54 protein-coding genes (2 of these 54 running past the window's edge) are annotated in these 57,671 nt (G+C 42.6%); 7 read left to right on the top strand and 47 right to left on the bottom strand.

Annotation, left to right across the window (positions count from 1 at the left end; all coding sequences use genetic code 11):
- The 11 genes from J2736_RS06810 to J2736_RS06760 form a co-directional block, all read right to left on the bottom strand.
- Positions 1–742, bottom strand: partial view of a stalk domain-containing protein gene (locus J2736_RS06810; protein ID WP_310224659.1) — the 5' portion only. 11 nt of this gene lie to the left of the window's left edge; only the first 742 of its 753 coding nucleotides appear in the window; its start codon is at positions 740–742; its stop codon lies beyond the left edge, outside the window.
- Positions 743–819: 77 nt separating this feature from the next.
- A complete protein-coding gene (locus J2736_RS06805; RefSeq protein WP_310224657.1) occupies positions 820–1,581 on the bottom strand; it encodes an anti-sigma factor in 762 nt (253 codons plus the stop codon).
- A gap of 4 nt (positions 1,582–1,585) precedes the next feature.
- Positions 1,586–2,152, bottom strand: coding sequence for an RNA polymerase sigma factor (locus J2736_RS06800; RefSeq protein WP_310224655.1), 567 nt, complete (start codon positions 2,150–2,152; stop codon positions 1,586–1,588).
- 142 nt (positions 2,153–2,294) lie between these two features.
- Positions 2,295–3,980 (bottom strand): hypothetical protein, encoded by a 1,686-nt coding sequence (locus J2736_RS06795; protein WP_310224653.1) that lies wholly within the window; start codon positions 3,978–3,980, stop codon positions 2,295–2,297.
- A gap of 137 nt (positions 3,981–4,117) precedes the next feature.
- A complete protein-coding gene (locus J2736_RS06790) occupies positions 4,118–5,482 on the bottom strand; it encodes a UDP-N-acetylmuramoyl-tripeptide--D-alanyl-D-alanine ligase (RefSeq protein WP_310224651.1) in 1,365 nt (454 codons plus the stop codon).
- Positions 5,483–5,527: 45 nt separating this feature from the next.
- Positions 5,528–6,124 (bottom strand): NUDIX hydrolase, encoded by a 597-nt coding sequence (locus J2736_RS06785; RefSeq protein ID WP_310224649.1) that lies wholly within the window; start codon positions 6,122–6,124, stop codon positions 5,528–5,530.
- A 68-nt stretch (positions 6,125–6,192) separates the two neighbouring features.
- Entirely contained in the window at positions 6,193–7,485 is a 1,293-nt protein-coding gene (murA, locus tag J2736_RS06780; protein WP_310224647.1) for a UDP-N-acetylglucosamine 1-carboxyvinyltransferase, read from the bottom strand.
- Positions 7,486–7,504: 19 nt separating this feature from the next.
- Positions 7,505–8,206 carry an FHA domain-containing protein gene (locus tag J2736_RS06775; protein ID WP_310224646.1) on the bottom strand — a complete coding sequence of 234 codons (702 nt, stop codon included), beginning with the start codon at positions 8,204–8,206 and terminating at the stop codon, positions 7,505–7,507.
- A 245-nt stretch (positions 8,207–8,451) separates the two neighbouring features.
- Positions 8,452–9,363 carry an aminoglycoside phosphotransferase family protein gene (locus J2736_RS06770; protein WP_310224644.1) on the bottom strand — a complete coding sequence of 304 codons (912 nt, stop codon included), beginning with the start codon at positions 9,361–9,363 and terminating at the stop codon, positions 8,452–8,454.
- A gap of 34 nt (positions 9,364–9,397) precedes the next feature.
- A complete protein-coding gene (locus J2736_RS06765; RefSeq protein ID WP_310224642.1) occupies positions 9,398–10,480 on the bottom strand; it encodes an aminoglycoside phosphotransferase family protein in 1,083 nt (360 codons plus the stop codon).
- A gap of 294 nt (positions 10,481–10,774) precedes the next feature.
- The gene (locus J2736_RS06760) at positions 10,775–11,269 is read right to left on the bottom strand and encodes a GNAT family N-acetyltransferase (RefSeq protein ID WP_310224639.1); all 495 of its coding nucleotides are present in this window, start codon (positions 11,267–11,269) and stop codon (positions 10,775–10,777) included.
- A 198-nt stretch (positions 11,270–11,467) separates the two neighbouring features.
- Between J2736_RS06760 and murC the strand changes: the two genes are divergently transcribed.
- A complete protein-coding gene (murC, locus tag J2736_RS06755; protein ID WP_310224638.1) occupies positions 11,468–12,760 on the top strand; it encodes a UDP-N-acetylmuramate--L-alanine ligase in 1,293 nt (430 codons plus the stop codon).
- A gap of 14 nt (positions 12,761–12,774) precedes the next feature.
- On the opposite strand, the gene pgsA is transcribed toward murC, so the two are convergent.
- The 11 genes from pgsA to J2736_RS06700 form a co-directional block, all read right to left on the bottom strand.
- The gene (gene pgsA / locus J2736_RS06750) at positions 12,775–13,362 is read right to left on the bottom strand and encodes a CDP-diacylglycerol--glycerol-3-phosphate 3-phosphatidyltransferase (RefSeq protein ID WP_397340233.1); all 588 of its coding nucleotides are present in this window, start codon (positions 13,360–13,362) and stop codon (positions 12,775–12,777) included.
- A 38-nt stretch (positions 13,363–13,400) separates the two neighbouring features.
- Positions 13,401–13,814 (bottom strand): NUDIX hydrolase, encoded by a 414-nt coding sequence (locus J2736_RS06745; RefSeq protein WP_310224634.1) that lies wholly within the window; start codon positions 13,812–13,814, stop codon positions 13,401–13,403.
- 61 nt (positions 13,815–13,875) lie between these two features.
- Entirely contained in the window at positions 13,876–14,205 is a 330-nt protein-coding gene (locus tag J2736_RS06740) for a hypothetical protein (RefSeq protein WP_310224632.1), read from the bottom strand.
- A 310-nt stretch (positions 14,206–14,515) separates the two neighbouring features.
- The gene (locus J2736_RS06735; protein ID WP_310224630.1) at positions 14,516–15,178 is read right to left on the bottom strand and encodes an HAD hydrolase-like protein; all 663 of its coding nucleotides are present in this window, start codon (positions 15,176–15,178) and stop codon (positions 14,516–14,518) included.
- Between the two features lie 427 nt (positions 15,179–15,605).
- The gene (locus J2736_RS06730; protein ID WP_310224628.1) at positions 15,606–16,355 is read right to left on the bottom strand and encodes a LamG domain-containing protein; all 750 of its coding nucleotides are present in this window, start codon (positions 16,353–16,355) and stop codon (positions 15,606–15,608) included.
- A 40-nt stretch (positions 16,356–16,395) separates the two neighbouring features.
- Positions 16,396–17,901: an extracellular solute-binding protein gene (locus tag J2736_RS06725; protein WP_310224626.1), complete on the bottom strand. Its 1,506-nt coding sequence runs from the start codon at positions 17,899–17,901 to the stop codon at positions 16,396–16,398.
- Between the two features lie 61 nt (positions 17,902–17,962).
- Positions 17,963–18,829, bottom strand: a complete 867-nt coding sequence (locus tag J2736_RS06720) for a carbohydrate ABC transporter permease (protein ID WP_310224624.1) — start codon at positions 18,827–18,829, stop codon at positions 17,963–17,965.
- A 20-nt stretch (positions 18,830–18,849) separates the two neighbouring features.
- Entirely contained in the window at positions 18,850–19,800 is a 951-nt protein-coding gene (locus J2736_RS06715; protein ID WP_310224622.1) for an ABC transporter permease, read from the bottom strand.
- 151 nt (positions 19,801–19,951) lie between these two features.
- Positions 19,952–21,553, bottom strand: a complete 1,602-nt coding sequence (locus J2736_RS06710; RefSeq protein ID WP_310224620.1) for a response regulator — start codon at positions 21,551–21,553, stop codon at positions 19,952–19,954.
- Positions 21,550–23,286 (bottom strand): sensor histidine kinase, encoded by a 1,737-nt coding sequence (locus J2736_RS06705; RefSeq protein ID WP_310224618.1) that lies wholly within the window; start codon positions 23,284–23,286, stop codon positions 21,550–21,552. Before J2736_RS06705 ends, J2736_RS06710 begins: the two co-directional genes overlap by 4 nt.
- On the bottom strand, positions 23,283–24,071 hold the full coding sequence (locus J2736_RS06700; RefSeq protein ID WP_310224615.1) for an AraC family transcriptional regulator: 789 nt from the start codon (positions 24,069–24,071) through the stop codon (positions 23,283–23,285). The genes J2736_RS06705 and J2736_RS06700 overlap by 4 nt, the downstream gene beginning before the upstream one ends.
- Positions 24,072–24,189: 118 nt before the next feature.
- Here J2736_RS06700 and J2736_RS06695 point away from each other — a divergent pair, with 118 nt between their 5' ends.
- Both J2736_RS06695 and J2736_RS06690 read left to right on the top strand, forming a co-directional pair.
- Positions 24,190–24,567, top strand: a complete 378-nt coding sequence (locus J2736_RS06695) for a Rieske (2Fe-2S) protein (protein WP_310224613.1) — start codon at positions 24,190–24,192, stop codon at positions 24,565–24,567.
- A complete protein-coding gene (locus tag J2736_RS06690) occupies positions 24,564–25,637 on the top strand; it encodes an amidohydrolase family protein (RefSeq protein WP_310224611.1) in 1,074 nt (357 codons plus the stop codon). The genes J2736_RS06695 and J2736_RS06690 overlap by 4 nt, the downstream gene beginning before the upstream one ends.
- Positions 25,638–25,722: 85 nt before the next feature.
- Here the strand turns inward: J2736_RS06690 and J2736_RS06685 are convergent, their stop codons facing one another.
- Entirely contained in the window at positions 25,723–26,268 is a 546-nt protein-coding gene (locus J2736_RS06685; RefSeq protein ID WP_310224607.1) for a GrpB family protein, read from the bottom strand.
- A gap of 185 nt (positions 26,269–26,453) precedes the next feature.
- Here J2736_RS06685 and J2736_RS06680 point away from each other — a divergent pair, with 185 nt between their 5' ends.
- The gene (locus J2736_RS06680) at positions 26,454–27,803 is read left to right on the top strand and encodes an MATE family efflux transporter (protein ID WP_310224605.1); all 1,350 of its coding nucleotides are present in this window, start codon (positions 26,454–26,456) and stop codon (positions 27,801–27,803) included.
- A 68-nt stretch (positions 27,804–27,871) separates the two neighbouring features.
- Here J2736_RS06680 and J2736_RS06675 read toward each other — a convergent pair whose 3' ends face one another.
- The 5 genes from J2736_RS06675 to J2736_RS06655 form a co-directional block, all read right to left on the bottom strand.
- Entirely contained in the window at positions 27,872–28,300 is a 429-nt protein-coding gene (locus J2736_RS06675; RefSeq protein WP_310224603.1) for a GNAT family N-acetyltransferase, read from the bottom strand.
- A complete protein-coding gene (locus J2736_RS06670; protein ID WP_310224600.1) occupies positions 28,290–29,054 on the bottom strand; it encodes an aminoglycoside phosphotransferase family protein in 765 nt (254 codons plus the stop codon). Before J2736_RS06670 ends, J2736_RS06675 begins: the two co-directional genes overlap by 11 nt.
- Before the next feature lie 32 nt (positions 29,055–29,086).
- The gene (locus J2736_RS06665; RefSeq protein WP_310224598.1) at positions 29,087–30,382 is read right to left on the bottom strand and encodes a serine hydrolase domain-containing protein; all 1,296 of its coding nucleotides are present in this window, start codon (positions 30,380–30,382) and stop codon (positions 29,087–29,089) included.
- Between the two features lie 76 nt (positions 30,383–30,458).
- Positions 30,459–30,752, bottom strand: coding sequence for a helix-turn-helix domain-containing protein (locus tag J2736_RS06660; protein ID WP_310225253.1), 294 nt, complete (start codon positions 30,750–30,752; stop codon positions 30,459–30,461).
- Between the two features lie 164 nt (positions 30,753–30,916).
- On the bottom strand, positions 30,917–32,344 hold the full coding sequence (locus J2736_RS06655; protein ID WP_310224596.1) for a PAS domain S-box protein: 1,428 nt from the start codon (positions 32,342–32,344) through the stop codon (positions 30,917–30,919).
- Between the two features lie 232 nt (positions 32,345–32,576).
- On the opposite strand from J2736_RS06655, the gene J2736_RS06650 reads away from it, so the two are divergent.
- Together J2736_RS06650 and J2736_RS06645 are read left to right on the top strand one after the other, a co-directional pair.
- Complete coding sequence (locus J2736_RS06650; RefSeq protein WP_397340231.1) at positions 32,577–33,779, top strand: MFS transporter; 1,203 nt, start codon at positions 32,577–32,579, stop codon at positions 33,777–33,779.
- Between the two features lie 17 nt (positions 33,780–33,796).
- Positions 33,797–34,897: a GerAB/ArcD/ProY family transporter gene (locus tag J2736_RS06645; protein WP_310224592.1), complete on the top strand. Its 1,101-nt coding sequence runs from the start codon at positions 33,797–33,799 to the stop codon at positions 34,895–34,897.
- 4 nt (positions 34,898–34,901) lie between these two features.
- Here J2736_RS06645 and J2736_RS06640 read toward each other — a convergent pair whose 3' ends face one another.
- From J2736_RS06640 to J2736_RS06590, 11 genes are all read right to left on the bottom strand, one after another.
- Positions 34,902–35,132, bottom strand: a complete 231-nt coding sequence (locus tag J2736_RS06640) for a hypothetical protein (RefSeq protein WP_310224590.1) — start codon at positions 35,130–35,132, stop codon at positions 34,902–34,904.
- Positions 35,133–35,143: 11 nt separating this feature from the next.
- Positions 35,144–36,295 (bottom strand): Ger(x)C family spore germination protein, encoded by a 1,152-nt coding sequence (locus J2736_RS06635; protein ID WP_310224588.1) that lies wholly within the window; start codon positions 36,293–36,295, stop codon positions 35,144–35,146.
- Positions 36,292–37,803 (bottom strand): spore germination protein, encoded by a 1,512-nt coding sequence (locus tag J2736_RS06630; protein WP_310224586.1) that lies wholly within the window; start codon positions 37,801–37,803, stop codon positions 36,292–36,294. Before J2736_RS06630 ends, J2736_RS06635 begins: the two co-directional genes overlap by 4 nt.
- Before the next feature lie 171 nt (positions 37,804–37,974).
- Positions 37,975–39,033: an LLM class flavin-dependent oxidoreductase gene (locus tag J2736_RS06625; RefSeq protein WP_310224584.1), complete on the bottom strand. Its 1,059-nt coding sequence runs from the start codon at positions 39,031–39,033 to the stop codon at positions 37,975–37,977.
- Between the two features lie 194 nt (positions 39,034–39,227).
- A complete protein-coding gene (locus J2736_RS06620) occupies positions 39,228–39,992 on the bottom strand; it encodes an SDR family NAD(P)-dependent oxidoreductase (protein ID WP_310224582.1) in 765 nt (254 codons plus the stop codon).
- Positions 39,993–40,020: 28 nt separating this feature from the next.
- On the bottom strand, positions 40,021–40,788 hold the full coding sequence (locus tag J2736_RS06615; RefSeq protein WP_310224580.1) for an SDR family NAD(P)-dependent oxidoreductase: 768 nt from the start codon (positions 40,786–40,788) through the stop codon (positions 40,021–40,023).
- A 140-nt stretch (positions 40,789–40,928) separates the two neighbouring features.
- Positions 40,929–42,923 carry an ABC transporter permease gene (locus J2736_RS06610; RefSeq protein WP_310224577.1) on the bottom strand — a complete coding sequence of 665 codons (1,995 nt, stop codon included), beginning with the start codon at positions 42,921–42,923 and terminating at the stop codon, positions 40,929–40,931.
- Positions 42,913–43,680, bottom strand: a complete 768-nt coding sequence (locus tag J2736_RS06605) for an ABC transporter ATP-binding protein (RefSeq protein ID WP_310225251.1) — start codon at positions 43,678–43,680, stop codon at positions 42,913–42,915. The genes J2736_RS06610 and J2736_RS06605 overlap by 11 nt, the downstream gene beginning before the upstream one ends.
- 235 nt (positions 43,681–43,915) lie before the next feature.
- Positions 43,916–44,920, bottom strand: coding sequence for a sensor histidine kinase (locus J2736_RS06600; protein ID WP_310224575.1), 1,005 nt, complete (start codon positions 44,918–44,920; stop codon positions 43,916–43,918).
- The gene (locus J2736_RS06595; RefSeq protein WP_310225249.1) at positions 44,917–45,591 is read right to left on the bottom strand and encodes a response regulator transcription factor; all 675 of its coding nucleotides are present in this window, start codon (positions 45,589–45,591) and stop codon (positions 44,917–44,919) included. Before J2736_RS06595 ends, J2736_RS06600 begins: the two co-directional genes overlap by 4 nt.
- Before the next feature lie 88 nt (positions 45,592–45,679).
- The gene (locus J2736_RS06590) at positions 45,680–46,264 is read right to left on the bottom strand and encodes a lipoprotein BA_5634 family protein (RefSeq protein ID WP_310224573.1); all 585 of its coding nucleotides are present in this window, start codon (positions 46,262–46,264) and stop codon (positions 45,680–45,682) included.
- Between the two features lie 226 nt (positions 46,265–46,490).
- Between J2736_RS06590 and J2736_RS06585 the strand changes: the two genes are divergently transcribed.
- A complete protein-coding gene (locus J2736_RS06585; protein ID WP_310224571.1) occupies positions 46,491–46,928 on the top strand; it encodes a DUF6376 family protein in 438 nt (145 codons plus the stop codon).
- A 93-nt stretch (positions 46,929–47,021) separates the two neighbouring features.
- On the opposite strand, the gene J2736_RS06580 is transcribed toward J2736_RS06585, so the two are convergent.
- The 8 genes from J2736_RS06580 to J2736_RS06545 form a co-directional block, all read right to left on the bottom strand.
- Positions 47,022–48,647, bottom strand: a complete 1,626-nt coding sequence (locus J2736_RS06580) for an S-layer homology domain-containing protein (RefSeq protein WP_310224569.1) — start codon at positions 48,645–48,647, stop codon at positions 47,022–47,024.
- The gene (locus J2736_RS06575) at positions 48,562–51,648 is read right to left on the bottom strand and encodes a chondroitinase-B domain-containing protein (RefSeq protein ID WP_310224567.1); all 3,087 of its coding nucleotides are present in this window, start codon (positions 51,646–51,648) and stop codon (positions 48,562–48,564) included. Before J2736_RS06575 ends, J2736_RS06580 begins: the two co-directional genes overlap by 86 nt.
- A gap of 256 nt (positions 51,649–51,904) precedes the next feature.
- Entirely contained in the window at positions 51,905–52,585 is a 681-nt protein-coding gene (locus tag J2736_RS06570) for a serine/threonine protein kinase (RefSeq protein ID WP_310224565.1), read from the bottom strand.
- A gap of 204 nt (positions 52,586–52,789) precedes the next feature.
- Positions 52,790–53,206, bottom strand: coding sequence for a DUF5412 domain-containing protein (locus tag J2736_RS06565; protein WP_310224563.1), 417 nt, complete (start codon positions 53,204–53,206; stop codon positions 52,790–52,792).
- Positions 53,207–53,585: 379 nt separating this feature from the next.
- The gene (locus tag J2736_RS06560; RefSeq protein WP_310224561.1) at positions 53,586–54,713 is read right to left on the bottom strand and encodes an alginate lyase family protein; all 1,128 of its coding nucleotides are present in this window, start codon (positions 54,711–54,713) and stop codon (positions 53,586–53,588) included.
- 44 nt (positions 54,714–54,757) lie between these two features.
- The gene (locus J2736_RS06555) at positions 54,758–55,792 is read right to left on the bottom strand and encodes a zinc-dependent alcohol dehydrogenase (protein ID WP_310224559.1); all 1,035 of its coding nucleotides are present in this window, start codon (positions 55,790–55,792) and stop codon (positions 54,758–54,760) included.
- On the bottom strand, positions 55,785–56,777 hold the full coding sequence (locus tag J2736_RS06550) for an SGNH/GDSL hydrolase family protein (RefSeq protein WP_310224558.1): 993 nt from the start codon (positions 56,775–56,777) through the stop codon (positions 55,785–55,787). Before J2736_RS06550 ends, J2736_RS06555 begins: the two co-directional genes overlap by 8 nt.
- A 95-nt stretch (positions 56,778–56,872) precedes the next feature.
- Positions 56,873–57,671, bottom strand: partial view of a sulfatase-like hydrolase/transferase gene (locus tag J2736_RS06545; RefSeq protein WP_310224556.1) — the 3' portion only. It continues 602 nt past the right edge of the window; the window shows 799 of its 1,401 coding nt (coding positions 603–1,401); its start codon lies beyond the right edge, outside the window; its stop codon occupies positions 56,873–56,875.

Here is a 57,671-nt window from a genome sequence, read left to right as displayed (position 1 = left end):
TTATTTTACCCTTCATAAACTCCTTATGCGGTTCGCAGAAGTAGCTGTATTCACCAGGTTTCGTCAGCGTGATGCTTTCCGACTCCCCTTTGCTTAAAAGCGGCGTTTTGAAACTCCCATCATCTGCCACTGCATTATGTTTGACGCTGTCTTTGTTGGTGAACACGATGGTAGATCCCGCTTCCACAGTCAAATCCGTGTTGCTAAAAGCAAAGCTCTCGATGTTAATATAATACGTTTTCGCGACGGATTGTCCAGTACCTGTGACGAGGTTAACCGTTCTTGTGGATTCGTCGTATTGGACGTTAACACCGAATACTTCGGCCAAAAACCGAGAGTGTACAAAAGTTGAACTATTGATTAATTGTGCAGGACCGACCATGGCTACGTTTGTTCCATCCACATTGGCCATGGCAGACCCAATCGATAATTTGACGGTTTTCCCGCTTTTCGTCACCGTAACGGTTCGCGTGTCCGCATCATAGCCAACTTCAGCCCCAATGCCTTCGGCAAAGGCTCGATAAGGGACGAATAATGAGTTATCGATCAGATAGGACTCATCAAGGGCAAGAGATTGCCCGTTCAACGTAATTTTCATATCGGACTTCACTTGATTAGCAACAGCTAATTTAGAGCTGATTGGCGTCGACGTGTGCATCCCATGATCCTCTGCACTGGCTGGAACTACTGCTGCAACCATCAACCCGGCACCCAGCATTATGGCTATCATTGATTTCTTCATACCCGCATCCTCCTTCATATTAGCATTGCTCTTTTAAGTAAACGTCATGCGTTTGAATTCGGTTTGATATTTTTGAATTATGTGCCCAAAATCTTTTTGCCCCTCGGTGTAGTTCCATTCGGATCTGGTTCAAGCGTAACACCAAACGAGTCAATCTGAAGATTGTCTGTCTTCACTGGAATCGTATAGGTTAACATGCCGGCACCCTTCGTATCGACACGTAATGTCCCGCAGTTGTATCTTTTACCATTTCGGTTATACCAGACTTGGTAGGTCCAGTCACCTTCTGTTTCTTTCAAGCCTTGCAAATTTACAACCACATTATGGACATCACCATGCTGGAGCACCCACACCGTTCCTGATGCTGAAGACATCGTGGTCTCCACCGATTTGAGCTGATAGATGGATTCAATTTCGGCAGGTTGATTAAGCGCCGTCTTTAGTGTGCCACTTGGAGTGGGCTCCTGATTGTTCCACCAGAGACCTCCTGCTACACCGATAAGAACTACTGCAGCGCAGGCGTAGGCCCATTTAAATAAGCGCCCTTTGGAACTTTTGGCAACGTTTTGCGACCGTTCATTCGTCGTCATCTCGATGACCAGATCATGTCGATTTGGCACTATGGCTGACATGACTTGCTCCTTCAGATCAGGAGGAACTTCAACTTCTTCCATGTCAAAAGGCAGCGCCTCCCAGACCGCCTCCAGGTCGTGCAATTCTTCACGGCAAGCGACACACGTGCGCAGATGCCGTTCGAAAGCGGCTCGCTCCCATTCCGTGCAGTCGCCTGTCAAATAATTGACCACAAAACTACAGTCTATATGCTCCCGTTCTTCCATCACGTCATCCCTCCCTCAGTGATGTCAAATGCTTACGAAGTATTTTCAAACCCTGATGGAGCCGACTCTTAATCGTACCCACCGGTTCGTTCGTATGTGCGGCAATTTCACTAAGCGTGTACCCTTGCCAATACATCAAATGAATTAATTTAATTTGACTCTCCGATAAATGAAGATAGGCTTCTTGGATTTGCTCCCCTAACCACTTGCGAGATATGGCGGCATCGGGGTTCTCGTCTGTGGATACAAAGGATTGCTCCCATGCATTGCTGTCAAAATGGAGATTCTCATTCTCCCTTCTTTGCTTGCGCAGACAATCGATGGTGATATTGCGAGTGATCGTGATCAACCAATTGACAAAAGCCCCCTTGCTAGGATCATACCCCTTCTGCGTCGTCCATAGTCTGGTAAAAACGAGCTGCACGATTTCTCTCGCTGTTTGCTCGTCTTTCATAGATTTCAAAGCAAATGCATACACAATTTTCACATAACGATCGTATAACTCTTCCAATGCGGGGTGATGCTTGTTCATGACAAGCTTCATTAGCTCCCCATCGGTTCGATTTCGCATGATTCTCTTACACCCCGAATCGATTTGACATGTAATCATTTCTACCTTATCCGCAACTTCACATCTTGGCAATAGCCAAGATAGAAAAAGCCCCCCAACCTTCTGAACAAGTCAGTGGTTGAGGGCTTCTATGAGCAAGCGTTTAAGACCGCTCGGATTGTTGCGCAGGGTTAATTACAAACCAAACCTTGCTAACATTTTGACCAGTCGTATCACCGGGATACTGATCCTTGATCCAATAATAAAGTGGCCAACCTTTATACGTGCTTTGCAGTGTGCCATCTTTGCGAGTCAGAACGCCGAAATCACTTTTTATCAAATCTGAGGAAACTGTCAAATTGGCATCATAAAAAATCGGCCAATTCACCAAACAATTGCCTACGCAGGCATTGGGATCCAATTTATCCTTTGCAAACAAGTAGAGCGCCATCCCATTCGAGTCAGTTAAATACGTGCCCAACGAATCTGACTTCGACGTTTTCACGGATGTATTCGTTGCTTTGGTTCCTATGAATTTGGCAGGATCCACGACATACCAGACATGTCCTACATCTTGTCCAGTCGTATCTCCCATGAGTTTATCACTCACCCAATAATAAAGCGGATACCCTTTGTACGTTGTTTGCAATTTCCCATCAGAACGTACTAACGTGCCGAAATCTGCTTGTTTGACTCCTGGTGGTGCTGTAATCGATGGAGCATAGAAGATAGGCCATTTTTCAATACATTTGCCTGCGCAATTACTGATACCTTTCGTATCTAAATCATAGTAATACAAGGCCTTCCCATTTGCATCAGTGAAATAATTACCAAGCTCCGCTTTCGTCCCTATTCGAATCCCACCATTAGACGGCTGAATGGTAAACCAAACATTGTTCACATTGTTACCAAGGGTGTCTCCCGGTTTCGTATCTTTGACAAATGTGTATAGCGGCCACCCTTGATATGTAAGCTGTTCCTTGCCATCCGTACGCGTAAATGCGCTGAAATCCGTTGCTTGAAACTCGGCGGGGACAACGAGATCATGACTGCCGTAGATCGGCCAGTTTGCCAGACATTGTGCTGCACAAGCATTTTTGTCCGCCACATCTTTGGAGAATTCGTATAGCGTCATGCCTTTCTCATCCGTCAGGTAGCTGCCTGCAGCTTCATTGTGCATGAGCTTTAAGGAGGGCTTGTTCAGCAGCTCCAGCTCTGAAGCTTCCATTGTACCTTGAGAGACAAGCTTATCGGCATAGGACTTCGATGAATTTCTCGGCATTGCTTTAAGCGCTTCCAGCATGGAGCTTGCTAAATGCAAGTTCTTCATGGCGGCAACATTCGCTAAGCGCGTTAACCCATGTTTCTCGGCGAATTCAGTCACCTGTACAAAATCAAAATCAACGCCTTGCTTATACCCCAAAGCTTCTAAAAGCACTTTATCAAACTGCTGAGCGGTTAGTGGTCCGAGTGGATTAAACATATGATCACTTGTTCCTTGCCAGCCCGCCTCGGGATGCGTACTCAGATAGCCAAGAATCGTTTGATTCTGTTGCGATACGCCGCTTACATCCTGAAAGCTGTTCGTTCCTTGATACGTTAACGCTGCTTTTTCCAAACCTTGCAATCGCAGTGAAATAATGGCCGCTTGAAGTCTCGTAGCTGAACGGTTTAAATATTCCGTTGAAAGTCCATTCCCTTCCCCTTGAAGGAGACCCAACTGACCTACGATATCCGTTTCACTAATTACCTTCGGGGCTTCAGCCGCTGACGCAGTGACTGCAGTCGTAACACCGATAATTCCAAGTAAAATCAATGAGGCAGCGCTAACTTTTTTTGCTATTTGCATCCTTCTCTTCCTCCTTCTTCAATCTATAAGAGGAAACGTACACAAATCGCAATCGGTTTTATCTCAAACCATACTTGTTATAAAAATAAAAGCCTGATTTCTCAGGCACATAATTATGAAAAGGTGCTGTCACCATTTTACAATAAATCCTTTAGAATCGTCTCCAATCGCACACCCCTTGAGGCTTTCAATAGAATGATATCATCTTGATTTACCATGTCCCTTAAAGCTTTAGTTAAAGCTTCTTTATCCAAAAACGACCGAACATGACCATTCTGAAAACTTTTTCCCGCTTCTACTGCGATATAGTTACCGAGTGAACCGACCGTATACACATAATCTATTTTCGCCGAATCCAAATGCCTGCCTATTTCCCGGTGGAACTCCTCTTCTTGCTCACCTAACTCGAGCATATCGCCTAAGACGACAAACTTCCTTCCATAACCGGTTAAATCTTCAAACGTTCTTATTGCAGCTCTCATGGAATTCGGGCTTGCATTCCAAGCATCGTTGATGATGGTATAACCAAAGGGAGAAATGATCTTTTCCATTCTCATCCCAGTTACGATCAATTTGCTGAAACCCGCATTAATTTCATTTGGGCCTATGCCTAATATTGTCGCGACAGCTATTGTTGCAAGTGCATTTGAGATATTATGTGCGCCAAGAACAGGTAAATGGAAAGAATCATCACCTACTGTAAAAAAAGATCCTTCGGAGTTGGTTAGCATAGTTCCAGCGTAATAGTCATTAGAATCTCCTTCACCAAAGCGAAATGTGGAGATCGGTTTATTTATTTTAGCAACAGCATGGGTCAAAAGTGGTTCATCCCCGTTGTAGATTAGTACACCATGATCTTGCAAGCCATTTGTAATCTCTAATTTCGCGGCAGCAATAGCTTCCCTTGATCCAAGACTAGATAAATGAGACACACCAATCATGGTTATGACCGCAATATCTGGCTGAGCTATTCGCGAAAGTCGATCGATCTGACCACGTTCACTCATTCCCATTTCTATGACAGCTACTTCTGAGCTCTGATCTATCTCTAAAATGGTCAAGGGGACCCCGATTTGGCTATTTAAATTCCCTGCTGTTTTGTGAACGCTATAGGTCGTCTGTAAAACGGAATTAATCATATCTTTGGTCGTTGTTTTGCCATTGCTGCCCGTAACGGCAATGACTTGTATGGATAATTCTCTTCTATAATTAGCTGCCAGTGTTTGAAGGGCATTCAAGCAATCATCCACATAAATTAACGGCAAATGTACAGGCGGATTTGGATGATCTTTTTGCCATAACGAGGCTGTCGCTCCTCTGGAAATGGCTTCTTCCACGAAATCGTGACCATCCAATTCTCTAATAATGGGTATAAATAAGTTTCTACTCTTTACAGTTCTAGAATCGATGGATACCCCATGAATCATAAGGTCTTCAAAACCCACAGAAAGTCCACTTCCTGCTGTCATCATTTCAATAACTTTTAGATTATGGCAAATCACAGAACCACCACCTATCGCGATTAACTGAATTGAAGTTACATGACCTTAAAACAGCTCAGATGATATTACATTCGGATATTGTTCTACTATATGTGCGAGCATACGTAGGTGTCCGAATGGTTTCAAAGGTAATTGTCCGTTTATCTTTTGCGCGAATAAGACTTTACCGCCTGTGGACCTGAACTCATCTAATGTGATGGTTTCAGAACATAGCCGGATAACATCTTTGCGTGTTAAGAGCATTAGAGCTTTCGTTTCCATACTTGGTACGGGTTCGTCAACAGAAGTTGCTAGGAAAATTGGTGTTATACTCTCCACGGAATTCTGATGTCCGATTATTAATGGCCGTGGTTCAGTTCGTACATGTTCAAGATCAAGAATGGGTTCCAGCTCGATACGTATGTCGAACCTCGTGTTGGGACAATAAAAAGTAGTTAATGGCATTAACGAAGTGATTCGCATTTGTGACTCTTCAAGCACCTCACGTTGCGCGCATTCCCAAGCAGTTTCTGTACCCTCTCTATGCCCGCCTAATCTGACAATAGCTAATGCTAATTGATCCTCAGTCGGCCCCATCATAAACACCATGCGCTTATTGGATAGGACAAACGCTCCAGCTTTCTTAACAACCTGATCGTTCATTCTACCATCTCCAATTTCAAAGATGTTGAAAAAGAGCACGATTCCTTTATAGAATCGTACTCTTCTTGTTACCCTTTCAGGTGGATTAATTCAGGCAGTTCCTGTGCATCCAACTCGCGCATGGAAAGCTTAGCTCCGATGGATTGAAAGCTGCCGATTACGTCCTCATAACCGCGCTCGATGTGCTCTATGCCAGTAATACACGTGTTACCCTCAGCTGCTAAACCAGCTAGTAACAGACAGGTACCGGCACGCACATCCGTTGCATGCACCCACCCGCCATGCAGGGGAACACCTCCGCGGAGGATGGCACTCTCATGACGCAATTCAATCTCTGCGCCGAGACGCCGCAACTGAGGCACGTGGGCCAACCGTTTTGGAAAAACGCGATCCGTTACGATGCTCTTCCCCTTTGCCTGCAGCAAAAGTGCAGTCATAGGTTGTTGTAGATCAGTTGCGAAGCTTGGATACATGCCTGTACGGATCCGCGTTGCTTTCAGCGATCCTGTACGATAAGCGGTAATGTGGCTCTCACCGCATTCCACATGAATCCCGATCTCCTCCATCTTTGCAAGGCAAGAACCAAGGTGCTCAGGGATGACATCTTGAACAGTAACCTGTCCCCCATTCAACCCTGCGGCCATCAAGAAAGCCCCTGCAATCAGCCTGTCTGGTATGGTCACGTGGGCACCCCCATTTAAATAGGAGACGCCTTCAATTCGGATACGGTCAGTTCCCGCCCCATAAATCTTCGCTCCGAGCCGATTCAGGAAGACTGCCGTATCCACTACTTCCGGGTCCACAGCCGCGTTATGCAATTGTGTCCGTCCTTTGGCCCGCACTGCCGCCAGCATGGCATTTATCGTCGCGCCAGAGGTAATCGTATCAAAATAAATGTCTGCGCCTTTCAGTTCGGCAGCTTCTACAATGAAATAATCATTGAACATTTGAACCTTTGCGCCAAGTGCTTGAAACACTTTGATATGTTGATCGATCGGTCTTGAAACGAAATCGTCGCCTCCTGGGAAACCGATCGTGACTCTGCCGAATTTGGACAATAGTGCACCTGCAAAATAATAGGACGCTCTATAACTCGATGCCTTACCCGGATCTATCACAGCACTGTGGATCATGCGTGGGTCGATAACGACTTGTCTACCTTCTTGCGTAAATTCCATACCGATGTCCCGGCTAATCCCGGCAATAATATTGACATCATCTATAATTGGAATACCGCCTAGTGTTACGATATCATCTGCCAGACAAGCGGCAGCAAGAAGAGCAAGAGAACTGTTCTTCGCACCTGGTATATGTACACTTCCGTTCAGTGGGCCTGAATATGTTGTCTGAATATATCTCATGTATGTCTACCTACTTTCGTCATAACGAAATCAATTCTGATTCCAGCACATAACCACTACCGCGCACTGCGCTAATCAAAAAGGTGTCTTTGCCGTATTTTTTGCGCACCCGGTATATCAGTGCATTCAATTCGTCGAAAGAAACATCCGAAATACCCCCTACACCAGGTAAACGTTCCGGCCATACGTTGGATTTGATCTCCTCAAGTGTAACGAGTTGGTTCGCTTTCTGATGAAGCAAACGAATCAGCAAATATTCTTTTTCTGACATAGGGATTCGCTTACCATCTACCACGCATTCTCTTTTCTCCCAATGAATTGTTAGTGGTAATTCAGGTATTTCCAGCTGCCGAGTGATGCTGAGTGGTTCAATTTCAAGTGTTTCATCCGCATACATATAGGTGAAATGAAGGACACTCATCCCCTTTGCAAGCCTAATTATATCAAAATTATGAAGCGGATACGGGGTGTGTGGTTTTATGGTTACACCGTTAATCTCCGTTCCGTGACGGCTACCCAAATCGTAAAGCACAGCCTTGTCTTGCTCTTTGAGAATAATAAAGTGCTGTCGAGAAATAAATGCGTTCGTAAAGGCCAATTCTGGAGTAAACTGATTGGATATGCGACCGACGAGCGTTTTGACAGCACTTAGATTCACACAAGTGCCGGATCGATAGGGCTCGCCGCGAATAACGTACAGACATGCAAAGTCTTCTTCCATATTCGTACCTCCGATTTGAATCTGGGGGATGTTACCATCGTTTATCGTAACCCAAATTGAGGATGAATAAAATTACTTTTTGCTGACGTTTTCCTCACATTTCGGTAACATCTATGCATCAGTCTCAAATATGGTATCATTTATCCATTGATTTTATGGCTCGTTAAATCGTCCTCCTTCGAAAGGGAATTGAAAAAAGCCATCCTCAAGTAGATGAATCTACTTATTAGACAGCCTTTCCATCTTTATGAGTTCATAACAGCTTCTGCAAGAGTAACATCTTCTAATATACGTCTATATTCCTCAGGGGTAGCTCCATCTTCAACGCTCCAGCAGGCTCCCATTGCCGTTTCTACATATAAACATTGTTTAATAATTTCGTTTGGAATCTGAAGGTGTTTTGCTAAATAATCTACGATGCCAATGATCTTTTTCAATCGTTCCGATGCTTCCAGTTGTTCAAATTCATTTAAAATGAAGCGTGGAACATCAAATATGGGATCACCAATAACACCTTTAGGATCAATGATGATGTATTCTTCATTCGCAGTAAGCAATATATTATCGTGATGAAAATCACCATGAAGCAGCATCTGCTGTGAATACGAAGTTGCAAGTGACTCGCATATTTCATTTGCTTTTTGCATGTGCACAAACATGTCATTACAATCTTCTCGCGTACTCATGTAATCAGTTATCCTTCGGACCCAATTCGAATACGTCGGAAATAGGTCAGCGTTTACTGGTGTAACATGCAATCCTTTATATAGGGAGCAAAATACGGACAGTCTTTTTTCAAGATCAGACTCATCCCTTAAAGAAGTTCCTGGTAGCACGCGCTCTTCAAGTAGAATACCTCTGTCGACGTCAGCTTCAAACACTTTGCAAAATCTGCTGTTTGTATACTGAATCAAAGCATTAACTTCCGTATGCAAACTTCTTGAATTCCCTATTTTTAATACAGCCTTTCCGAAGCGAACTGAAAAGCATGTAAAAACCAAATTTGCGGAATAGGAAGGGATCAACTCAATAGAGTCTAACTCCCAATTAGTAGAATATGTATCAATATCACGCAATACCTTTTCATAAAAATCGTTGCCAAACCGGTAAATAATAGATTCGATCTCATTTTGACTGAAATAATACGGCTCTTTCATCTGAAGTGACGACCTCCAACTTTATCCATTCAAGTTAATAACCATGTTCTTGAAGAAAATGCAATGCCTTACGAAGATAAAAAGAGGGTGCATCTCCCAACTCGTATCGCGATCTTTCCTCGGTGTGATGCAAGATCGATTGGTAACTTATTGCGTGATGTATAGCATGTACGACCTCGCAGAGTGACCAGAGCTCTTGCAGACGATCCATCGGCTCGAAATGGGTCCACTGTTCCAAATATACATCTCGCAGTTGATCACGTAGCGTTAAATCACTCTCGTCAAAAATAAGAAACATATCCATAAAAGGATGCGCTACAGATGCATCCGTCCAATCGATGAAATTAAGCTTGTCATTTACAGTTGTAACATTTCCAAGATTGAGGTCACCATGAATTAATGTGGATGGGACAGCGAATTCAGTAAGCTTTGAGTGCATTTCCATTAACGCTGGGACTTGGTTTCGAAGTTCACTAATTTCTTCTACTGTCAATTTCGAAATCATGAGTTCATCGTCCAAGAGAGGAGAAATCAATGGAATATGGCGATGCGCTCTACGATCCGCACAGCCTAAAGCAAGCAACTCATCAACAAAGTTAATGGAATCAAGTTGAATTGCCGCGAACGTGCGTAGTAATTCTTCCTTAGATTCAGTTGGCATGTTATATCTCAATCTTTCACCAGCATCGCCTACTAACATCCAACCATTGCTAGGTTCCGTTCCAAGAACGGTGGGTATGCGTCCAGGATATCTTTTCCCCATGTATCTGAGAAAAATTCCTTCATCTACAAACAACGGTTGTGCCGCGTTTACCTTGAAGTAAACATTCCCCTGTGTCGTAGATACCCGGAGGACACACGACAGACACCACCATTTCATTGGTTCCGGTTGACCAACCACTTCGATGGTTAATGCGGCAAGAACTTCTTTTACCCAGGACATAACTCCTGTAATCCATCCTCTACTCTCCCAAGGCTGGCGATAACGAGGCTGCTTATCACTCTCTCGTTCAGCAAAATAAGCGTAAATAACTTCGAGATGATCCATCCGGTTGAATTGTACATGTGCGAGGTCTTCCCTACTCACCCATTTTCCCACAGTTGATATTTCGTTCAAACTGAGGTTCTCCAATAAAAAGATTCCCTCTGATACACCCAATGGCACACTTTCTGTCATAGAAACATTCCTATATGCGACAACAGGCTCCCCTAACATTTGTGACATTACTTGTGTAGCTAAGACAGTTGTGATCTCACCTTGCACGCTCGTACCGGGAAGACACCATTCTTCATTTTCTTTTCGTATAAATATCTGACCCTTGTAAGTAGGGTGTAGCAGTATACCATAGATTACATTTTCATTCTCCATAATGATAGTAACCTACCTTCCTGGAACCTTTATCAGTAATACTCAAAGAATTTTCTCAAGTTCAATTTCATCACGTATCGGTATATCGTAGAAACCTACTAGGGGGATTGTGGTTTTTAGCTTCCTAGCCTCTGTGACGGCATCGGGATATACTGCGGCTATTCGGTACCCCCTGCGTTGATAAAATCTCAGGGCATCCACATTATCGTTTGTAGTTATCACCCAAATGCGACTTAACCCGGATTGCTTTAACGTGTTTTCAACTGCAGCAATTAATTGGCTTCCTATACCTGAACCTTTGACCAGTGCATTAATGCTCACTAACTCAGCGTAATCATTCCCTAGTCGGTACGTTGCTGCTCCAACACGAATACCATTCACCCAAGCGATGAGTGAAAGCATGTCTTTCACATGATGCGTCTTGCCTTTTGATATAACCGTTTCGCCACCAAACTCACTAACCCATAAATGATGTAGCCATTCTTTATCGTTCTCATTAACAGGAGCAAGAATGTCTATTGGATCGCCTTTATCCATGTTTATCACCTCTACTCAGTGTATTACAAGACATACAGATTATGTAGGTTGATTAGGCACATGATCTATCAAAAATCATCTAATTATCATTGTATCATCAGTGTAAATTTTGGGGATAAGCGATACTATTAGCATGTTTGTTGAGACATATTTGGCTGCAGATTATATACATTTACGACTATTTTGCAGGAGGCTGCTATGGGAAGTTATCATTTCATTGGCATTAAAGGTAGTGGTATGAGTGCATTAGCACAGGTTCTCTATGATCTAAACCATATAGTCCAGGGAGAAGACGTTGACTCTTTTCTATTCACACAAGTGAACCTCGACACGCGAAATATTCCGCTTTACGCATTTGGTATGGCGCCATTATCTCCAACTATGACAGTTATTGCTTCGAATGCCTTCGAAGATACACATCCCTCCATCGTAACATGCCAACAATTAGGGATTCCTGTTATACGATATCACGATTTCCTTGGTGAACTATTGAAAACTTACACAAGTATTGCTGTAACCGGATCTCATGGTAAAACGACGACGACTGGCATGTTAGTTCATGCGTTAAGTGCTGATCATCCGACATGCAGCCTGGTTGGAGACGGGACAGGTACTGGCCATCCCGATGCTGCTCAGTTTATTTTTGAAAGCTGTGAGTACAAACGTCATTTTCTTTCTTATCAACCTGATATAGCGATTATTACGAATATTGACTTTGATCATCCAGACTACTTTGCTGATATAGATGACGTGAGAAATGCCTTTGAACAAATGACTGTCTTAACGACCAAACATATCGTTGCTTGCGGAGATGATCCACAAGTGCGTTTACTGCCTACAAACACAAATACACTATTTTATGGTTTTGGTAGTGATAATACGGTACGAGCTTCAGATCTGACAGTTGAAAATAATGCCACATTCTTTAACGGTTTCTTCAACGATACTGAGCTAGGTCGCTTTAGCATTCCATTGTCTGGAAAGCATAGTGTGCTCAATGCCCTAGCGACAATTGGCGTAGCCCTCTTGTTAGATCGAGATTTGGAAATTGTTAGAAAGCAACTGGCGACTTTCTCAGGCGTTCAACGAAGATTTACAGAAAAACGATGGGGCAACAATGTGGTCATTGATGACTATGCACATCATCCATCTGAAATAAGAGCCACTTTTGAAGCAGCAAGAAGCAAATACCCTGGTAAAAGGGTTGTCGGCATTTTTCAGCCGCATACGTTCACTCGCTTGGAAAAATTAATGGATGATTTCGCCGATTCGCTAAAAGAAGCTGATGATATCTTCCTTTGTCCTATATTTGGATCTGCAAGAGAAGCATCAGGAAACATCTCTATAGATGACCTAAGGAACCGTATTCCAAATGCTCAATTGGTATCCGATAATTTTGCATCAGATTTAAATAAGTACAGTGACTCCATCCTCATCTTCATGGGTGCTGGAGACATTCAAAAATATCAAGAGCTGTTATTGCAAAGATAAGTTAAAGCATCTCATTATTGATCCAATTGCAGTTGAAGATAATTATTCTTCATGTATTTGTATCCGGAATAGATTGTTATTGCTACGGCAAATAGCATGATGTACAAATCAATGGGAAGTTTCGTAAGGAAAGCAAAAGGAAAATTATCCAGTAGGACAGCAGTAATCGCAACAACTTGCATCACTAACTTTATTTTACCGTGCTTATCCGCAGCAAGTGCCAGTCCTTTTGCAGCTGCAAGGATGCGTAGACCAGACACCATAACCTCCCTACCAATAATAACAATAGCAATCCATGATGGAATCATGTCATTTTGTACCATCATAATGAGTGCAGCTGAAACTAATAGCTTATCAGCAAGGGGATCCATTAGTTTTCCAAAATTAGTTATTTGATTGTACTTTCTTGCTACATAACCATCCAACTTGTCCGTGACCGAAGCAATAACAAAAAGCGAAATGCCAATATACAAACCATATTGATTAAGAAAAGTAAAGAAACTAGATTGATCTGCCAACCAAGCAGGATATTTCTGAAGAGCAAGCATGAAAAGTGGAATCATCAAAATCCTAACAATTGTAATTTTGTTTGCTAAGTTCACTTTCTCTACCCCCATTTTTTAGAGTTCTCCCTATCAAACTAAGTTCTACTGCCCTGCTCCATAAACGATAATAAAAACGCTTTATCTTCTGGGAATGAGAATGGCAGTTCTTCTAATTGTGCCGAGGTCTTCCAAGCAATTTCATGGATAAGTCCATCTGGATCATGAATGCTTGGTTGTCCTCCTACGATTACAATTTCAAAATAAGTCACATCAAACGAAATTGGACCCCATGTTCCTGATTTTCTTTTAATCTCTTGAATGATTTGACATCGGTAACCCGTCTCCTCATAAACTTCTCGGATGCAGCATTCTTCTAAAGTTTCGTCTAGCTCAACTCCGCCAGAAGGTACTGACCATCGCTTCTCTTCTTCTGGTTTACCCTGCAAAACCATAAGCAGCTGACGCTCTGAATTCACGCAAACACCTGCGGAACCAATCCATTTGTTCAATGGACTCCCCCCTTAAAATTGAAATAATATGTTTAGAAGCCTAAGTAGTACGGTTGGTCCATTAATTGGGAAGTTCAGTAATAACGCCATCCAAAGGTCCTACCATCTGGATAAACTCTCCTTTATAAGCCTGAATATCAACGCCATAACCATCAATCATGACAGTCCATTGCCTATTACCTATCATTTTATTCCAAAACGTGTCCTTTCTTAGCACACAATAATCAGGTAATTTCTGTGTTTGAATATTCTCTTTCATATTTGTATTAATTATTTGTAGATATTCTTTTGCTTTATTCACAGCGCTTTCTTCTGTAAGAATCGGTCTTTGAAACTGATATATAGCAATTAGACTTAAGACAATTAAAGAAATAACAATGGTCTTTCTCAATACATTCTCTCCCTTAAGGATCGGTCTGGATAATAAAATTAATTGTATTCTGGGTGGTTATGTCTTTACATCCAAACAAATAACAACCAGTTTCAATATCAAAAACATCAAATTCAGGGATTACTCACAAATTAATTAATGCTGTTAAATAAATTAGTTAATGACATTAATCATATTCGATATCGTCTATAGCTTCTTTTTTCTAACAAATGTTATTATCAAAAATACAAACAAAACCACGACTGCTACTAAAAATAACTGAATAATTGCAGTTGACCATTCAAAATGCATGCGATCACTCCATCCGTAATCAATTATTTTTCATTTTTGATACGATCGTTTTTAGCTCAATCAAATCATTAATAACAATATCTGCATGCGAAAGTTCATCTTCTCGTGCAAAATCGAAATTACATCCGATCGCGATTAACCCGTTATCTTTAGCTGCGCGTATGTCCGATAGACGGTCTCCTACGACTGCACCTTGGGTTATCCCATATTTCACCAAAATACGATGAACTAAGTCTGATTTATTCAATGTGTCAATTTGTTGGATACTGCATGTTTCACTAACCCAATGATTTAATGAGTAATAGTTGACAATTGCGTCTAAATATCTGAACAACCCATTACTAGCAATAAAAATCGAGTAATTATTTTCTAGTAAATAAGTAAAAACTTCCGTAACATTGGGGTATAATGCCCCCTTTCCACTTCTGATGTTCTCGATTAATCTCTCTAAAAAATAAGAATCCATTTGCTCACGTACTTCAATCGTGTGGTTCGGTAACAATGTTTCCCACACCTTCGGCAAAGGAACACCCATAATTTCACGATATTTCTCAATTGGGGTTTCTTCCTCCCACAGTTCCAACGATCTCAAATGATCAAAGGCATCCTCGAGTGATATTTCTAAAATCAAATCAGTTTGAAAAAGTGTTCCGTCCATATCAAAAATGATGGCTTGAGTCATCGACTATGTCTCCTTTGTAGCATTCGTGTACATTCTTTCTTTTCACGATTGAAATTCGACACTCCATCACCATTCCCTTTTTTTGGGTTTACCCTCTGATGGTGCCGTCCCAAAAGACCATAAATGACACAACTATTTTAATTAACGTTATAGAATAACGCTAATCCTTGCTAATGGTCGACCAGCTGAACAATAACGTTATGCGATAACGCTAATACCTCCAAAATCGAAGTTTCCTGCGTATTTCAACGCTTTAGCGTTATACCATCACTTTATTTCCAGTAAAAAAGAAAAACCACGCAAAATAAGATGATGCCATCTGATGCCATCACCTTATCTTGCGTGGTCTTCCGAGAAGCGGAAACCAAAAAAGGAACTTAGCAGGTCCCATGGTTCAAACCGCTAAGCTCCTTTTTCATTCACTTCTTTACATATAAGCAAGATTATAAATTTCTTCATCAGTTAATGCATGATTGTAAATCGCTAATCCCCCAATGCTGCCGACAAAGAAATTGCCGATCTCATTGGAACGATTCACTGCACCAACAGTAAAATCTGCACCATCTGCGCCACCGTCGAAGAGTCCGCCTGGATAATGATAAGGATTTCGAACGGGACGTTCATCTAATTTACCGTTTAAGTAAGACCGCACGTACTCGCCGTCATAGGTAAACGCAATGAGATGCCATTCTTCTAGCGGAATTTCCGTGTTGCCAATAGATGAATCCATACACCAACGATATCCAGGTGTCGGACCACCTAAGGAAGATACATGACCACATACTTGCTGGCCGCTCTCCCAAATGGATAAATTCACAAAGAGTCCGTATTGCCGTTTCTTATTCGTTTCATTCCATATGCCTGCAACAAATTCGCATTCTTTATTTGATTTTTTTCTGCGTTTAACCCAAGCAACGACGGTTACTTGTGCATTCTCGCCATGAATGTTCAGTTTACTGAGTTCTTGACGTGGAATACGAAACCATTTCCCTTCCTCTAACAAAGCACTATACGGGCCGAAAATGCCTTCATCGTCTCTTTCTACTGATTCTGAACCTTCCAGCAAGGCATATGGTTCTTTTCCTTTTGACATACGTGCTTGCCCAGGTCCCTCCTGAAAATCCCAAAAACTGACCAGATTCGGATGTTTGGTAATTATGTCCGTATTTTTCTTCATGTTTTACAGCCTCCAGATGAACATTCCTTATTCTTATTCCTTATTTCTTTTTCCCATACCAATCATTCATCGCATCGATAGCAACTTTGCCACCTTTGGCGTTAAACTCTTGGACAAACTTATCAAATTCAGCTAGATCACGTTTACCCATAATAAATTTTAGCGCATTTTCTTCTGAATAGTTACGCAGTTCCGTAAATTTAGAATCAAAAGCCTCGATAGAAGGTGCATATGCGGTTTCATCGCGATTCTGTTTGAATTTCAGCAATGGCTCATAGTAAGGCAAGAATCCTTTTACTTTCAAACGAGCAGTGAAGCTCGGGTCCGTATCACCGAAGAAGTACAATGTCCGCCAAGGAATGTTGTTACTTTGTTCTGGCGTTTGCACGATCTGTCCATTGTCCACCTTGTAATCTTGTCCTTCGATTCCGTAAGTTAGGAATTTGTCCGTTTCTGCGTTCATAATGTAATTGATAAAAGCGGCAGCGCCTTCTTTGTTCTTCGCTTGCTTCGGAATAACGATGAAATTACCCGGAATACCCTGCTCTTGGAAGCCTGAGGAGCCGTTCTTGCCGCTAACAGGTGCGATATACTGTAAGGTTCCGCTTCCTTTTTTATCCTTGATCGACGTGTCAATTGTCAGAGCATCGCCCCAATACACGGTGCTAAATGCAGCTGTTCCGTTAATCATCTTGTCTTTAATGTCTTTATTAATAGCAAATTCCTGATCGATCAAGCCTTCCGAATACCATTTTTTCATTGTCGTGAGGAACTCTTTATATTCCGGTTGCACCCATGCGAACTCTAGCTTGTTACCTTTAACAACGGTCGTATTGCCTACTCCGTATGCAGAAGCATAAGGCAAGAAGGATGCCATAAACGCCCCCGGATTACCACCTGTCCCTGTAAGAGGCGCAATATTCTTTTTCTCTTTGATGGTCTTAAGGGTCGTATACATCTCATCCATCGTCGCTGGTTCTTTCAAATTGAGCTCTTTCAGAATGTCTGAACGCTCCAATATGCCGTTACCTACCTGTTGTGCAACTCGAACTGGGATACCGTAAAGTTTGCCATCTAGTTTGGCAGAGTCAAGAATTTCCTTGGGCAGGAAGCTAGATAAACTTGTAATATATTGCTTAGCCAAATCATCTAGCGGCTCAAACGCCCCTTGCTGTGCTAATTTGAAATAGTCCGATTTCCCAGGAATCCACATGATATCCGGCACATCGCCTGATGCCAAAATGATCGATATCTTTTGGTTTGGATTGTCCTTAGGCAGCGACTCGAATTTCACGTTGAAACCTGATTTCTCCTTGAGCACATTCACCAACTTATTATCGTTGATGGTGTCGTTACCTTTGAATTGCTCCATAGATGGATGATACGTGCGCATCACTTTTAAGTCCTTGTTTTTGATCGGTCCACTTGTACTTGCTGAACCAGAGTTGGTGCTAGCAGGTGATGCGTTATTGCCGCTACAGCCAATTGTAACACCAACCAGCAGAACGACAGACATTCCTAAAAGCACTTTCTTTTGCATTTTCATTGAATAGAACCTCCCCAATAGTGTTTGTATAAAGTAAACGGGCGTACTCGCAGGCTGGTCATTATCCTTTGACTGCGCCCAGCATAACCCCTTTGACAAAATAACGCTGAATGAACGGATACACCACAAGAATTGGAACCACTGCACACAGAATTGCCGCTGCCCGAATCGTTTCAGGGGTGACTTCACGGAAAATATCATTCACAACCAGATCCGCTGACCTCTCATCGGTGACGAGTTGTAATAGAAACATCTGGAGAGGCATGAGTTCCCGGTCAGTGATGTACATCATGGCTTGAAAGAACGCATTCCAATAGCCAACAGCATAGAACATACCAACTGTAGCTAAGGCAGGGACAGATAATGGCAGGTAAATCGATGTCAAAATGCGCAAGTTAGAAGCGCCATCCATTCGAGCTGATTCCTCTAAGGAGTCTGGCACTCCCATGAAAAAGTTACGAATGAGGATCATATTAAATGGTGCCAATGCCGTCGGCAAAATAAGTGACCATAGTGAGTTGAGCAACCCTACTTGCTTGACGACAAGATAAGTAGGGATTAACCCACCGTTGAAGAACATTGTGATGACGAACAGTAACATCATAAAGCGTGTATACGGTAAACCCTTGCGGGAAAGCGGATACGCCGCCAAAACAGTCAGCGCCATACTAATTACCGTTCCAACAACAGCAATGAACACGGAGTTACCAAAAGAGTAGTAAAATTGCTTATTGGACAGCACATATTCAAAGGAAATCGTCGTAAATCCCTTGGGCCAAAATAAGATGTCTTTCGATAATACAAAGGCTTCACTACTGAACGCTTTAGCTCCAACGTGAATGAAAGGCAGAATCATTGTTAATGAGATAATCGAAAGAATGAACATATTGAAGTAATTAAATACCATTTCTCCTCTAGTACGAATCACACTAGCTCCACCTCTCTAAGTTAGTATATGCCTTCCTCACCCATCCGCCGGGCTAACGTATTCGCGATAACTAGCAGGATACATCCGATGACTGATTTAAATAGCCCCGCAGCCGTGCTTAATCCGAATTGCATGGTCCCTAGACCAACACGGAATACGTAAGTATCAATAATATCACCGACCTCATATACGGTTGGGTTGTACATGACAAGCACTTGTTCAAAGCCAGCGTCAAGCAAATGACCGATTCGCAACAGAAGCAAAATAATGATCGTTGAACGTATGCTAGGGAGTGAAATGTGCCATATTTGTCTGAGTCTCCCTGCACCATCCACCGTGGCTGCCTGAAACAATTCATCGTTAATGCCTAGCAACGCCGCAAGATAAATGATCGCTCCCCATCCTGCTTCTTTCCACACATCGGAGTATACGAGAATCCAGCGGAACAAGCCCTCACTCGATAGGAAGAAAATAGGTTCACCGCCAAGCGCTTGAATCGCTTTATTCACAATACCGCTGCTCGGTGACAATACGTCAACAGCTATCCCCCCAATGACGACCCACGAAATGAAATGCGGCAGGTACGTAAACGTCTGTACCCAGCGCTTGAATTTATCAAGACGGAGCTCATTAAGCAGAAGCGCCAGTAAGATAGGTGCAGGGAAACCGATACCTAGCTTCATTAGGCTAATGATTAGTGTGTTACGTACTACCTGAGGAAATTCATCGAACATAAACAATTCACGAAAATACTGAAGTCCGACCCACTTACTTGCAAATACCCCTTGAATAATGTTGTAGTCTTTAAAAGCAATCAAGACTCCGTACATCGGTCCATATTTGAACACTAGCAAAAACACTAGTGCTGGCAGAACCATCAAATAGAGATCCCAATATTTTAGCAGTGGATGTCGATTTGCACGTTTGCTAATTACTACACGGGATGATTCTGTAGGAACGTAGGTTTTCATCTCTGGGTTCTCTCCTCTCAAAGTTGCTAGATTAAACTTCTGTGCCCTCATTATAGCTGTTGTTGGTTTGAAAGCGTATTCCATTCTTTCAACTTTCATTGCAACTTTTTTTACTTTTTGAATAAAAAAAAGCCAATCCATGGATTGGACTTTATTTATTAACCTCACTCGGTTTAACACCCCAGTATTTCTGAAAGCTTTTGGAGAAATAGTTCATGTGCCGATACCCAACCTGTTCCGAGGCGTCAGATACCTTGACTCCTTTACTCAACAACTCTTTCGCTCGCTCCATTCGAAGCCGCAGCACATAATCGGAGAACGATTCCCCTATCGATTCTTTAAAAATTCGGCTTAAGTATGAATAATTAACAAACAAACTTTCCGCTGCAAAATGTAAGCTTAACTCTTCCTTATGCAAATGTTCCTGTATAAAACTAATGACCTCATGAGATGTTCGCTGTGTACTGGACTGCCTTCTCTGTATAATGGCCCAACTAATTCTGCCTGCCATACGATTTAACCAGCTTTCAATCTGTTCCCGAGTAAGTAAACTTGTGAACGCTTCAAAGTCTTCATACTCATGCTTCAACGTACCTCGCAATGTCCAACCCTGTGCATGTACAATCCTAGCAAGTAAACACACAATTCGAAACAAGACTTCGCGAGCCTCTGATACCGGTTTTCCGCTTGCAAACCCCTCTTCGATGATACGACGAACGATCTCTTCTCTTCGCTCCTCCTGACTACCAGCCTCAATCACTGCCTCAAACTCACGTTCGAGTTCCTGTAGAATAGCCCAAGAATCCTCAGCAGGTGCATCGTCTCGATATGGAATTGCCACACCGTTTCCTAGAATCAACCTCTCTTGCAGTGCTTGACGACACTGCTTGTATGCACGAGGTAACATAGACGGATCGACGACTGAAGTACCAATACCCGCACTAGCTGTCAGTTTCAACGTATTCTTAACTGTCTCAAGAAGCCCAAGGATCTGCCCATTCGCTTGTCCTTGCATGACCTCGTCTCCCACTTCAGTAGATGCGAAGAAGATTGCAACGGTCAGACTATCGTCATCCTGCAAGACGACACAATTCTCATTTGCTAGTAAATCCCGAGCGATCGTGAACAACGAAAACTGCACAAGAGGTCTATCCTTCACATCAAATCGTTCATTGCTTTCGGGTATGGGATCAATATCAAGAATGATGGGCAACGCTTTACGGTTTTCCAAACGAATGGCGAGATCAGTACTTCTACGTTCAATCTCCCAGACGGAATAACGGCCGTTCAGCCAATTCTTATAAAATAAGTCCTTCAAATGAGGTAAATGTTCATTCCATCGCGTTTGCAGAAGGGTCATATTATGCTTCTCACTTAGCTCTTTCTCACGCTGTTCTTTCGCTTCCAGCACAGCCTCCACAATTTGTTCATTTTCGGCGGGCTTGATTAAATATTTAAATACGCCCTGTTCAATGCTTTCCCTGGCATAGTCGAAATCATCATGTCCGGTTAGAATGAGAAGCTTGATGTGTGGGAACTGCATTTTCACCATCTTGGCTAGTTCCAGCCCGTTCATCTCAGGCATCCGTATATCCGTTAGTACAATATCAATATGATCATTTTGAAGGACGGACATGGCTTCCTTACCCGTACCTACTGCCGACGTCAGCTCAATGTGAACCTCATTCCAATCGATGCCTTCAGCTAATCTTTCGCGAACATATAACTCATCTTCCACAATTAACAATTTCAACCTTCTTCACCCTTCCTCAGAGGAATTCTTAACGTTACTTGGGTACCTTCATTTTCCACGCTCACAACAGTCAAATCTGCTTCTTCTCCGTAATACAGCTTGAGCCGAGACTTCACATTTTTGAGTCCAAAATAGATGTCCGTTGGGCTGCTCGGTGAAATTCGATACGAGTGACTAGTGATCATAGCTAGTTCATTGCGTAAATGGTTCATTTTCTCCCGTGTTATCCCTATACCTGTGTCCGCAACTTCAATCTGTAAGAAACCTCCCGTTAGGTTAGCGTTAATCCGTAGTTCTCCTCCTTGCGAGCTTCGCTCCAGGCCGTGGATGATGGCGTTCTCCACAACAGGCTGTAGTAACAACTTTAAGATTTGAACCGGCTTGGCCTCTTCCTCAATAGTGATCTGAATTGTAAAATGGTCCGTCCGAATCTGCTGTACGCGAATGTAGTACATCAGATGCTGAACCGTTTCCTCCAGTGTAAACGTCTCCCTACCTTTGCCGAGACTAACTCGGAAGAATCGTGCGAGATTGATGACCATCTCACTGATCTCCTGAATTTTATTCTTAATGGCCACGGAGTATATGGAATCTAATGTGTTATACAAAAAATGAGGGTTAATCTGCGATTGCAGCAGACTGAATTCTGACTTCGCAAGTCGTAACTCCTTCTCATAATCCTCTTCGATCAGCATCCGCTGGGCATCTGCCATTCGATTAAACCCATTCATAACGGCGCCGAATTTGTCCTTTCGGTGATGCACAATATGCGTAGTAAAGTTGCCACCGCTGAATTGTTTGAACGCCGCTAGCAGCTTCTGCAAAGGTTTAGATATTTCCACGTGGACGAGCCAAGCCAACCATACCGCCATAATGATACTTACGACAATGATTAAATACGTAAATTGTTGCAATCTATGCGTTAATCGAAATAGTTCGGAACGTGGCTGTTCAAGCTGTATCGACCAGTAATTACTAGCTTCACTAATCGACATCATCTCATCTTCATTACCTGTCCCACGAACAGAGGCAGGATTTGTTTCCAGTACAAAGCTATTATTATAGAACAATTGTATATTCATATTATCCGACGTCTGCAGATGTTGAATGATTTTGCGAAAAGAAGCTTTGTCTACCGCTAACACAAGCACGTTCGGCTCCTTAATGGAGCTCTGCACATCGAGAAGTCGTGAATAATAAATAATATCACTATTCAAATATTTCGATTGTCCGATACCTGTGTTGGTTGGTATGTGAACAACAAGTCCCCCATTTGAGTTCACCGTTTGTTTGAACCAAAACTCCTGTTTTACCTCTGGCCATCTCACGCCGCCAGTCATCGTGGATACACCATTTCCGCTTTCTCCATGTATGATAAATGCTTCTTTTATAGCGCCGTTGACATTGGTTATTGCAGAAAGTTGTTGCTGTACCGAATGGAGTCCGTATAAATGATCCGGACTGAGTGGGTTATCGATATCGTTCCAAATATCCACGATAGATGGATTCAATCCGATCATCAATGTTTGTTGGTCCATATTTTTGGTAAGCTGATCGACATATTCTAGGGTTGTAAGCAGCGCGCCTCGCGTACGATCGCCGATCTGCTCATCCATAATCGATTGGGAATAGTTATTCGCGAATACACTGACGCTTACGAGTGGCAGCAAAATGAGCAGAAAAGTAAGTGTTAGCTTGAACTGTATCGAATGCAGTTGATTACGCAGCTTCATCGCATACCTCTTCTCTGGACTTCTCGTTGCACCGCTGAAGGCGCATAGCCAAGTAATTTTTTAAATACGCGGTTGAAATGAGCTTGATCGCTGTAGCCCAAATATTCCGCAATCTCCCCTATCGTCATTCTTGTATTCAAGATCAAATCACGTGCCGAATGTACCCGAATTTGATGCAAAAAAGTGATTGGTGTCATCCCCGTCACTTCCTTAAACGTTTGCGTGACATAATTGGGGGCACGATCTACAAGCCGAGATAGATCTTCGATTCGAATTCGCTCACGGTAATGGATGGAAATATAGTCCTGAACCTCACGCATTAATCTCTGCTTGGCGAAAGCGAACCGCTCGACGGATGTTTCCTGCAAAAAATAACCGAGCAATTCAGTGGCAATTCCGGTACAGATGATGTCTGTATACTCTCTCTGACCGAACCACTGTTGCGCAAGTGCACTGAAGCGCTGTTTGACATAATCAAACCGCTGTACCTTCACCTTTTGGTACGGTTTAAGGTTAGTAAGCGCTTTCGAATCAGTGCTACTGTTGATATGAAAATGTGACGAATATTTCACATGAGGACCATCGGGACCATTCGTCCCTGATCGCATGACCCCTTCTTGAATAAACAATAAATCCCCCTTTTCAAGGAAAATAGGCTCACCGTCCACCATATAATTCACGCTACCATGAGTGACAAGAATCAGCATATCTGACAGAGTCGCCTCTTCAACCTTTTGCCAATCCTGTTGCATATCGTCAATAAACACGGATATTAGCTGCATCATCCTACGTCGCCCCTTTCCATCTATACCTTAGAATTATACAAAAAACAGTTGTTTCCGCAATAGTTTTTTCTCAGCTATGAACTTAAGATAGAAGTATCAAAGCTTAAGGGGGCTGAACATGATGACCAGATATCCGGTCGCATCTATAGAAGAAATTCCTTCGGGCGCATTTAAAATCGTACAAATCGAACAACGCTCCATCGGGGTTTATAACGTCAAAGGTGACTATTACGCCGTGAATAATTATTGCCCGCATCAAGGAGCGGAGTTATGCAAAGGGCTGGTCTGTGGTACGACACTCGAATCCCAAGTGTACGAATTCATATATGGACGTGACCAAGAAATATTACGTTGCCCTTGGCACGGGTGGGAGTTCGATCTCAAGACGGGTAAGTCACTGTTCAGCGAAAAAGTACGTACTCGCGTCTATCCCGTAGTGGTGGAAGATGGTCAAATTAGTATCGTAATCGGCAATAAAGGAGGAATATTAGAATGAATGCAAATAAAGAGGTATTGCCTGTCATTGACTGTGACGTTCATAATCAATTTCGTAGCAGAAACGATTTAATTCCTTATCTGGATGAACCCTGGAGGAGTCACGCTGAGAGATTCGGTATCCCTGGAGGAGGGCTTCCTTATGCATCGCCAATCGGAAACAAGCGTAAAGATGCGAATCCGCCAAGCGGTTTGCCGGTCGGGTCCGATCCGCATTATATGCTCGAACACTTGGTCAAGCAGTTCAATATGGACTACGCGCTACTTTGTTCCGATTCGATCATCGGCTTGTCTGGCTTTGCTGACAGTGATCATGTTGCAGCCGTGTGCCGTGCTTACAACGATTACCTAATTGCCGAGTGGTTGTCTGTCAGCCCGCAGTTTAAGGGATACATGTGCATCGGCACACAAGATCCTGCAGAAGCCGCGCGTGAGATTGACCGAATCGGTCCGCACAGTGACATCGTCGCAGTTTGTGTATCCGGTGGTTCCAATATGCCTTACGGCCATCGTTATTTCCATCCCATCTATGAAGCTTGTGAGCGCAATGGATTACCTCTTGTGATTCATCCAGGTTCTGAAGGCTCGGGTATATTTAACGCACCAACCGCAGTTGGATATATGTCGAACTATTTGCAATGGCATACGTGTTTGCCGCAAACGTTTATGGCTCATCTTGTGAGTTTTGTATGCGAAGGTGTATTTGAGAAATATCCGGGCTTTAAAGTGGTGTTTTGCGAAGGTGGTGTAACATGGCTGCCACCCTTGCTTTGGAGGCTGGATAAAAACTTCAAAGCTCTACGCGCATCCACACCATGGTTGAAGCGGATGCCGAGTGAATATGTACGTGACCATTGCTTCCTTACCACACAGCCAATTGAGGAGCCTGACGACTTCAAACATCTTGAATCTATGTTTAATATGTTCGACGCTGAGAATATGCTTCTGTTCTCCAGCGACTATCCCCATTGGGACTTTGATGACCCGACGAAGATTCTGCAACGACTGCCCATCGAAAAGAAACGGAAAATTTTCAGTGAAAATGCACGGCAACTGTTTAATTTGAAATGAATAAAACTCCCTTTCCCTTTCTTTAATAGGGTTGGGGAGTTTTTCATTGGCTGCATGGTTTCCTTACATATCCGTTACATATCCGTTACATATCCGTTACACTCGGACTCCATCCCACTTCTTGCGACCACAAATGGGCTTTCTGTATAATGTCCCAAACAACCGGACCCTTTCCCTCAACATACTTGGTTCGCTCATGCTGATAAAGTGCAAACAAGCGATGTTTTTCTAATGCGTATCTCACACAGTCTTCGGGATGTTCTCTCAAATAATCTCTAAATAATAATGTTAATTGCTCAGAGAAACTACCTACTTGCCTAACATGGATGTGGGTTCTTCGTGTCCCAGCTATTTCCCGGAAATATTTTTTCGATTTGTCTTGATTATCTTCCCTAAAAACGAAACCCACGTTTTCAATCTTATGCTTATAGCTCCTTGTATCATCGAGGTCTAGCACGGAGATTTGAATATCTATGATTGGTTTTGCATCCAAACCGATGACAGATGTCGATCCAACATGATCAATCCTACTTGCATATGCCCCTAGGGATTGTCTCAATGTAGAAGCTACATCATTAAATATATCCTTCCATTCTGGTTCATAAGCAGCTATTCGCCATTGCTCTTCCACCTATGTCATCTCCCTTTGGACTCGTTATACAGGTTAATAGAAATTTTATGTGGATTCTTCTCTCGCAATCATTTACAGTCAATATAAGCATTCATTTGCCCAAATTATGCAATGAAAACGGTTTCGCCATACCTCATGATTAATAGAAGATCTATATCGAGGCGTATCGAAGGAGTTCTTGCCCAATGACGAGTCCTAAGAAACTTAGTTTGTTCACCATCACATGGCCCATATTTATTGAATCGTCTCTTTTAGTGTTTATGAGAACCTCCGATACGTTCATCGTGAGTCAGGTGTCAGATGAAGCTGTTGCAGCAGTAGGTGTCAGCAATCAACTCATTATTTTTTTATTCTTGCTGCTTCAAGTGATTTCAACGGGCACCGCCATTGTCATTTCTCAATATTTAGGTGCAAATAAAATCAAGGATGTCAAGAAGTTTGCGGCTGGAGCACTCTCGGTTAATTGTATATTCGGTTTCCTAATAAGCTTGTGTATCGTTTGCTTTAGCAAACAACTGCTTCTACCCTTTGGATTGGAACCGGAGACTCTGGAGCAGGCGCGTCTATTCCTATCCATCGTTGGCAGCTGCTTATTTATCCAAGCCATTAATCTCACGATTGCGGCCATAACGCAGGTACATGGCTATACAAGGTATACCATGGCAGTCAGCCTAGGAATCAATCTCGTAAATTTGACCGGTAGTATTTTATTTATTTTCGGTCCCTTCGGCTTTCCAAAACTCGGGGTTCCCGGTGTCGCGATATCTGCCGTATTCAGCCAATTACTCGGATTGGTTATCTATAGCACTATTTTAACAAAAATCGTTCGTTTGAACTTATCTTTCAGCGACTTTTACAAAGCAAGATTCGAAGATCTAAAGAAAATTTTGACAATCGGTATCCCTACTGCCGGGAGTCAGCTCATCTACTCCATAAGTCAACTGATCACGACCTATTTTATCACGCAACTTGGCGCTGAAATGCTTTCCACTAGAATTTATACGCAAAATATTATGACGTTCATTATGGTTCTAGCCATTTCCTTAGGACGTGGGACTCAAATCATCATTGGTCGTCTTGTCGGCGCAGGTGAAAAAGAAGAAGCTTACAAGCAGCTGTTTCGCAGTTTGCTGCTTAGCCTATTCCTATCCATCGCCGCGGTTACTTTAAGTGTTTTGTTCAGAAAACAATTAATCGGAATGTTTACGGACAATACCGCAATCATTGCATTGGGGGCTTTATTACTTACGTATGGCTTCCTCCTAGAGCCCGTACGCTGTTTGAACATTGTAATTGGAGAAGCACTTCGAGCTGCCGGTGACGCACGATTTATTCTTCTTGTTGGCTCATGTGTCATAATGGGGCTGTGTGTGCCTCTTACCTATTGGATCGGTGTACATTTGGGATACGGACTTGTCGGAATGTGGATCGTATTCATCCTTGACGAAGCAGTTAGAGGACTTCTTTTACTACTCCGTTGGAGAAGTAGAGCATGGGAGAAAAAAGTGTTGGTCAGCAGAGAGGAAATGTCCTAAATCGCCTAAGGCTACTGATCATTTGATCAGTAGCCTTTTTTACGATTAAAGTCTCAATTGAACTATCCTCATAAATATTTCTTAAACCCTTTACTCACAGAACCGCTGTACCCTTCTCTTTCAAAAAATTGATGTGCTCTTTCGCGTCTAGCGTTACTTAATAGCATAATTTTATGTGCATGAATGGATTTGCAGTATTCCTCAACATAGTGAAGCAGCTTTTGTCCGATAAGTCTGTTTCTGTGATTTTCATGTACAATCACATTTTCCACCACACCATAGGGTCTCATGCCATGCATAGCCTGCAAACAAATATTCAGTGTAGCCGAACCTAGAAGTTCACCATTCTCTTCGTATACGAGTAAAAAATTATTTGGATCTTTTCTTATCGTTTCAATTTGCTCTTCTAGTACATTCATTTTCTTACTGTTGGGTACTAACATTCTGTAGAGCTCAGATAATTGATCTCGATCTGACCGATCGGCTTCACGAATCATATGCTTTCGACTCCTTTACTTCTTCGTCCGGGCATTCCCCAGCTCTTGCGGCGACAATGACAGCTAAGTAATCCTGTATCATTTCTCGGGTAACGTTCATTTCGATGAGATACAGTTCTGCTAGTTTGTTTTTAAAATAGAGAAGTGTTTCTCTTTGTTCTGCGACTGCGGGTACGGGTGTATAGGCCACTAGAAAAACAGTGCGAGCAACATCATATAAATAATCGCCATGACACAAATTCATAAAGTCAACAACCATGGTTTGTCCGTTTGAAATTAATATATTTCCTGGATGAAAATCCCCATGACATAGCGTATCCCCATCCTTCAATTTGTCCAGAGTACGGATTACATTTGCTTTGTCTGGAATATGTTCTGATGAGGATTTTAATAGGTTGGATTTTAGAAATGCTTTGTAGTTCTCCACACCACTAACGTTGTTCTGTAAGATTTTCTTATGAAGATTCGCCATATATGCAGCACATCCCTGGAGGTCCCTCGTTCTGAAAACCCAACTCAACAAGGATTCTCCCTCAACTCTGTCAAATACAATACCTATTCGATCATCGCAGTATATCAACTCATGTGCCTTTGGATGTGCAAAGTTGTAACCTTGGATTGCCATCGCATTTTGAAATTCTCTTTGTGCGGCACTCTCGGGATACCCCTGATGGTAAAGTTTGAGCACTTTACCTGCTTCCCACGCATAGACAGTTGCTGTTTGACCTTCACCAATGATTTCGCCGTATTTCAATGACGTCCCCCTGCCTCTTCAGCTATTTTCATTTACAGTTCAACATTACGCTTCGCAAACCCGAAAAAAGTCCTTTCCCCCTTCTCGTTCTGAGTAATCCGGTAAGGTTGTGTTGTATCCGAATATCTGCGAGCAAAGCTATCTTTCCCAACCGGATAGACCTCAATATGAAGATTGGCCTTGAATCTTACAAAGTATAATTTACCATTCATACATTTTACTTCGATTTTATCTTTTAAGTATACGCCGCAGTAATCTTGAAGCTTACTGTTGTCTATTGGATATTCTTCAAGTTTCGCTGGAACATCGACATCAACATGATGGAGAATATCGGAGATCGCTTTCCCTAATCTATACTGATCGATAGCTGTATTATTAGAAAGAATGATGATACAAATATCTTCATCAAAATAATTTTGCATATACGTGCTCACGCCTAGATGATCTCCACCATGAGTGTATGTGTTTGTGCCATATACAACATGATGCTCTAAGCCATAGCAATAGTTGTTGTGGTTCTCTTCAAATAACCTTGCATAGCTTCGTGGTGATAATATCTTTCGATCCCGCAGACAGATGTACCATTTGTACAAATTATCACAGTTTGAAGCGATAGCACCTGCGCCAACGCTAAATTTTTCATTATGATAGGGACTTTTTATGAATGCATCACAATCTTGTACATAATTTGAAGATTTGTTCTTGATTAGTTTACTTCCATCATCAACAACGCTGTTTGTCATCCCTAAAGGCAAGAATATGTGGTTACGAACATAATCTTCGTACTTCTCTCCAGAAACATGTTCAATCATCCAAGCAAGTAAATTGTAGTTGGCGTTATTGTAATTAAATGTTGTACCAGGTGGATATGCAAGTTCATTCCTAAAATACATAAGGAAGAAATCACTTCGCGAGTAATCCTTTCTGTTATAATCAGCAAAGAAATCACCCTCAAAGTTATAAAAATTAGCTAAACCCGATGTATGTGACAGCAAATGATGTACAGTAATCGACTCGTCAATCTTCAATTCGGCCGGTAGGTACAGATGAGCTCCTTGATCGATGTCCAACACTTGCTTTTCATGAAGAAGTAAAATGGCAAAAGCAGTAAACTGTTTGGATATGGAAGCAAGGGAGAAGCACGAGTTCATTTGATTTCGAATTTCAAATTCAATACTCGCATATCCGTATGCATTTTCAAATAACACTTCTCCTTTTTCGATAACTTGAATAACGCCGTAAAAGTCCCATAATGCCAGATACTTGTCGATATACGCAGCTAGTTTCAAGCCCTTTGCTTGCATAGGATCGCACTCCTTAGTAGCCATTTTTTTCGCCAGTTATAACTTTATTATTTCTTTGCAATTATCATGAAACTGACAACAGATAGAAAAAACCCTTATTTCAAGGGCTTTTGTAATACGTCTGATCATTTAATCGAACTTGTTGGCGATACATTCCTGGATTTAGCCCAAAGCGTTTAAAGAATTGCTGGGTTAGATAGGAGGCGTCGCCTAAACCGCACTGCACTGCTATTTCCGGTAACGTATATTCACTAGTTTCCAGCATTCTTCTAACTTTCTTCATACGAAGCTCGCGAAGCATCTGCATCGGGTTCATATGGAACTTCTCTGCAAAAACGCGATCCAAATAATTGGGATTCAAATGAACGAGTTCCGCTAAAGTCGTTCTTGTTATCTTTTCACCTAGGGCTGTGTGTAAATAGGCAATTACTTTGTCCCTGAGATTAAGTTTAACTGGCTTATAGCTCTATCATCAGGGATTTGAACCGTGAACTCAATTTACAAGTTAATGTATTTCATTGTGTTTTTTCCACTTTTCATCATGTTATCGAAATAAAGTTAAGACTCTATGCTAACTCGCTTTCGTAAAGGCAACTCGATTTCAACTGTTGTTCCCTCATTAAGTTTACTCTGAATAGAAATGTTGCCACCATGATCTTCGACAATTCGCTTGCAGACCATGAGTCCTAAGCCGGTTCCATTTGCTTTCGTCGTGAAAAATGGTTCCCCTAACTGGGTTAACCCATCTTCTGAAATGCCAATACCTTGATCTTTGACGCAAATAACCAGTTCTTGATTGGCATGATTTCTGAATGTGATTTGTATGAATCCACCATTCGCCATGGACTCTATAGCATTTTTCAATACATTGATTAATACTTGTTTAATTTGATCTGGTATGCAGAAGATGGGAGGAAGTACTTGATCGATGCTCATTTGGATTTGAACATTATGCAGGAGGGCGTGTGGTTGTAAAAAGTGAATGACACTTTGAACAAGATCTTCGATCTTACTCTCTATGTAATAATTCAGATGTGGTTTCGCTAGCGTCATAAACTCATTGACGACATAATTGATATGTTCGAGTTCTTCAATCATCACATCAACATAATCGGTATGTTTAGCTTTGAGTAAATGTACAAACCCTTTCAACGAAGTTAAGGGATTGCGGATATCATGTGCGATGCCAGCGGCCAACTGACCAATGAGCGCCAATTTTTCAGATCGAATCATCGCTTCTTCCGACTTTTTACGCTCCGTGAGATCACGAATGACACTTTGCACGACAGGGTATCCCATTTTCTTATAGACATAAATGGAAGATATTTCGACATCGAAAGAAGTACCGTCTAACTTGCGCATCTTTCTCTCTACAAACTCACTGTAACTGTCTAGATCAGCTTTCATGACATGTTGAAGCCGCTCTATAATAACATCCTTATCCGTTGGATAGAAAAATTCAAAAATAGATCTGCCATAAAATTCTTCTGGCGTAGCACCACCAAACAGTTTACAAGCAGCATCATTCACAAATTGGATGACGCCATCCTTATGTAAGCAAATAGCTTCTGGATTTAGCTTGATCAATCTGCTAAACTGTTTTTCTCTATCTAGAAGCTCCTCTTCCGCTTTCTTCTTTTCACTGATGTCCCTCTCAACTCCGACAAATCCAACAATCACGCCTTCCGAATTTCTCACAGGTGAAACCGTAACATTCGCGTAAAAGGTAGCGCCAGCTTTTTTAAGTATAATAGCTTCAAAATCTTTGGTTTGTTCACCATGAAGTATGGTTTGATATAGTCGAAGAGCTTCCTCTTTATGTTCTTCAGGAACCATCGGCAACACTTCCCCGATAACTTCCTCCTTACGCCAGCCGTGCAACTCTTCAAATTGTTTATTGACATCCAACACTGTTCCATTTACATCCACGATGACAATACTATCGGAGGTTAAGTTCATCAAAGAATCGATTAAAAATTCTTTCATTATCATTAGTAACGTCCTCAATTCAAACGAATGTTGTAAGTTTTTATTCGGCTTTTATATAGAAAACCCTTTATTACCCAATTATTATTTAGAAAATTAATAATCTCAACGCGTATACATGCGCCCTCTCCTTAATTTCTTCGAGTAATTCCGTATTTTCTAGGCTATATATGGAAAATATAAACGAATTGATGAAAAGGTAAACACCGTTTGTTCAAGAGGAGGAAGTTGTATAGCCAAGCTATTAAGTGACACTAAAGATCAAAAAAGCGTCTTTCGTCAAGTATTTTGGGCTGCCGGGTTTGGCTGGTTATTTGATGCCATGGATGTTGGTTTATTATCTTTTATCCTGGTTGCACTACGTAAAGAATGGGGATTGACAGCTCAGGAAGCCGGTCTTCTCGGGTCGGTTAATCTAATCGGGATGACCATCGGAGCTGCTTTTGGGGGATACTTAGCCGATAAGATTGGCCGTCGCCCCGTGTTCTTACTCACTTTGGTGTTTTTTGGTGTATTCAGCTTTGGCAGCGCGTTTGCAAGCGGATTCGGGAGTATGTTAATCCTACGATTCTTGATGGGACTTGGACTCGGCGCCGAACTACCGGTAGCTGCTACACTAGTTAACGAATTCGCACCCCCTGATAAAAAAGGGCGTATCGTTGTATTATTGGAAAGTTTCTGGGCGGTAGGATGGATTATAGCTGCTGTACTTTCTTACTTTGTTATCCCGCCATTAGGGTGGCGTGCAGCTGTCATGATCGGTGCTATTCCAGTATTATTTGCATTCTGGGTACGGCGTGCAGTCCCCGAATCACCACAATTCGGCAGGACGAATAACCGCCAAATTAAATTAAAAGCGTTGTTCACAACTTATAAAAGAGAGACCATCGCGCTTTGGGCGGTGTGGTTTGCCATTGCCTTTTCCTATTATGGGATGTTTCTTTGGCTGCCTTCCGTTCTAGTTGACAAAGGTTTCTCAATGATCCAGAGCTTTCGATATGTGCTCTTAATGACACTTTCTCAACTTCCTGGATACTTTGCAGCTGCTTACTTTGTGGAAAAATGGGGACGTAAAACGACCTTATCCCTTTTTCTTATTTCGTCCGGTGGGATGGCAATCGGTTTCGGGCTAAGTCAAAGCATTTCTATGCTTTTAATAACGGGCTCGTTACTGTCCTTTTTTAACTTAGGGGCATGGGGAGCACTGTACGCGTATACGCCTGAGAACTACCCAACTGAAATCAGAGGTGTGGGAAGCGGCTTTGCAGCTGGATTCGGCAGGATCGGTAGCGTGATTGCCCCCTTCTTAGTTGGCGCTTTGGTACAGAAGGATTTGGATTATGCATCGATATTCAGTATTTTCGCAGCAGTTATTGTCTTAGGGAGTGGGATACTGATTATTTTCGGCAAAGAGACCAAAGTTCGGCGATTCTGAAGAGAAGGAGAACATGAATGGAGTCTACTGAAAAAATATCAGGATTTCAACTAAGTTTATTAGTTTTTTCTTTTATTGCGCCAACCTTGGTTCTAGTTGTGCCATCTTTCATGGAAGCGATAGCGAAGCAAGATGCGTGGATGACAATCTTCCCTGCCTTTTTGATTGGTTGTCTACACGTATGGGTGATGCTTACTTTAGCAAAGCGCTATCCAGGTTTGACCATTATTCAATACAGTTCGCAAATCCTGGGTAAATTTTTCGGTAAAATTGTAGGATGCTATCTGCTCTACTACTGGATCAATTTTGATTTTATTATCCTGAATCAACATATTCAGTTTATTAACAGCGTCTTTCTCATGCGAACACCCTCCGTTGTAGTTAGCCTGACGTTAGCTGTGCTATGCGGTATTGCCGTCTACATGGGGATCGAATCCATTGCTAGATGTAATGAATATCTGGCCTTACTTATTTTTGTTTTATTAATACCACTGTTGCTGCTTATGCTCGCCCAATCCAACCCTCAACTGCTCCGTCCTGTGTTGAGTAAGGGAATTGTTCCTGTCCTTCAATCGTCTATTTTCCCCATTGCTTACCTAGGTCAATTTCTAATACTGGGGTGGATTCTTCCATTCTTAAATCAACCAAAGAAAGCAGCTATAGCTTCGTTCACTTCGTTGAGTATTATTTCTGGTCTTTTTTGTATCACTGTGTTACCTCTCATTATGATCTTCGGGCCTTTAACGAGGAAATTAACTTTTCCTATTTTAAGTGTCATTCAATATATTGGGATTAAAGGTAGCTTTGAACGCTTAGAAGCTGTCGCGGTAGCCATTTGGGTAATGGGATGCTTTATTAAAGTTTCGCTCACTTTTTTTATGATTTGTCTAAGTTTAACTCATCTATTCGAAGTGAAAAATTACCGAAACTTTGTTGTGCCTGTTACCATCATTTCCGTGTTAGGATCAATCGCGGTTTTTAACAATTATGCCACCGATTTAAGCAGTTATCTAAAAGAGACGTATCCCAGTTTCGCATTTGCTACACAATTTATACTACCTCTTTCACTACTGATGATCGACACGATAAAAAGGCACTGGAGGCGATCCGTGCCTTAGAAAGTCATTGTTGCAAGATCATTCTACCGAAATGACTATACATGAATCTTGCAGGAACCGTTGAGCTTGGCAAATGAACATGGGCAATCACCAATGCGCCTACGAGTGTGCATATTCCCATCAAACAACTGTAGATGACAGCCATTTTGAACTGTTTATTTTTCAGGAAATGCCATGATTGATAGAATGTCCAACCTAACGTTACTAACACATACACGCCGATTTGAAGGATCATGATTTAAGCTCCTACTTATGAGATTCAAAACTAGAATGAACCATTCCCGCACCATTTACGTTCAGATTAACTTCAACCGCGATATCTACCTCGGGAAAAAGCGTATCCCATTGATCTTTCATCTTGCTCCATTGCTCAGGATATTTCTTATAAATTTCTTGACCAAAACCCACACTATCTACTTTAACTTCCTTTTGAATTTTATCTAAAAATTGCCGAACTTGTTTCTTAGCCGTCGTTTCTAATGCCTGCTGAATGACTTGCATTTCATGGGGATTGTTGATATCCAAAGCGGAATTATTCTCGTCTAAACTTCCTGTACCACTCAGTTGAATCTTATAATGGACAGAATCCTGTTGCATTTGTGTCATTATTTTACTGTCAACGTGATTTAAAACCAAGCCAACTTGCCCATCACCATTGGGTAAATTAGCAGATATAAAGCCTACCTTTAGCTTTCCAGTCACCCACATCTGACCTAACGTATCACTTTCATTTAACATGCCAGTTAGTTTGAGATTTTTAAACAAACCGGTACCCACCACTCTGTATATTTGTTTGTGGGGATCATTCGCATGAGTCTCAGGTTCAATGGCCGCAACGACGGGATGAATCCCTTCACTCCCCAGCAAGAGATAAAAGTCACGCAAGGTTACCGCGACATCTTCTCCCGAAACTTCCATTCCTCTTACTGCCTCTATGGGGACAGGCTTCAAAGGAGAATTCAATTGCAGAATGCTCCTTGCTTCTCCACCTTTTACAATGACAAGATAGGTCTTTAAGCGATTCCTTGGGTCATGTGTAAAAATATCCAATGCATTTTCGATGCCATGCTTTGCTAAACGTTCGCTAAGGAATACAACACTTCGATGCGAATAGAACAAGTGACGCGAACTTTTCTTCTGGAGCAATTGATGCAGTTCATTCCCATACTTTCCTTCAACCGCGATAACGAAAGATTTGTTTGAGCTATTTTTACTGCCCATACTTCCTTCTACGGATGAGGGTATTGCGATTTGAAGGGTACATAGGATATTGCCATCGTCTGTCAAATCTAGGGCAGTCCCCATAACAAATGCAAGATCATTTATTTCTGTACGATCCCAGCAACCGCTGGTCGTAACAAGGACTACGAGAATAATGATATATCTAAATGATCTCATCGATTCCCCCCCGAACGTTTAGCCCATATGGGTATTCGAATTATTACGTCCTTCAAAGCTTGAAGTTTTAATGGTGTAATCGGTGAAAAATAGAGAACCCCGAATGAACGAAGTGAAGTCACATGTAGCATAACACCGAGAAATCCTAGAACTATACCATAGAGCCCTAGTGTCCCCGATAAGAACAACATTGGGAACCGAAGTAAACGGATACCATTCGAAAAACTATATCGAGGAATCGTAAAAGTCGAGATTCCTGTAATCGATACAATAATGACGACCGGAGCAGAAATCAATCCAGCTTGTACCGCTGCTTGACCGATAACTAAGCCCCCAACAATACTTATCGTTGGTCCTATCTGCTTCGGTAGACGAATTCCAGCTTCACGTAACGCTTCAAATATGATTTCCATTAGAAAAGCCTCAATCATCGCAGGAAAAGGAACCGATTCCCTCGATGCAGCAATACTAAGTACTAGATTCGTGGGTACCATTTCCTGATGGAAGGTTGTTATCGCAACATACAGCGGTGGAGCAAATATCGCAAATTGGATAAAAAACAGTCGAATCCATCTAATAAATGTAGCGATTGGCCATCGCACATAATAATCTTCACTGGCCTGGAGTCCTGTCCAGAAGGTCATAGGCACAACAAGTGCAAATGGACTAGTATCCACAAGAATCGCTACTTTACCTTCTAGTAATTCAGCGGCCACCACATCTGGTCGTTCCGTGTTATGCACTTGGGGAAATGGTGAATAAGGTTGATCCTCAATGAATTCTTCAATATAGGCAGAGTCGAGTACGCCGTCCAATTTTATTGGCTTTATTCTTGTTCTCACTTCTTCAACTAAGGTATCCAACGCGATACCCTTTAGATATGTAATCGCTATGCGAGTCCGGGTATGCTCTCCAATGGTTATATATTCGACTTTTAATTTAGTTGTTTTGAGCCTTGACCTTATCAGACTTAGATTGGTTGAAATTTGTTCGATGAACCCATCTCTTGGGCCACGTATAACCTGCTCAGATGTCGCTTCCTCTATACTTCTATGGGTTGTACCAGGAATGCAGACTGTCATCACCTGGTTGGTGCCCGACGTAAGTATAGCAGCATAACCTTCTAAAACTTTTGCAATGATTTCCACCGCTTGGGTAGAGCTCGTCGTTGTTCCGATAGAGAAGATCTCACTTGGTAAATCTCCTGCTCCCTTCGGAATTTGATCCTTTGTTATGCTGATTAACATGGGCTTTATGACATGCTCATCCAACATTTTCATGTCAATCAAGTTATCAATATAAACAATGAGCCATTGTGTGTGGTGATTAGATTCTACCTTACGAAAGACAACGTCAGAACAATCCTGAAAAGCTTTTTTTAAAATGGTTTCGTTCTGCAGAATATCTGATGAAAACTCATTATCCGCTATGTCTTCCTCTAGGTTAATGGTTTTCATTTTCCGAAGATTTTCGTTTTCCTTGGCTTTTCCTCTTTTAAACCATCTCATGAAAGATCCTCCTGATTAACACAATCACTACTATTATGCTAATTTCAGTAAGAACAATGACAAGAACATTCTCCCATTCCATGAAGCTGTCTGAACGGTGCACAACAAAAAGCCGCGCAATGCGCGGCTGTATCAGCGTATGAATAAGTTTTCTAAAATGAGACCCTAGTGTCACGCATTTTTCTTAGCAGCTTCTAATCTGGCTACCTCTTCACGAACACGCGGTGCCACTTCCGTTCCTAAGAGTTCAATGGCTTTCATAACATTCTCATGTGGCATGGTGCCGACAGGCAAATGAAGGAAGAAACGTGAGAAGCCGAGATGCTTGTGCATGTGAATAATTTTATTGGCAACCGTTTCGGGATCTCCAACGTACAATGCCCCTTCTAAGCTGCGCGAAGCATCAAAGTTTCCTCGGGAATAGTGTCCCCAACCACGCTCTCTACCAAAATAATTAAACGATGCCTGTGTGGATGGGAAATACTGATCAACGGCAAGCTCATTCGTTTCTCCAACATAACCAATGGAATGTACAGCTACCTTTAATTTCGCAGGATCATGTCCAGCTCGAGCCGCGGCTTCCTTATAAAGCGGAACAAGCGGAGCAAATTGCAAAGGACTCCCACCAATAATCGCTAATACAAGAGGCAGACCAAGTACGCCAGCTCGAATGACCGATTCCGCGTTACCTCCGCTGCCCAGCCATATGGGCAAAGGTGTCTGAACAGGTCGCGGGTACACACCTAGATTCGTAAAGGCTGGCCGATGCCCCCCCTTCCAAGTTACTTTCTCGGAGTCTCTTAGTTTCAATAATAACTCCAATTTCTCCTCGAAGAGTTCCTCATAATCTTTCAAATCAAACCCAAATAAGGGGAACGCATCGACCATTGATCCTCGACCCGCGATAATCTCAGCGCGACCATTTGAAATGCCATCAAGCGTGGCGAACTGTTGAAACAATCGGACGGGATCTGCAGCAGATAGTACGCTAACCGAACTGGTTAATCGTATATTTTGAGTTCTAGACGCTGCAGCAGCCAGAATGACTGCAGTAGCGGAATCCCCGAATTCTTTACGATGATGCTCGCCGACCCCAAATATATCCAACCCAACCTGATCGGCTAGGACAATTTCCTCTACAACCTCACGCAATCGCTGCGCATGACTCATCGTCTCACCAGTTTGAACATCTGGCATTGTTTCAACAAATGTATCTACACCTATTTCCATACTTAATTCCTCCTACAAGCTAAATAAAATATAATAATATTATTTAATCTAATAGTAGGATATATGGATTCAACCTATTTGTCAACCAATATTAAGTCGCCGCATCATCGCAACGCGTATGAAAAGTAATGGAGTAAACGAAAAGAGGAGCTGCTGGTAAGCAACTCCTCTTTGAAATAATTGTTGGTGCTCCACTACCAAGCTGAAGCTCCACCGTCAACTGCGAAGTTGGCCCCTGTGATGTAAGACGCTCTGTCCGAAGCGACAAATGCCGCGAGCTCAACCAGCTCCTCAGGCTGACCGAAGCGTTTCAGCAGCGTCTTCTTCGTAATGGCGTTGCGAGCCTCTTGATTGTCGCCAAGATCGCGATCGCTGGCGGGTGTCAAGAATGGCCCTGGACTAATGGCCACTGCACGGATGCCATGCTGTGCACCTTCAAGCGCGAATTGCCGCGTCATGGCGATGACGCCGGCTTTCGCCGCGCAATGCCCAACCATCGGCGGTGTCTCTCCAGCGATCATACCTGCCAATGAGGCAACGTTGATGATAACACCGCCACCGCGCTTAACCAGATGCGGCCACGCATATTTGGACACAAAGAAAGGTATATCGAGTTCGCCGGCAATCGTCGCCCGCCAATCTTCAATCGAGAATTCGGGCATGGGACCGAAGCGTTGTACGGCTGCATTGTTGTAGACTACGTCAAGTCCGCCATAGACAGCAACACTATCCTCAACCATCTTCCGAACTTGTTCGGGGTCAGTAAGATTAATAGGCGCGAGTCCTGCCATTTCACCACCGGTGCGGCGTACGAGTTCGATCGTCTCATTATTGGCATCAACATTTATGTCGCAGCCAATAACCTTTGCACCTTCTCGTACAAAGGTAAGTGCCGCGGATCGACCCAATCCGCCGCCTGTGCCGGTAATTAATACGATTTTATTATCAAGTATTCCCATAAGTGCCTCCTAGATTAGATATATAGTTTTATCGGTAAATAGGAGCGCCTAATGGTGCCGAACGTGCTCCACCATCGACCGTGATTTCTGCGCCCTGTACAAACGAAGATTCATCGGAAGCGAGGAATAAAGCAACATTAGCAATTTCCACTGGATCGCCCATTCGATTAAGCGGTATTGATCGCGCTTGTGAATCTACCAGTTTTGCCGTTTCTTCAGGTGTAGCCTTATTCCATATCGCTGTACGGGTTGCCCCAGGTACCACCGTGTTTACACGTATTCCCCGTGGCGACAATTCAGATACCATAACTCTGGCCATGCTGCTAATGGCACCCTTACTCGCCGCATAGGCGGATCTTCCCTGAGCACCATCTGTTGCACGCGTAGAGCCAGTCAAGATGATAGAAGCTCCTTCCTTTAGATGATGCAGAGCAGCTTGTACTGTGAAGAATACGCCAGTTACATTAATCTTTAGTACCTCCTCGAAAACCGAAAACTCGGTACTGCCTAAAGGCGTAGCAGAGGCTATACCAGCATTCGCGTAAACAATATCCAGCCTGTTAAAGGCCGTGATAATTTGAGATACCGCATGTACCATGCTTGCTGGATCAGATGCATCGGCCTGAATCGCAAGGACATTGCTTCCTAGTTCCTCTGCCACCGAATCTAACGTAGTTTGGTTACGGCCTGTAATTGCCACCTTTGCACCTTCTGCCAAGAACAGTTTGGTGGCAGTCAAACCGATCCCACTATTGCCACCTGTTATTAAAGCAACTTTGCCATCAAGTTTTCCCATGTGTCTACTCCTTTTCTGATTCGAAACATTCACCGAATGATGTCACATTGATATGCCCCATCTTCGTATATCCTGCCTTCTCAGGACTTATAATCCCCTATTCAAGCCCGTATATAACTCATTCTATTTCCCTATAATTGCTATGACTTTACGATACTTTTGTAACCTGAATAAGTCGTATAGAAATAGCCCCCGTACACAATTACAACGATGAAAGCAAGCATGGCAGCGGATGAGCTCATCGCGCTTCTGTTATGAAATTCAAAAAAATCATTCATCACTTTAACACCGACAATACTGTGCATAACAGCTACAACAAATGGCAGGAAAAAATAGAGAAACGTTTGTCGAAAGATCGTCTGATTGATCATGCCTTCAGTTGCTCCTATCTTTCTTAACATACGATATCTCTCCACACTCTCATTCGCTTCCACCAGTTGCTGGAGCGCTAACACGACTGCACTAGCCAATAGAAATACAAGCCCAATATAGACACCTAAGAATGTAAGGAAGATAGACACCCCATATATGAGCATTTGCGATTGTTCATCTGTAAATCCTCGGATCTCCCCGAACCTCGTAAAGGAAGTATTAAATAAATCCGTATATTTGGCTTTGAATTGTTTCGTTATCTCCCCTTGAGGTTCAATGTCTAACCCTCTAGCACTTAGCGATAACCCCTCGGTATAGCGATCAGGAACGATGAAATACAAAAACATAGGATCATCAGGTGTATTGAGAATATTCTCCGCAACAGCCTCTTGGTTCACAACACGGAAATTCATTTGCTTGAGAACAAGAGTCTTTTCGTTTTTCAAAAACCTTTTAAAACCCTCACTAAACATCCCGTAATTAGACACAACTAACACTTCGCTATCGGTTAATTGAATCGGATTGTGTGCCTTTAATGCTCTGATTCGATTGTAATCGGATAGTTTCACGACAGTTATGTCTCGGTTCAACATGATATCATCTTTATTTCGAGCCTCATCCAAGTAGCTGCCCGTAAGCGTCTTGAGCTTGGCATCAAGGAAATACATATTAAAGAATACATACTTCTCGTTATTGTCAAAGTGAACGTTCAATTGCGCCATTGCAGCTTGTATATTCGGTATTTCTGCATATTTTTCGATATAGCCCGTTGATGCCGATGCGGCAAATGGGGCTAATCCTTTCGCACTTTGATCTAAGTTCGCTTTGTAATTAAGGACCACGAATAACGATAGCATCGTTATGAACAGCATCAGCGAGATCATGGTTACAGAAATAAAATTAGTGTTAATTTTATTATGAATCTGACGGAGTACGAAGATATTCAACTTATTCAAGTAAAAGGAACGATTCTTTTGCAACACATACAGAATGAAGCCGCCTAAGCCAAAAAACAACAATAATGTACCAATAACACCGAGGATCAGACTAAAAATAAATGGCGATTGTGTTGGATCAAAGCCAACATGTATCACCGTTTGATAGGCATATGCCAATACCCCCGCGGCTACTAGAAAGATCACAATCGACACACTGACATGTTTGATCTTCAGCACTTCATTTTTCTTCGCCGCATTCAATAGGTCAATTAACTTCACCTTAGACACAATGATATGATTGAACAAGATAACCGAAATGAATATCATGCCGAAGTACAGACAAGTTTTGAGCATTGCTGCATAAGAGATTACGAATCGATAGGAACTCTGATCCACATTAAACAATTCAGCGATTAGTTTGGATGACCCCTGGGATACTACGATGCCAAGTATGAGTCCGATTCCCAGAGATAGGCAACCAATTAAGAACGTTTCTACCACGAGGATGTAAGAAATTTTTCTTCTTTTCATCCCTAACGTCATATAAATGCCCAGTTCTTTTTTACGTTTTTTGATCAAGAAGTTATTCGCGTATAGAATTAAGCCACCAAGTATGAACGAGACACCTACAGAGATGATAGAAATAATGCCGGCAATGCGCTTCAAATAATCGAGCGAGCTTTGATTCATATCCAGAACAGCTTGCTGAGCTTCAAGCGAATTAAAGCTATAAAAGATGCAGACAGCAAAGGATAACGTCAAAAAGTAAATCAAATAGTCTTTGAAGCTCCTTTTTACACTGTTTCGAGCCAATTTAAAATACATCGTCGACGTCTCCTCCTAATAGGCTGATGACCTCAATAATGCGATTGAAAAATGCTTTCCTGGAAAGCGTTCCACGGATGAGTTCGTTAAACAGTTTGCCATCCTTGATGAAAAGAATGCGATGCGCATAGCTTGCCGTTAAAGCATCATGGGTGACCATCAAGATCGTCGCGTGTAGCTCTCGGTTCAGTTTCTCGAACGAATCAAGCAACAGTTTAGCTGATTTAGAATCTAACGCGCCCGTGGGCTCATCAGCCAAAATTAAAGAAGGAGACGTCACGATCGCTCTGGCGGATGCCACACGCTGCTTCTGACCGCCGGACATTTGGTAAGGGTATTTCTTAAGCACGTTAACAATGTCCAATTTTGCTGCAATATCGTTGATTAACAGGTCGATTTCTTTTGGATGAACACCTTTAATTGTCAAAGCCAGTGCAATATTCTCATAGGCCGTCAACGTATCCAATAAATTAAAATCTTGAAAAATAAATCCTAATTCATTAACACGAAAGGTATCTAAATCCTTTGCTTTTAAGCTTGTAATATCTTGGTTATTAATATAAATATGACCTGTTGTGACCGTATCGATGGTCGATATACAATTCAGTAATGTCGTTTTTCCGCTGCCAGAAGCACCCATCACGCCAATAAATTCACCTTTTTGTACTTTGAAACTAATATTGTCGACAGCTTTCGTTACGCTGGATTTATTTCCATAATACTTTTCAATCTTTTCCACATTTAAAATCGCTTCCATGGTGATATCCTCCTCCGATTCGTCCCTAACTCTATTCTCGTCACTGAGCATCCCTTTAAACCAGTACATGCTTTACCCTTGTATCCTCCTTCGTAATATGACTTTATTATAGACAGCCTTGTCATTTCGTCGTATCACATTACATGTCATCTACCTTGCATTTTTGTCACTTATGTACACAAAAAAATGATCTACTCGCGCCCAATTGGAAGCAGTACACCATTTCCATTGATTCTTATATGATTTCATCGATCGGAAACAAAATACTCACCTGGGTTCCGACCCCCACTTGAGACGTTAATGAAATACCCAGTCCTAGCTTCTGGCATAGGTTCTTGCACAAGTACAGACCAATGCCTGTGGACCTGATGTAAAGCCTGCCATTCTCACCTGTGAAGCCTTTCTCCCAGACCCTGCTTAGATCACTGTCAACGATACCGATGCCGTTATCTTCGATTATTAGTGTCATCTTTTTGGCATCACATATCGAATGAATCGTTACTTTCCCCTCACCCGCTTTGCAATATTTGATTGCATTACTAATAATTTGCTGCAGGATGAATTCCAACCATTTAGCATCACTGTATACGGTTCCTTCAACATCATCGATATCTACAGCTATCCGTTTGTTGATGAAATCTCGAGCATTTCGTTTAATTAGATTCGTAATTATCATGGTTAGCGATACCTGTTTGATTACGAAATCTTTGTTGACATTTTGGCTTCTAGCATAATAAAGAACCTGATCAACATAGTCCTCGATGTGCTTTAATTCATAATCGATTGCTTTAGTTGCTGTACTTTCGTTATTACCAATAATAAGCTTTGCAGAGGCGATCGGTGTCTTCACTTCATGCACCCAGATCTCAATAAACTCTCTGTAGTCCTGCTGTCTATCCCGATGTTTATTGACTTGCTCATGCATCGCTTTACTGGTTTTCTTCAAAATACCATGTAGCAGCTTACCTTCGATGAAGGTTGGTTCCTTAATGATTTCAGGCAATAAATAAGCCTTATCCAAATTCTCCAGCACGCTTTTCAGTTCATCATAAAAATTGCTGCTACGGAGGTACTCGACCATCACATACGAAAACAGAGGCACAAACCAGAGACAGCCAACGACAAGAATCAATCCACTTCCAACCTGAAAGAGATACAACATACAGCCTAATACGGCAAACAACAAGCCATTTATGATAAAAAACAATAAGCGATCTTTCACATAGTCACGAAACCTCATGGCATGATGTACCCTAAGCCGCGCCTAGTTTCAATACTTTCTGGCAACCCAACTTCTTCGAGCTTTTTCCTTAGTCGAGTAACGTTAACCGATAAATTATTGTCGTCAATAAACAAATTCGAGCTCCAAAGGTAATCAATCAAGTCCTCACGCGGCACGATCATACCTTTATTTTTGATTAGAAAAACTAGGATTTTCAATTCATTTTTAGTGAGTTCTAACGACCTGCTATTATACGTAATCGTAGCGTTTGATAAATTAAGGTGCAGCTCCCGATACGTCAATGTTTCCTGCCATTTCGTAGAGGTTCCATAGGTTCTTTTTAAAATAGAAGCAATTCGAGCCAACAAAATCTGTGTATTATAGGGCTTCGTAATAAAATCATCAGCACCTAGATTCATACTCATCAGCTCGTCCATTTCGCTGTCGCGGCTAGTTACGATGATAATTGGAATTTCTGACTTTTTTCTAACCTCTCGACAGATATGATACCCATCATACATGGGCAGATTGATATCCAATAAGATCAAATCAGGTTCTTCAAGTTCAATGTCTTCTAGAATACGTTCGAAATTGGTCGGAGCTGTCACGATATAATCATATTTCTCTAAAAAAACTTTCAGCTCTTCCCTAATCACCTGATTGTCTTCCACAATTACTATTTTCACTATCGATCACATCCTTGCTTGCCTGCTAACGACTAGAGCAAACAGCCCAACTATTATTATTTTCTTGAGATAGACAGAATATGCTATTGACTCACTTCACGGTCACAGTTTGAACCTCTCGCGTTGTAAATTGTTGATTCAAATCTTTTAATTGCAGCACACCTAGTCCTAGTTCCTTTCCATTTAACAACAAAAATGTCGAGGAATCAACGACAGCAATCATATCGGCGAAGCTGCGTCCTGGCCCGATAATGACATTGCCACCATATTGAAAGTCCATCCCATTGCCATTTATTAAAGGCAGTTGATCTTTCTGCGTTTTGGCAAAAAGCACTCCTTTTTTATCTCCAAACTCAGGTAAACTTGTTAATTCAGCTGTATCCCCATTCTGGCTGTTAGTGATTTTCTGCAATAAAGCCATCTTGACAAGCCCTTTCGCAGTTTCCTTATCAATAACAAGTACCTTTTGACCTTCCGCTTCTACCAACTTAACATTGTACATCACGTTAGACTTTAGGTTATTCTTTTGTTTCTCTATGTCAGATTGAACGGATATCTTATCACCTACGAGAACTACCCCGTTTGCATCATGCCTATCCAAATAATGTCTAACTGCCCAACCCCCTACTAGAATTATTAATAACACGGCCACACTGATGGATAACCACTTTTTCATAATAATCATTCCTTTACCTACTATTTTTTTCTTACTTGTTGTTCAAAATCTTACGTTAACTGTATCACTGCATAAATGGTCTTGCTATTGACTTCCCTAACATTAACCTTTCATTTTTGTCATGTTGGATCGGCCTTTGATGAAACGTTTTGTATCCAAAAACGTAGTAAACCAATAACAAACAGATTTTTGATGAAAAATTTATGGGTAAGGATGTGAAACATAGATGAAGAAATGGATACTCATTCTTGCACTTCTGTCAACCATGTTCGCAAGCGGCTGTTCTTTGTTAGAAAAAGCAAATCAAACCGTTGATTACGGAACTCAAGCTACTGAACACTTAACGAATTTGCGTGAATTTGCCGAACAAGCGCCTCAAATGATTAAAGATGCCGCTACGAATCCAGAGACCAAGCAGGAACTCGAAAATAAATTACTTGATTTAAAAAAGGAAATCGAACAATTTAATTTGAGCAGTGTCCCTTCGATGGCAAAGGATATTCATCAGCAAATTGTAGAGAAAAACAAAATTTTGCTAGATGAAATCAATAAAGTCATCGTGAATGGACATTTGGCACTGGATAAACTTCAGAATTCACAGATTATAACGACCATTAGTGACGCGGCAAACTTACTAAATCGGATTCAAAATCTAGGACTGTAGTGGCTGTTCTAATGCGAATTCACCAATAAACACAATAAAAAGCAGCAGACAAAGCCCCGAATAACGGGAACTTTATCTGCTGCTTTCATTTCGTTAACGATCCAACATACGCATCACGACGGTTACAGCTTCCGCCCGCGTTGCCACACCCATAGGCTCAAAGGCATTATTCTCGCGGCCGCTAATGAGCCCCAAGGAAACTGCTTGCGAGATAGCTGGCTGCGCCCAATCTGGGATCTGTGAACTATCACTAAAGTTAGCCGAGGACGACAGCTCCGCTTTAGGCGAGTAGGCTCTGATTAGCATAGTGACCATTTCCGCACGATTAATCGATTGATTAGGTCGCAATGACTGATCTTCATAGCCTTGGAGAATTCCTGCTTCTAAAGCTGCCCCTAGCTCTCCATTTGCCCAAGCTGGAATGTCCGCTTGATCGGCGAAATTGTGAGAATGCGGTTCAGCCTTCAAACCTAGTGCGCGAACCAACAAAGCTGCGAATTGTATTCTCGTCATTGGTTCATCAGGCTTGAAGCTGCCATCTGAATAGCCGTTCACAATGCCCTTGGCAGCGGCGCGTAAGATGGCATCCGATGCCCAGTGATTCGGTGCATCTGTGAATTTCACAGGTGGGGCAGTCGTGTCCGACGGATCCTTCGGGTTCGTAGGTAAGGGAGTAGTCGGTTTGGTTTCTGGTTTTATTTCCGGTTTCGGCACAGGAACCGGGTAATAACCGGCCGAAGAATCCGACGAGGTGTCGTTACTTGCCGGTGGCTTAGGCTTTCCGGCCATAGGACCGACATCGGCAGCCCTAAGTGGCCGTTGCACCCGTTCAGTTACTGGATCGTACTCATCCGCTCCCGCATCGACACTATGTGTCCGTCTTTGTCCATCCATATCATCCGATGGCAAATATGGACCTTGAGCCGCATCAATGGCTGGGCTCAGCGGTGATAAACGGATGAGTCCATCACTTCCGCGAACCAGCTTAAGATCGCCTTTGTAAGTAGCGCTGACAACGGTCGCATTGGCCGCGATGGCTGCGATTCCATCTGTCATATTGCCGACATACGTCGGTCGAGCATCACCTGTGATATCACTGGATTCATTGAATATCGTTCCTACGTTGCTGAAAATGATATTATTAGAAATTGACGTCCCTATAGGCGTAAACGTGCGTTTCTTTAGTAGTACTGCTGAAGCTTTCTCACCTAAATTAATAATTGAATTATTATAAATTTGGACATTATACTGCCGCCAATGTCCGCGAAGCAATTCTTGTTGTCTAGTAGGTGATAAGCTCCTCAGCTCGGCGAAATCATTTGGCCCAGTTCCCCAATGGATCACTGGATTCGTACCTCCGTCTGGCCCCGCGTCTTCTGTTCCACCATCTAACTGAATCGCATCATCGGTTAGACCTTCCATGTAATTGTTATAAATCTTATGATCATTTCCATAGATACGGAATCCGCTTGTTCCAAGCTTTTTGCGATCCGCAATGATGAAATTACCGTAGAAACTGTTACGATGACCATGTCTAGCAACGATTCCGCCAAATGAATTAAGAACCGTATTGTAACGAATGGTATTATCGCTGCTTTTAACCGAAATGATCTCGTCTTCGCCATTCAATCCGTCAAACAAATTGTATTGAACCGTGACATGACCAGGAGCTAACGATAGCCCAGAAAGTCCAAGACGGATTGCTTCTAATCCATCCATTACTCACACGTGGACCAATATCATGAAAGTGATTGTATTCAATCACATCATACTGCGATACTGCGTTCTGACCATCGTAGGTCATTACAGCACCAAAACCGGTCTTCGGTCCGATATCATTGTAAGCGATCCGGTTGTGACTGCTGATACCCTCTACCCGAATATAATGTCGATCCGTTCCACCCTCCGTTTGTAGCTCAGAATTCGGTGAATGTGATGTTTCTCCTGTATATACCGGACCATTCGGGTCATAATTGCTGCCGTAGCGGCAACTATTCTCAACACCGATCACACACCAAATTTGCTTGTTGCTACCATTCTCCGTTTTCTTGAAAGTGTATTGCTGGCCCATTTCATCCAAAGCAAATGTATTCCGTAAGACGGATATATTGCTGGAATCGAACAGTTGTACACCTGGGTGCACCCCCTTCAGAGAATTAATACGGTCCTCAGAAACATTTCTGCTCCGAAGTGTATCTTCACCGTTCACCGAGCCGCCTCCCGAATGGAAAGTAAGTCCCTCCACCTCAACATAGTTGGCATTCTCGAGATGCATGTAACTTTCCCCTGCGATGATTGCCTTCCCTTGTTCTGCTGCAACAATTCGTATCGGCAGTGCGGCTATACCCGATTTATCCTTAATTACAAAAGGACCATTTTGTTGATAGGTACCGTTTTGCAGTTCAATTGTCGTCCCTTTGGTGGCTTGATCTAGCGCAGTCTGTAACTGATCCGCAGTACTGACCTTCACAAGTTGAATAGGAGGCAACGGCTCGACTGGCTTATCCCCAGCTTGCGGCGGTCCTGCAGGTGCAGTCGGTTCCTTGATTTCAGGAACTGTCCCCGTGTAGAGTTCAACTTCAGTTAGGCTATTCCAATTACCTGAGCTTCCAGATGCTGTGTTCCCGTAGCCCACAAGGCGCAAATATCGTTGAGATGAAGGATTACTTATCGCATAAGGCTGTATAATCTCATCGCTCGCCTTCAGGACACGGCTTTTTCTTTTCGGCAACAGTACAGTTGGATTCTGAAAATCCGCTTGATTTGAACCGATTATCTCAAAATTGGTTAAACGATCCACTGCATTTAAAAAAGCGATATTCAAATAAGTAATCTTCTCCGGTTGTCCTAAATCGAATTGCAGCCACTCACCTTGTCCTGAAGCGGACCAGCGCACATCCGTATTCCAAACTCCATCCACCACATTAGCGGGAATATTAGTCGTGTTCGGTTGATAAGAACTTGCCGTAACCGTACTTGCATTCTGCGGGATTTGACCGTTCGTTCCTTTAGCCGATAACCGGTAAGCCTGCAACGTATAAGTATTCGTAGCATCACCGTTTGCTAATCGAATCGAAAGTTTGTTGACACCAGGCGCTAAAGGCAACTGAGTCAAATCATTCACTGGTTGTTGAAGGCCTACGTTATTACTCAGCGTCACAGTTGTCGAAATGCCAGCACTACCTTGCAGATCTAACCGGATTGCATTCACATCTTGTGGAACAATCACCTCATAGCCATCCATCTTGGATGGCATAAATGGAGTATTCATTCCCAGTTTTTGTACACCATCCCATACGTCAAGGCTGGAGAGTTGGATAGCAGGCATTTTTTCAGCAAAAGTGAAATACGTACCGTCTGCCAGATCAGTATCCACAGCATAATAGGCTCCTCCATGCAGCTCCACTGGGCTCAACGTAAGTGGTACCGCATTGCTAAAATCACTAGAGCTACTAGTTAAAAGCTGACCGCCAAACGGGAGCATCCCTTCTGGGAATGCCACTTGCACCGTCCCGACATTGCCGGAATTCTGAACCTTCCAAGTTCGTGAAGATCGCTTAAAGCCAGACCCATAGGGTACCGATGCCGCAGTACTTCCATTATCTCCCCAGATGAGGTATTGTTTATCAGCTAACGTTTGTTTTGCACTAATAATGACTTGCGACGAGGCACGCGTATCGCTGCTTCGACTTGAATCTTGTACCAGCGCACCATCTTGATCCCTTACAATTCCCGCTATGTTATTGGCAAATGCGGTGTTGGCCGATGCGGACCATACCACTTGCGAAGAAGAGCCTGCCGAAACATAATCTTTCGCTTTCAGCGGTGTGCCGAACTTAAGGGCCATATAAGTCTGAACTTGATTTTGTTGTAAATCGGAGAGCCCATCACCAAACACGATCATCTCTCCGACTTGTCCATCATAGCCAGAGCCTCCTGTGAGAGCCGATCCGAGGGACATCGGATTACTCCCAACACCAACCATAGGAAGTCGCGGTTGTGATGATTTGATAAGCGTTTGCCCATCTAGCGTGATTGCTTGATAGACGACATTTGTTACACTCGGTTGCGACTCATACTGGAAACCCCAACTGTTGTATTGCAGTGGTGGAACTGGATTCCCCGTTGTGATTCGTGGGTTTCCGGATATGGTTGCCCCAGAATCCCACAGAATTACTGAGGTATTTGATTGAACGTAAGGAATATACGCTCCGAACCTTCCGGTCCCTTGTAAAGTTTCATTAAATATTTGTGAATTTTGATTCGTTACCGCGATCCCCCCAGTCACCACAAACACACTTGCACGATTAACGATTTCATTCTGTTCAAACAAACCGTCCCTATCCAATAAGAGACTTCCATTACCTGACCGAATAAATTGCACCGATGGCCGAAAATTAAGCAGTGGATTGGACGTTACATATTTCGGCTTCGTCCGTGGCGCTTTGTCGCCAACCGTCCCATCATTTACGAAATGATTACCTTTCGGGGAGCTATCCCTCCATTCCGTTATTTCTCCATTCCCGTTAAGAGTCATGCTAGCTGGATCTGCTTTCAGCCATAATTTCAGCAAATTTGCATCCACGCCGCCTGGTGTGCCAGTTTCAGCCCCAATCGCATGCGTTTTAGTGATGCCAACGGGTAATCCTGCAAATGTTAACAGGGCCGCCAATAGCATGATGACTGTTCGTTTTGCATTAAATCTCGTTTTCTTTATCAATTAATCATCACCTCTTCTTTATCATCGTGCTCCTAGACAACAACCAGACAACCGTTCAGAGCAACTACACACATCTTATGGAAACCCTTACAAAACCGAAATCGTTAAAACCTCAAACGCATCATCAAAATCGCAAATTTCACTGTTCAATTGTTAAAGGGAAGCATTATTTTTAGAAAATGAAGCTATCCGTATGACCTTTTCACATGAATTTGGCCTAGAGATGACAAAAAAAATGACTGCCTCAGCAGCCATTTCATTTGCGCTCCCCAAAGAATAAACGACTTACGCGTCGGGAGAAATCTTCGATTCGAAAACTCGTTGTATCAATTCGGTTATACCAGTTCGTAATGGCTTCCAAAATCCATAGAGGTACCTGTACATCGCCAATTAAAGGATAAAATTGATTGTAAGCCCACACTAAGTGCTCCCAGCGATTATCGTTACCTTCTTGGATATATTCAGATACATCAAGAACTTTTCCTCTTCCCTCATACATAAGAACGTTCTTGAGATGAATGTCTCTCGGGTTCAGCCCCTTGCTTCTTACAAACTCGCGGGCCTCTTCAATATCTTTGATGACTTGCTCAGGAACATGAACACCTTGCAGTAAGCAATCGAATAAAGTAATTCCTTTTTCAAAACTTAATACCAAAAAGTTAGATCCTACGCCATAACAACGAGCGAAAAACGGTGATTCCGATAAATGTTCATAAATCTCCGCTTCCACGTCCTTTTTTTCTAACGCTTTGTCCGAGTATACTTTATAGGCATAATTAGGTGTGTTTGGGTGATAAAACACTGCGGCATCCGTTCCTATACCGATACAACGCAGCTCTTCAGAGAACCTAATGACCGAAACGGGTTTATTGGTATCGTAGCCAACGATTTCAACATCCTTTAAGGCTTCCTCAGCTTGTTTCCAATCAGGTTTCATCGCCATCTTCTCCTAGTTGTTGATTCGAATCAAGATCCGCCAACATGTCATCAGCATTGAAAATTTTTACAACTCTATACGTTTTTAAACCGCGAAAGTTTCAATCTCCCCCTTTGCTCATCTCCAACGTCAACGTAACCAACATGGGCTAAAACATAAAAAAGCTGCCGAGTGAATACTCGCAGCTTTTGATTATCGTACTATTTATCTATTTCTCCTGAAGTCAAATTTCTCATGGGGCAGTTCTAATTCATGACCATTAATTTGAACGGTATCTTCATCTATCCAAAGGATATGTACATTCTCTTCTCTATCATTCCAATAGATATTCTTTGTTTTCTGAGCGTTATTATTGAAAATGAGCTCTGCCCTTAGGGCATACCCCGTCGTTGCTCCTCCATTTGTAAGGTACGCTTTAATTGTATAGGTACCATTAGGAGAGCTGGATTGATCAAGAAAAGAACCCGTAGGAAGACGATTCATATCAAAGAATGCCCAGTATATGCCATATCCTAGTATTCCAATGATCAGCAAGCCAATACAAAGAAAAAACGTAAGCACATTTCTTTTAGTTCGTTTCATTTCAAAAGCTAAACTTTGTTCTTCATCTGAAAATGTCATTTTCCTCCACGATTAAGAACCACTTGATATTTTTATTAAAGTATACCATCATTTCACAAGGATGCGTATGAAGCAACACGGCTGCTCTGTCCTCGGGCAGTCAGATTTAAAAAAAGATGCGAAAATACATCCTTTTCCACTAGATATGTCGAGGTCTATCAGAAAAGATGCGAATATGCATCCTTTCCAACCGCATTTATCCTTTTTATGGCATATCGGTAAAAAAGGATGTATTTTCGCAGCAATTCTTCGAAATACGCTCTAATATCCTTAAAAGGATGTATTTTTGCAGTTCTCATCTCATATTGGAAGATGGATGGCTAGGCGCGCCATGTACAAAAAGGACCGCCACCCGGCAGCCCCTCTCGATTCAATTCAATTAGTTCACCCAAAGCAGCGGCTGGCGGATGGCCATGTTACGACGAATCTCCATGTCCGTAGGATCCGGATCAAGGCTGTTCCATAGGTCCATATATGCCTGATTGTCGTGGGCAAGTCCAGCAAATAGCAGGAATGACATCTTAGCCGGCCAGCCCTCGAAATGTTCCACGTCGGGTGAATATGGCCAAGTCGATTTATCCCTCAAATAAGGGAACAGATACGATAGGCCTCTGCGAATGCCTCGACCATCAGGCAGCTCGAAGTTCCATAAATTATCCTCTGGCGTCGAAAGAATGTGACACAGCGTCACCATGTTATCCAGCACAAAGATCGCATAACCATACGGTTTAGTACGTGCTAACTCACGTGGAAAGCTGCCGTCTGGATCCATTTGATCTGGGAGCAACGACTCCTTGTACTTAAAAGTACACAGACGAATCATGTCCTTGTTTTGAGTAAACCTAGCAAATGCTGCAGCTTGTACAAACCAGCAGACCCCATGATTATTACGCTCATTCATCTCTTCTAACCCATTCTCGTGTGTGCTCATCCATGTTAAATAATCAGCAAACCACCTCTGAAGTCCTTGATAAATGTCAGTGGTCATACATGAGGATGCGCTCAGCGCTTCAATGGCGACGGGAATATCGATCAAATGCAAGGTATCAATAATCCCAATGCCTCTGCCCGAACAAATACCTGGTATCGCTTGCGCGTAGAGCAGATGTGGATTCATTCTCGTAGATTCATGTAAGAAAAATACCGATAAGAACGATACGGCTTTCTCTGCGTATAACTCATTGCCACTCACTACATACCCAGCGGCCAAATTCGCCACATGTGTTCTCATCTTCCGTAATAACAAACGATGGCTATTGAAATTATTGGGATTACTCTCACCATCCAGGCGAATATAGGGTAATCCGTCTACCGTATCGGGGTTAGGCCACCAATAATCCCCGTTTGAATAATAATCATGAAGCCCCCCTTCACTTTTGCTGGCTATCGCAACTGTAATTGAAATGGGGCTTTCCAACATGGACGCCTCAGCTTGTTTAATTATCCACGTCGTATCAAATAAGGATAGTCGATTCTTGTGATCTCTTGCTTTTGTATGGTCCATCATGAATGTATCCTCTCCTTGCACGGTACTTTCTGCCTACTGTTAGGTTAGTTATTCGTTTCACAATCGATCATGACATGGATCGTGTCACCTTTATGCTCATTACGCAGCTTAAACGCATCAGCAATCTGACTTAAGTGGACGACATGCGTAATCATTTCTTCCGTATTGATTAAGCCATCCAGCACTAGCTGTAATCCTTTATCGAAATAATGACGATTATCAATATCCCGTTTGGGTTCCGTCGAAAAGATATCGAGTCTTTTCTTATGTACTTTAAAGAAATCAACCGGCTTATGGCAAGTCCCAATGCATCCGTACATGACAATACGCCCATTCTGAGACGCCGCATCGATGGCATCAACCATACCATCCCCTTCCAGCAAGCAGGGAATCACGACATCAAAACCGTCTGGGAAATCCTTCCCTACGATATCCATTGTGTTTGCATCTGGAGAAGGAAGCTTATAGGTATGCGTTGCCCCATACTTGCGTGCCAATTCGAGTTTCTCATCAAACAGATCCGTGACAACAAGGTTACGCGGACTGTACAAGCTTATTACCTGCGTCATGACTAACCCACTGACACCTTGTCCTGTGATAAGCACATTTTTGTGAGGCGAAATTTCACCAAGCTCTGCCGCATGAATAATACCCGGAAGCACTTCAATGAGCGAGCCTTCAATCAGTGGAAGCGATTGTGGCAGGACTTTTATTGAGAATGGTGTACAGATGACATATTCTGCAAAAGCCCCCCAAATATAGCGTAAGGCGACTGGATCCCCTACCTTAAGGCCAATGACATTGGATCCTAGTTTATCGATGATACCTGCAACTTCATGCCCAAGCCGTGTGGGATAGGAGACAAACTCCGGTTCACGTGCCCCGCGAAATACTTCTAGATCACTGCCGCAAATACCTACCCATTTCACTTTAACACGTACTTCCCCTTCAGCTGGTTCGGGAATTAGCGCTCTTTTTAATGTGATATGCCCAATATCCTCCACAACTGCACACAACTGTGTTCCCTCTCCCTCATAATCAACCAATTGCATGGGCGGAACTGTCATTTTTCTAACCATGTTTAGGACTCCCCTCACTTAATTTTTTCGTTATATGTGTACCCATGATTTTATAACCTTCCGCGTTGGGATGCAGCTTGTCTGGAAGTAAATCAACAAAAGCCTCTCCAAAAATATCTAACCCATCTACATACGAAATGTGGGTATCCCCGTAAGATGTCAGTATCTTCACGGCTTCTTGGATCTCACTCCTCATGATAACTAAGCTCATGCCTACTGCGTTTGCATCTGTTTCCCTGTGCGGACAATAAATGGGCGAAAATAGATAGATTGGCGTACTGCGATGCTTCTCCCGAATGATCGATACCATACCGAGTATGGCAGCTCGAAACGTTCGTATATTTAAACTGTTGTTCCCCATCACGTTAATACCGAGACACAGAGAAATTATATCTGCTGGGAGGTCTCGAATGACCCGAGCAACCATGGGTTCTAGATGACATTGTCCACCGAATCCTAGACAAGTTAGGTCCCATCCTTTGTTGCGAGCTACGATCGCAGGCCAAGTATGGGCTGGACTTTCAGCTGCACTGCATTGCGTTATCGAACTGCCGTAGGTAACCCACCGGGGCTGATTGTGGGGTAAGGGAGTGACGAATGCTCCTTCCTCGACTTTTAGCCCAATGACATGAACGACCGATTTTTGTGGAAAATAAATCTCTATTCGTTTTCTACCACTAGGAAAGTTTGAGAATAAACATATGTCCTGACCTGCTAGTAAGGTGTAGGTGCCGATGAAATGATCTTCAATAACGATGTCAAATTGTCTATCGTGATCAGTACTAGCGACATACAGCTCCACTGAAGTGGTATCGCTAAGGCAAGCCATTCTTACACCGGCAGCTTCCCCTGCTTTCTCCACTAATTTAAGATCGAATAAGCCGAGCTGATCATGAGGCAAACGCCATGGTTGGAGTCCTGTTTCCTTCGTTTCAATGGAAACGGCACCCCGAAACCACGTTTTATCGATTTCTATTGTTTGCATTTCTATGCATCACCTTTCAATCAGAAATCAGAAGATCCCTAATACAAAAAAGTCGCATGTGAGCGACTTTTTAGAACAATCTTGCTGTGTACCAGCTACGAGGTAACAGGCAGCACCGCTTTATCTTGCAAAATATCACCGCAATCCTGCATCCAGGTTACTAATTCAGAGGCTAGACGTTCGATGGTCCCTGCATGCGAAGGATCTTCAGATAAATCCTGCGTTTCCCACGGATCGTTACATAAATCGAACAGTTGAATGCGTTCCGTTCCTGCGTTCGTAATTGGCGAACGATAATATCGAATCAGCTTCCATTGCCCGTCCGTGATCATCCGTTGAACATCTCGATACACGGAGCCCACGACACTGCGAATGCCCGTGATTTCCCCTGTAAGAACCGGCTGCAGACTGCTGCCTTCCGTTTCGGCTGGCAGATCCACATCACATAGCCCAGCAACCGTTGGGAAAATATCGATATTACTTGCCAGCGCACGTACCTGCTTGCCCTCAGGAACACCTGGCCCTCGGAATAGAAGGGGAATGCGAACGCTGTGCTCGTAAAGGTTTTGTTTGCCCATCAGTCCATGCTGACCAACCGCTAAGCCATGGTCCGCTGTGTATACGATGAGCGTATTGTCATAGATGCCCTTTTCTTTCAAGGCATCGACAACTCTGCCAATCTGCGCGTCCAAGTGGCTTATCATCGCGTAATAATCAGCCATATGCTGCCGAATTTCATCCTCTTCCCTCGGCCATCCAGCAAGCTTCTCGTCCCGCACAACCATATCTCCTGTATCGAATGGATGTTGTGGCATAAAGTTCGGAGGCAGCTTTACATCAGACTTGTTGTACATACTTGCATACGGCTCAGGTGCGGTTCGTGGATCATGGGGT

The organism is Paenibacillus qinlingensis (assembly GCF_031455095.1).
Classification (GTDB): domain Bacteria; phylum Bacillota; class Bacilli; order Paenibacillales; family NBRC-103111; genus Paenibacillus_E; species Paenibacillus_E qinlingensis_A.
This window is presented reverse-complemented; position numbering and strand designations above follow the sequence as displayed.

Coding starts and splice junctions, on each gene's coding strand:
- J2736_RS06630 (WP_310224586.1), bottom strand. CDS start 37,803: ATGAGATGGTTTAAAAGAGGAAAAGCCAAGGAAAACGAAAATCTTCGG.
- murC (WP_310224638.1), top strand. CDS start 11,468: ATGGGAAGTTATCATTTCATTGGCATTAAAGGTAGTGGTATGAGTGCA.
- J2736_RS06655 (WP_310224596.1), bottom strand. CDS start 32,344: ATGAAAGAATTTTTAATCGATTCTTTGATGAACTTAACCTCCGATAGT.
- J2736_RS06785 (WP_310224649.1), bottom strand. CDS start 6,124: ATGAACGATCAGGTTGTTAAGAAAGCTGGAGCGTTTGTCCTATCCAAT.
- J2736_RS06555 (WP_310224559.1), bottom strand. CDS start 55,792: ATGGTTAGAAAAATGACAGTTCCGCCCATGCAATTGGTTGATTATGAG.
- J2736_RS06565 (WP_310224563.1), bottom strand. CDS start 53,206: ATGACATTTTCAGATGAAGAACAAAGTTTAGCTTTTGAAATGAAACGA.
- J2736_RS06550 (WP_310224558.1), bottom strand. CDS start 56,777: ATGCAAACAATAGAAATCGATAAAACGTGGTTTCGGGGTGCCGTTTCC.
- J2736_RS06700 (WP_310224615.1), bottom strand. CDS start 24,071: ATGATGCAGCTAATATCCGTGTTTATTGACGATATGCAACAGGATTGG.
- J2736_RS06695 (WP_310224613.1), top strand. CDS start 24,190: ATGATGACCAGATATCCGGTCGCATCTATAGAAGAAATTCCTTCGGGC.
- J2736_RS06730 (WP_310224628.1), bottom strand. CDS start 16,355: ATGAAGAAAAATACGGACATAATTACCAAACATCCGAATCTGGTCAGT.
- J2736_RS06775 (WP_310224646.1), bottom strand. CDS start 8,206: ATGGAAGAAGACTTTGCATGTCTGTACGTTATTCGCGGCGAGCCCTAT.
- J2736_RS06590 (WP_310224573.1), bottom strand. CDS start 46,264: ATGAAAAAGTGGTTATCCATCAGTGTGGCCGTGTTATTAATAATTCTA.
- J2736_RS06675 (WP_310224603.1), bottom strand. CDS start 28,300: ATGATTCGTGAAGCCGATCGGTCAGATCGAGATCAATTATCTGAGCTC.
- J2736_RS06645 (WP_310224592.1), top strand. CDS start 33,797: ATGGAGTCTACTGAAAAAATATCAGGATTTCAACTAAGTTTATTAGTT.
- J2736_RS06770 (WP_310224644.1), bottom strand. CDS start 9,363: ATGAAAGAGCCGTATTATTTCAGTCAAAATGAGATCGAATCTATTATT.
- J2736_RS06725 (WP_310224626.1), bottom strand. CDS start 17,901: ATGAAAATGCAAAAGAAAGTGCTTTTAGGAATGTCTGTCGTTCTGCTG.
- J2736_RS06610 (WP_310224577.1), bottom strand. CDS start 42,923: ATGTATTTTAAATTGGCTCGAAACAGTGTAAAAAGGAGCTTCAAAGAC.
- J2736_RS06715 (WP_310224622.1), bottom strand. CDS start 19,800: ATGAAAACCTACGTTCCTACAGAATCATCCCGTGTAGTAATTAGCAAA.
- J2736_RS06760 (WP_310224639.1), bottom strand. CDS start 11,269: ATGGATAAAGGCGATCCAATAGACATTCTTGCTCCTGTTAATGAGAAC.
- J2736_RS06690 (WP_310224611.1), top strand. CDS start 24,564: ATGAATGCAAATAAAGAGGTATTGCCTGTCATTGACTGTGACGTTCAT.
- J2736_RS06560 (WP_310224561.1), bottom strand. CDS start 54,713: ATGATGGACCATACAAAAGCAAGAGATCACAAGAATCGACTATCCTTA.
- murA (WP_310224647.1), bottom strand. CDS start 7,485: ATGAGATATATTCAGACAACATATTCAGGCCCACTGAACGGAAGTGTA.
- J2736_RS06625 (WP_310224584.1), bottom strand. CDS start 39,033: ATGGAAATAGGTGTAGATACATTTGTTGAAACAATGCCAGATGTTCAA.
- J2736_RS06635 (WP_310224588.1), bottom strand. CDS start 36,295: ATGAGATCATTTAGATATATCATTATTCTCGTAGTCCTTGTTACGACC.
- J2736_RS06735 (WP_310224630.1), bottom strand. CDS start 15,178: ATGACTCAAGCCATCATTTTTGATATGGACGGAACACTTTTTCAAACT.
- J2736_RS06640 (WP_310224590.1), bottom strand. CDS start 35,132: ATGATCCTTCAAATCGGCGTGTATGTGTTAGTAACGTTAGGTTGGACA.
- J2736_RS06585 (WP_310224571.1), top strand. CDS start 46,491: ATGAAGAAATGGATACTCATTCTTGCACTTCTGTCAACCATGTTCGCA.
- J2736_RS06615 (WP_310224580.1), bottom strand. CDS start 40,788: ATGGGAAAACTTGATGGCAAAGTTGCTTTAATAACAGGTGGCAATAGT.
- J2736_RS06580 (WP_310224569.1), bottom strand. CDS start 48,647: ATGGATGGATTAGAAGCAATCCGTCTTGGACTTTCTGGGCTATCGTTA.
- J2736_RS06570 (WP_310224565.1), bottom strand. CDS start 52,585: ATGAAACCTGATTGGAAACAAGCTGAGGAAGCCTTAAAGGATGTTGAA.
- J2736_RS06605 (WP_310225251.1), bottom strand. CDS start 43,680: ATGGAAGCGATTTTAAATGTGGAAAAGATTGAAAAGTATTATGGAAAT.
- J2736_RS06620 (WP_310224582.1), bottom strand. CDS start 39,992: ATGGGAATACTTGATAATAAAATCGTATTAATTACCGGCACAGGCGGC.
- J2736_RS06600 (WP_310224575.1), bottom strand. CDS start 44,920: ATGAGGTTTCGTGACTATGTGAAAGATCGCTTATTGTTTTTTATCATA.
- J2736_RS06680 (WP_310224605.1), top strand. CDS start 26,454: ATGACGAGTCCTAAGAAACTTAGTTTGTTCACCATCACATGGCCCATA.
- J2736_RS06795 (WP_310224653.1), bottom strand. CDS start 3,980: ATGCAAATAGCAAAAAAAGTTAGCGCTGCCTCATTGATTTTACTTGGA.
- J2736_RS06800 (WP_310224655.1), bottom strand. CDS start 2,152: ATGCGAAATCGAACCGATGGGGAGCTAATGAAGCTTGTCATGAACAAG.
- J2736_RS06665 (WP_310224598.1), bottom strand. CDS start 30,382: ATGGCTACTAAGGAGTGCGATCCTATGCAAGCAAAGGGCTTGAAACTA.
- J2736_RS06805 (WP_310224657.1), bottom strand. CDS start 1,581: ATGGAAGAACGGGAGCATATAGACTGTAGTTTTGTGGTCAATTATTTG.
- J2736_RS06705 (WP_310224618.1), bottom strand. CDS start 23,286: ATGAAGCTGCGTAATCAACTGCATTCGATACAGTTCAAGCTAACACTT.